The organism is Curtobacterium sp. AB451 (genome assembly GCF_050585845.1).
Lineage (GTDB): Bacteria > Actinomycetota > Actinomycetes > Actinomycetales > Microbacteriaceae > Curtobacterium.
In genome coordinates this window covers 1-56,576 of the sequence record NZ_JBOBQG010000006.1, presented here as the reverse complement: position 1 = coordinate 56,576, position 56,576 = coordinate 1, and the positions used below count along the sequence as shown (strand labels likewise).

Sequence of the window (56,576 nt, the reverse complement as noted above, 5' to 3'; positions counted from 1 at the left end):
CGGGACCGACACCCGCTCGTCCGCCGTGGCCAGGACGGACCCCGAGGCACCCGTGGTGATCACCGCGAGTTCCGGCCCGAGGGCGAGGATCGAGTCGAGCACCGCCTCGGGGTCGAGCGTGGGCCAGAGCCACGCCGCGTCCTCGTCGGAGAGCTTCACCACCGTCGCGCGGGTCGCCAGCTCCTCGAAGCGGGCGCGGGCACCATCCCGGGTGCCGAGCAGGGCGGGACGGATGTTCGGATCGAACGAGACGGTGCCGCCGGCGGCCGTCGTCCGCTCCGCCGCGGCCAGCACCGCTTCCGCGCCGGGGTGCAGGAACGCGCCGATCGACCCGACGTGCAGCCACTCCGGTGTCCGTCGCAGGGGCGGGAGGTCCCACTCGATGTCGAACACGTAGGAGGGCTGCCCGTCGGCACCGAGCTGCACCGTCGCGGACGACGTGCGTGCGGCGCCGAAGGCCCCGTCGACGAGCCGCACACCCGAGGCCGCGAGGTGCTCCGCGATGCGGTGCCCGCGGTCGTCGGGACCGAGCCAGGTGGCGAACTCGACGTCGGCACCGAGCCGTCCCAGGCCGAGCGCGACGTTCGCGGGTCCTCCGCCTGGTACCTCGCGGACGTGTCCGGCTCCGTCGTGGACGACGTCGACGAGTGCCTCCCCGGCGACGGTGATCACCGACACGGGCATCCCCGTCCACGAGCGGCGACGCTGCCGCGTTCCCAGGGCATCAGGCCGGCCCGGATCCCGCGACGACCACCGCCGGCGCGGGCGTCACCGGTGCGACGGTCTCCCCGAGCGGCCACCACCTGGCACCGGCCGGCGCCTCGACGGTCCACGGGGGTGCCTGCAGCGGGTAGACCCGGGTCGTGACGGATCGACCGGCACTGGTGAAGACCTCGACGACGGAGCCGTCGAGCAGCACCCGGACCGCCGGCCTGTCGGCCGCGGCGTCGAACGCGTCACGGACCACGGCAGGGCTTCGGTCGGCCCGGTGGTCCGTGCTGGCGCTGGACCGGTCGACGGTGAGCGTGCCCGCGTCGGCGTCCACGACGACGTCGAGGAACTCGTCGTCGGAGAACCGGACCCGGATGCGGCCGGTGACCGGGACCTCGAGCACGATCTCCGCCTGGGCGCCGATGGTCTCACCGCTGTCCGACGGCACCGTGGCGGGGCGGAGCGCGTCGACGGCCGGGTGGGGTTCGGTGCGGAGGCGGCCGTCCGCGACCCACGCGCGGCGTGGCAGGGAGATCGCGCCGGACCAGCCCGCCTGCTCGGTCCACTCCGGTGTCCGGCCCTCGGTGACCCAGCCGAACAGCACCGACCCCCAGGACCCTGCCCGCATCACCGAGGCCGCGTAGAAGTGCTGGCCGTCGTCGATCCGGGACGGCTGCGGTGCACCGGTCAACGGCACCGCGAGCACGTCGCCGGGTCCCTCGGCGTGGGACCAGGACGCGACGATCGCCACGTCGGTGCCGTCGACCGTGATGACCTGGGGGCACTCCCACCCCTCGCCGGTGTCGATGCCGTCGACCGTGCCGCGGGGCATCGCGACCAGGTCGCCGACGAACGTCCAGTCGACGCCGTCGGTCGAGCGGTAGTGACGGACGGAGGCCACCTGGTCGACGTCCGCGGCACCGACGGCCATCGACCACCCGTCCCCGTCGGCCCAGACGAACGGGTCGCGGAACATCGTGATCGCCTCGTCGGAGGTGGGGTCCCGGACGACCTGGACGGGCGCACCGAAGGTGGCCCCGCCGTCGGTTGACTCGGCGAGCAGCACCGACTGGAACGGGCTGTGGTCGACCTTGCCGGAGTAGTAGGCGCGGACGACGCCCTCGTGCAGGACCGTGTTGCCGGACCACGCACCCCCGGAGTCGGCGCCACCGGGCACCGGCACGATCGCCGGACGGTGGAGCGTCCAGTGCACGAGGTCGTCGCTCGTCGCGTGCCCCCACTCGACCGGGACGTCGAGGTCGACGCGCGGCCGGGACTGGAAGTACAGGTGGGCCTGCCCGCCGATGTCGATCGGGCCGTTCGGGTCGTTGACGTACCCGCGGGGCAGTCGGACGTGGAACTGCGGGAGGTGGTGGTCGGCTGGTGCGATCACGGTCGGTGCTGCTTCCTGGGACGGAGTGGGGACGGCGCGGGCGTCGGCCGAGGGAGCCGCTGCCGGAGGCGCCTCGGTCACGGGCGTGTCGGTCATCGGGACGACCCCGCCGTGACGCCCTCGATGAAGTACCGCTGGGCGAAGACGAACAGCAGCACGCTCGGGATCATCGTGAGGACCACCCCGGCGAGCACGACCGAGATCGAGCCGGTCCCGAGGTTGCCCTGCAGCCCGACCAGTCCGAGCGGCAGCGTGAAGGTCTCCTGCTGGTTGAGGAAGATGAGCGGCCGGTAGTACTCGGCCCAGAACGCCGAGAAGTTCAGGATCGCGAGCGTCGCGATCGCCGGGCTGGCCATCCGCGAGTACACGTGCCAGAACACGCCGAACTGTGTCGCCCCGTCGATGCGGGCCGCCTCGCCGAGCTCCCGCGGCATCTGCATGAAGTACTGCCGCATCAGGAAGGTGCCGAACGCGCTGCCGAGCGCGGGGACGATCAGGGAGGCGATGGAACCGGTGAGTCCCATGTCCTTGAGGATGACGAAGACGGGGATGATGATCGTCTGGATCGGCACCATCATCGTGGCGAGGAAGATGCCGAAGATCGTGTTCTTCCCCGGGAAGCTGATCATCGCGAACGCGTAGCCCGAGAGCGTGCAGGTGATGGTCTGCCCGACGACGATCAGGAGCGTGACGATGACGCTGTTGACGAAGAACTGGCCGATCGGGATCTGGTTGAACACCGCCGCGTAGTTGCTGAAGTCCCACGAGAGCGGGATCCACTGCGGCGGGTTGTTGAACGACTCCGCCGGTGTCCGGAGCGACGTGGTGAGCGTCCAGAGCAGCGGTCCGAGCGCGAACACCGCCGCGATGATCAGGATGACGAGTCCGATCACGCTGCCGACGGTCGCGACCGGCCTGCGGCGACGGACGATGTGGGCGACGCTCGGTTGCGCGACGGTCTCCGGCGCGTGGAGCGGGTTGAGGACGTCGGTGGTCGTCATTGGTAGAACACCAGCTTTCGTGCGGCGATGAACTGGATCCCGGTGATGATGCCGATGATGACGAGCAGCAGGATCGCGATGGCGGAGGCGAACCCGAACTGCAGGTTCTGGAAGCCCGCCTGGTAGAGGGAGATCGTCGCGGTCGTCGTCGCGGTGCCCGGCCCGCCCTTCGTCATGATGAAGGGCTGGTCGAACAGCTGCATCGCGTTGATCATCGCGATCACGGTGGCGAACAGGATCGTCGGGCTGATCAGCGGGATCTTGATGCGGAAGAGCGTGCGCCACGGTCCGGCGCCGTCGATCGCCGCGGCCTCCTGCACGTCGACGGGCACGGACATCAGGGCGGCGACGAACAGGACGAACGTGAAGCCGACCTGTTGCCAGACCACCACCAGTACGACTGTGACCTTCGCCCAGAACGGGTCGTTGAGCCAGTGCGCCCCGGGGAGCCCGATCTCGTTCAGGTAGTAGTTGATGAGCCCGAACTTGGTGTCGAAGATGTAACCCATGAAGATCGACACCGCGGCGGACGACGCGAGCAGCGGCAGGTAGAACGACGTCCGGAAGAAGACGCGCGTGGCGTTGCGCTTCCGGTTGTTCGCCAGGACCGCCAGCAGCATCCCGAGCGAGATCTGCAGGGCGACGATGCAGATCGCGAGGACGACGGTCACGCCGAACGACGCGAGCACCGGCCCGTCGGTGAACAGCCGCACGTAGTTGTCCAGCCCGACGAACTTCGGGCTGCTGATCACGTCCCACGACGTGAACGAGAGTCCGAGCGACGCGAGGATCGGGATGAAGGTGAAGACGGCGACGAAGACCACCGCCAGGCCGATCATCGCGTAGCCGAAGGAGGCCTCGCGGCGTCGGACGCGTCTGGCCGCCGGCCGGCGGGCTGCGACCTCGGCAGCCCGCCGGGAGCGGATCCCTGTCGTCGCGGTCATCACGACGCCTGCGCGGCGGCCTTCTCGATGTCGGCCTGCAGGCCGTCGAGCGCCTTCTTCGCGTTGCCGGACGAGATCGCCTGCGTGGTGCGCTGGTTCAGGGCCGTCGCGAGTGCGTTGTAGTACGGCGGCGCGGAGATCGGCACCGAGTTGTCGAGCTGGTCGTAGAACACCGACCAGTGCTCCGGCCCAGTCGTCTTGTACCGGTCGGCCGTGAGGAGCGACTTCTGCGCGGGCGTGGTGACGTTGCCCGGCCAGAGCGCGTCGAAGCTCTCGGGCTGCACCATGAGCTTGATGACCTCGAAGGCGAGGTCCTTCTGCTTCGACGAGTTGAAGATGCCGTACCCGCCGGCACCGAAGAGCGACTTGTTGCTCTTCCACGTCGGGAACTCGACGACGTCGAAGCTGCCGTCCTTCATGCCGGCGTTGTGGAGCCCGCCGGCCCAGAAGCCGCCGCCGATCGTCATGCCGATGCGCCCGGAGGCGAAGAGCCCCTGCAGCGTGCTGCCACCGCCGACGTCGGGCGAGGGCGACGCCCCCGACTTCTGCAGGTCGATCACGTACTGCAGTGCCTCGACGGCGGCGTCGGAGTTCGCTGTCGGGTCGCCCCACTTCCAGCCGCCCTTGCGACCGCTGACGCCCACCGCGTTGCCGTCGAACGCCTTGCTCCCCCAGAGCCAGTCGCCGCCGGAGTAGCGCCCCTCCTCGAGCAGGTTGCCGTCGTTCGCGTACAGGAACGAGGTCCAGCTGCCCCAGAGCCGCACGACCCAGTCGAACGCGTAGGTGCTGCCGCCGACCTTGGCCAGGCTCTCCGCCGACGAGTGGAAGTCATCCATCGACCAGTTCGCGGCGGGGCGCGAGAGTCCGGCCTTGTCGAACAGGGAGGTCGAGTAGAACATGCTGCCCGCGTTGAAGCTGTCCGGCAGCGTGTAGAGGTGCCCCTCGTACATCGTCGACTCGACCAGCGAGGGGTGGATGCCCCTGAAGTAGGTGGACAGCCCCGACAGGTTCTTCGTGACGAGGTCGTCGAGCGGCGTCAGCAGGTTCTTCGACGCGAGCAGCTGCTGCCCCTCGGTCGCGACGCTGACGATGTCGGGGACGTCGCCGGACGCGATCTGCGTGAGCACCTTCGCGAGGAAGTCGTTCCAGTCGGTGCCGTTGATCGCAGTGACCTGCAGCGACGCCTTCTTGTCGAGCTGCCGGATCTTCGGCTCGATGGCCTTCTGGAGCGCGGTGGCCGCGCTCTGCTCCCCGAAGTAGAGCATCTTGATCGTGCCCGACGTGCCGCCGGCGGTGCCGGAGGCGGAGCACGCTGCAAGGGATCCGATGCCAGCCAGCGCGAGCCCGGCCCCACCGAACTTGAACAGCGTGCGTCGGTCGATCGGGGTGCTGAATCCGTTCGCCATGGGTCGCTCCTCTCTGAGCGATCGTGGCCCCGTCGAGTCGGAGCCAATACGTATTTGCTCGCTGACTGTACACACCTCGACCGGATGAGGCAATACGTATTTGCTTCTGCCATGATGAGGGGGTCGAAGGAGGACAGATGGCGAGCCCAAAGCCGACGGAACCGTCGCACCGCGTCACGATGAAGGACGTCGCGCGGCACGCCGGCGTCTCCCAGCCGACGGTGTCGTTCGTGCTGAACGACCGGCGGGACGTGTCGATCGCCGCGGACACCCGGGCCCGCGTGCTCGAGTCGGCGAAGCAGCTCAACTTCCAGCCGAACCGCGCCGCACAGTCCCTGCGGTCCAACCGGTCGTACACGGTCGGGGTCATCGCGGACCGGCTCGTCTCCCAGCCCTACGCCGGTCACATCGTGCTCGGCGTCCAGCAGGCCGTCCAGGCGGCCGGGTACGTGTGCTTCGTGGTCGAGACCGCGCAGACGTCCGACGGGGGCAAGGCCGCCGTGGCGAACCTCGTGCAGCAGGGCGTCGCCGGCCTGATCTACGCCGCCCCGGGGCCCGAGGACGTGGTGCCGGTCTCCGGCGTCGAGGACGTGCCGACGGTCTTCGTGAACTGCTTCCCGCCGGACGGCGCGCCGGCCGTCACCGTGCTGGCCGACGAGTTCCAGGGCGGGCGCGACGTCGCCGCCGCCGTGTTCGCGGCCGGACACACCGACGTCGCGTTCCTCGGCGGGCCGGAGGACGACTACGCCTGCCGCGAGCGCAAGCGCGGATTCGACGAGGCGGCGGCCGAGGCCGGTCTCCGGGCGGACACCGTCCCCGTCCGGTTCGGCACGTACCAGGTCGGGTCGGGCTACGACCTCGCGATGGAGTTCCTCGCCGAGGACCCGCCGACCGCGCTGGTGTGCGGGAACGACCGCATGGCCGTCGGCGCACTGATGGCCGCGCAGTCCCTCGGGCTGCGCTGCCCCGAGGACGTCAGCATCGTCGGCTTCGACGACCAGCCCGACCTCGCCGACCAGATGCACCCGCCGCTGACGACGGTCGCGCTCCCGCACCAGCAGATGGGCTTCGACGCCGGCACGCTGCTGCTCGCGGAGACGCACGACCCCGGCCGCCACCTCGTGCCGTGCGAGTACGTCCCGCGCAGCTCCCTGGCCGCACCACGCACCGACACCGAACCGCAGGAGTCCGAGTGACCGACCAGCCGAGCACCCACCACCGCCCGCCGAACGGATTCGTGGGCGACGTCATCCCGTTCGCCGACGGTGACCGGGCCTGGCTGTACCACCTGCTCGACGAACGGCCGGACGCGGCACCCGTCGACCGCCCGACCGGCATGCCCTGGGCGGCGGTCTCGACGACGGACTTCGTGACGTTCGAGGACCACGGCGTCGTGCTGCCCTCGGGCGGCCCGGACGCCAGCGACTTCGACTGCTACACGGGCAGCGTCGTCCGTGACGACACCGGGCTGCTGCACCTGTTCTCCACCGGCCACAACCCGCGCATCACGACCGACACCGACCTCGGCCGGAAGGACGTCCAGGTCGTGTGCCACGCGACCTCCGACGGCGACCTCACGAGCTGGACGAAGCGCCCCGAGTGGGACCTGCCCGCACTGCCGGGCTACGCGCCCGAGGACTGGCGCGACCCGTTCGTGTTCCGCCCGTCCGCCGACCGCCCCTGGCAGATGCTCCTCGCGACCCGCCGCCCGGACGAGCCGTACCGCCGGTCCGGCTTGGTCGCCCGCCTCGAGTCCGACGACCTCGTCACCTGGCGCGACGCCGACCCGTTCTGGGCGCCGCACCGGTTCATCGCCCACGAGTGCCCGGACGTCTTCCGATGGGGCGACTGGTGGTACCTCGTGTACTCCGAGTTCTCCGACGCGTTCTGCACCCGGTACCGCATCGCGACGTCGCCCGACGGGCCGTGGCTCGCACCCGCCGACGACACCGTCGACGGCCGTGCGTTCTACGCCGCGAAGACCGTCACCCTCGGCGAGGACCGCTTCTTCGTCGGCTGGATCGCCACGAAGGAGGGCGAGCGCGACGCCGGGGCGTGGCAGTGGGCCGGCACGATGGCGACCCTGCAGGCGCACCAGCGACCGGACGGTTCGCTGCGCTTCGACCTCCCCCGGACGCTCCGGGCGGCGTACGCGGACGAGCTCGACGTCACCGACGACTTCGCGCCCCTGAACGGTGCCGCACCGGTCGTCGGGGACGGCGCAACGACCCGGTACGCCTCGTGGATCGGGCCTCGGCTGCCCACCGAGGCACTCGTCACGATCGAGCTCGACGTCGCCCCGGACACCCGATCGTTCGGCGTGCTCCTGCGCACGAGCGACGACGCGGAAGCCGGCTACGCGCTCCGCCTCGAACCGGACCGTTCCCGACTCGTCCTCGATCGGTGGCCGCGCGGCACGACCGGCGGCGAGCAGTGGCAGATCCTCGGTGACGTCCCGCACGCGGTCGAGCTCGAGCGGCAGGTGTCCCTCGCTCCCGGTCCACACCGCATCGACGTGCACCTCGACGGCGACCTCTGCGTCGCCGTCGTCGACGGCTCCGTCGCGTTGAGCACGCGGCTCTACGACCGCCCGTCCGGGCGCATCGCGCTCTTCGCGCAGGACGGCGCGTTCGCGCTGACCCGGGTCACCGTCGGCACCCGCTGACGGGCTCCGCACGGACGGACGGGAGGCGCGGTGCCAGCTGGCACCGCGCCTCCCGTCCGTCAGTCGTCCTCGTGCGCGGCCAGGGTCGCGAGCACGAGCTTCGCGATCCGCCGTTGTCCCGCGTCGTTCGGGTGGATGCCGTCCGTCGAGTAGATCCCGGTCCCGGAGTAGTCGGCCTCCGGGAAGGTGTCCGCCATGCCGACGAACGCGGCCCCGCCCTTCCCCGCGGCGTTCTCGATCTCGGCGAGGTAGGTCGACCACGGGCTCGCCATGCCGTCCGTCATGCCCGAGGCCGGGGTGAACTCCCCGATCACGAGCAGCGAAGGCTTCGTGGGGAGGGCCGCGAGCGCCTTCAGGAACGCCACGTACTGCGTACCGAGTTCCTCGGGCGAGAGCTTCGATGCGTCGTTGCCACCGAGCGTGATCGTGATGAGGTCCGGAGCAGCACGACGCATCGCCGTCAGGAAGCCCTCCTGGTCCTTCGTGAAGGTCGCGATCGTCGATCCGGAGTGCGCGGAGTCGTAGCGGTGGATGCCCGCGTCTCGGTCACCGTCGAAGATCGTGAACCCCAGCAGCGAGAACGGTGCGACGGCGGTGACCGTCACCGAGTGTTCGCCGCTCGACAGTCCGTCCACCCTCGTCGTCGTGCCGGCGCTGGCGGTCCCCGTCGTGGCGACGGTCTCCGGTGCGCCTCCGTCGACGCTGTAGGTGAAGTCACCGGACCCGGGGTAGCGCGCCCACCAGATGTCGATCCCCGTCCCCGTGAAGGGGTAGGTCCGCGACGCACCCGCCTGCATCGCGACGGACCGGTAGCCGAGGTCGGGCACGGTGGCGTCGAACTGGCTCGATCCCGTGCTCGCCGTCGCCCAGTCACCCCAGGTCGAGTCCGGGCCGTACACGGCGAACTGCGCCGGGAGGTACCCGGCACCACCGGTGACGCCGTCCGTCGGGTGCTCCGTGCGGAGTCCGTCGAGCGTGCGGTCCATCCACCGGGTGGAGCGGGCGGAAGCGCCCTGCCCCTCGGTGATCGAGTCCCCCAGGGCGACCCAGTTCGCCGGTTCGCCGGCCCGGTCGGCCACGGCCGCGTTCCAGGTCGCGAGGGGGCCGGTGTCCTCCGGGGTCTTCGCCGTCGAGCACCCCGACACGACGGTCGCCAGGAGCGCGACGGCGGCGCCGGCGACGATCCGTCGACGCCACCCGCGATCGGCGTCCTGCCTCGGACTGTCCACGTTGCCTCCCGTTGGTCGAGCCGTCGTCCGCGATCGCACGCTCACGCTCCGGTGCGGGCCGGACCCAGCTCGTCCGGCGCGACGTCCTTCTGCACCGCGAACTGCGTCCGGTGCAGTTCCTCGTACCGGCCACCGGCCGCGAGCAGTTCGTCGTGCGTCCCGCGCTCGACGATCGAGCCGTCCTCGACGACGAGGATCTGGTCCGCGCTCCGGATGGTGGACAGGCGGTGCGCGATCACCATCGCCGTCCGGCCCTCGAGCGCCTCGCTGAGCGCCGCTTGCACCGCGGCCTCCGACGTCGAGTCGAGGGCCGCCGTGGCCTCGTCGAGGATGACCACCCGTGGCTGGGCGAGCAGGAGCCGCGCGATCGTCATCCGTTGCCGCTCCCCGCCGGACAGCCGGTAGCCGCGCTCCCCCACCATCGTGTCGAGCTGGTCCGGCAGGGACCGGATCAGCGACTCGAGACGCGCACGGCGGACCGCGTCCCACACCTCGTCGTCGGAGGCGTCCGGCCGCGCGAGCCGCAGGTTCGAGCGGATGGTCTCGTGGAACAGGTGCCCGTCCTGCGTCACCATGCCCATCGTGTGGCGGAGGGACTCGAAGGTCACGTCGCGGACGTCCTCGCCGGCGAGACGGACGGCGCCCTGGTCGACGTCGTAGAGCCGCGAGAGGAGCTGCGCGATCGTGGACTTGCCCGCGCCCGAGGTCCCGACGAGCGCGACGGTCTGTCCGGGCTCGATCCGGAACGAGATGCCGTGCAGCACCTCGTCCCCGCCACGGGTGTCGAGCGTGGAGACCTCCTCGAGCGAGGCCAGCGACACCCGGTCCGCCGACGGGTAGGCGAACCGGACGTCGTCGAACTCCACGGCGACGGGACCGTCCGGCACCCGCACGGCCCCGGGCTTCTCCTGGATGAGCGGTTCGAGGTCGAGGACCTCGAACACCCGCTCGAAGCTGACGACGGCGCTCATGATCTCGACGCGGGCGTTCGCGAGGCTGGTCAGCGGCACGTACAGCCGGGTGAGCAGGAGCGCGAGCGTGACCACGTCACCCGTGTTCAGCTGGCCGCCGAGCGCCAGGACGCCGCCGAGCCCGTACACGAGCGCGAGGGCGAGCGCCGCGACGAGCGTCAGGGCGGTGACGAAGACGAACTGCAGCATCGCGGTGCGCACCCCGATGTCCCGGACGCGCGCCGCACGGACGCGGAACTCCTCGGACTCCTCGTCGGGGCGTCCGAACAGCTTGACGAGGGTGGCACCGGGTGCCGAGAACCGCTCGGTCATCTGCGTGCTCATCGCCGAGTTGTGGTCGGCGGCCTCGCGGCGCAGGGCTGCGAGCCGACCACCCATGCGGCGGGCGGGCACCAGGAAGAGCGGCAGCATGAGCACCGCGATCACGGTCACGAGCCAGGACGTGCTGAGCATCACCGCGAGGGTGAGCACGAGCGCCACGAGGTTCGTGACCACGCCGGACAGCGTGCCGCTGAAGGCCTGCTGCGCGCCGATCACGTCGTTGTTGAGCCGGCTGACGAGCGCGCCCGTGCGGGTCCGGGTGAAGAAGGCGATCGGCATCTTCTGCACGTGGTCGAAGACCGCCGTGCGCAGGTCGAGGATCACCCCTTCGCCGATCCGGGCCGAGTACCACCGGGTCACCAGCGACGAGGCAGCGTCGGCGACGGCGACGAGGGCGATGACCACCGCGAGCCAGACGATCGTGCCGACCGCACCCCGGGCGGCGATGACGTCCACCACCTGGCCCGCGAGCACCGGCGTCGCGACCGCGAGGAACGCGCCCACGATCGACAAGGCGATGAAGACCACCAGCTTGGCGCGGTACGGCGTGGCGAACGTCATGATCCGCCGGAGCGATTCGCGGGAGAACCCGTGCTTGCCGTCCTTGGCGGTCGAGATCTTGTAGAGCGAGCTCCAGGCCGCGCCTTCCATGCTCATGGCTGTTCCCTCCGTGCCGCGGGCTCGACGCGGACCGGGAGCAACGATACGGCGGTCCGCAGCGGCCTGCGTCGTGCGTGCGGCAGCCTGGAGGCGCGACCCGCCTGACGGGGCGGGTCGCGCCTCCAGGCTGGTCACCGCGCATGCGGTCGGTGCGGGTCCGCCCGCCGGTGGCGGACTACCCCAGCGGCTCGACGCCGTAGCTCGTGACCACCGCGCGCAGCTCGTCCAGGTACGTCTGCGCCTGCACGGTGAGGGGCACCGAGGCGTGCGCGATCCAGCCGATCTCGATGCGCTCGTCGACCTCGAGCGGGATGGCGACGATCTCGGGGTCGAGGTCATCGCTGATGAGCCCGGTCGAGATCGTGTACCCGCCGAGGCCGATCATGAGGTTGAAGATCGTCGCCCGGTCCGAGACGCGGATCTCGCGCTTGCTCGACATCGTCGACAGGATCTCCTCGGCCAGGTAGAAGGAGTTGTTCGCGCCCTGGTCGAAGGTGAGCCGCGGCAGGTCCTCGAGGTCCGCGAGCGTGGCGTGCTCCCGAGCCGCGATCGGGTTCCGACGGGAGACGAAGATGTGCGGCTCCGCGACGAACAGCGGGGTGAACACGACCCCGGCGTCCCGCAGGAGCTTGCCGAGCACCTGCTTGTTGAAGTCGTTGCGGTAGAGGATCCCGACCTCGCTGCGCAGCGTCCGGACGTCCTCGATGATGTCCCAGGTACGGGTCTCACGGAGCGAGAACTCGTACTCGTCCGCCGCCGCACCCTCGACCATCCGGACGAAGGCCTCGACCGCGAACGAGTAGTGCTGCGCCGACACCCCGAGCAGCCGACGCGACGCCTGCCGCCCGACGTACCGCTGCTCGAGCAAGGAGACCTGCTCGACGACCTGCCGGGCGTACCCGAGGAACTCCACGCCGTCGACGGTGAGCACCACCCCCCGGGCCGAGCGGGTGAAGAGCGGGCGCCCGATCCGTGTCTCGAGGTCCTTCATCGCCGCGGACATGGTCGGCTGCGACACGTAGAGCAGATCGGCCGCGGCGCTCATCGAGCCCTCGGTCGCGACCTCGATGAAGTACCGGAGCTGAGGCAGCGTGATGTCGTTCGAGACCCGGGCCATAGGCCGAGGCTATACCGCCGCATAGTGTCTCGGTATTACCTGATGACCCTCGGTTCCGGTCATGATCGATGCATCCTTCCCACCGTGCCCACGGGCCGCTCGACGAACAGATTGCCGACCATGGCGAACGACCTCACCTTCAGCATCACCCGGACCCGGTTCGACGAGGACTACTCCCCGTCGGACAGCTCCCGGCTGACCACGAACTTCGCCAACCTGGCGCGCGGCGAGCGCCGGCAGGAGAACCTCCGTGCTGCGCTGGCGATGATCGACGGGCGCGCGAACGACCTCTTGGCCGCCGGGGACCGCTACCGCCTGGAGCTCGACATCGTCTCGGCGTCGCTGCAGTTCTCCGACGGCGGATCGGACGCCGAGTTCCCGCTGCTCGAGATGCTCGACGTCACGATCGTCGACCAGCACACCGGCGAGCGCCACCACGGCATCCTCGGCAACAACTTCTCGTCGTACCTGCGGGACTACGACTTCTCGGTGCTGCTCCCGTCGTCAGAGGGCCTGCCGTCCGACTTCGGCGTGCTGCACGGGGCGCTCTTCCAGCGGTTCCTCTCGTCGTCGGCGTTCCACGACGCGTTCGGTGCCGAGCCCGTCGTCTGCATCAGCGTCTCGACGAGCCAGACCTACCGCCGGACCGGGTACGTCCACCCGGTGCTCGGCGCCGAGTACGAGCACGAGCACTCCTCGCTCACCGACGACTACTTCGGCCGGATGGGCATGCAGGTCCGGTACTTCCAGCCCGCCGGAGCGTCGGCCCCGCTCGCGTTCTACTCGCGCGGTGACGTCACCGCGGACTACTCGGACCTCCAGCTGATCGGCACCATCGCCACGATGGAGACCTTCCAGAAGATCTACCGTCCGGAGATCTACGCCGCGAACACGCCGGCCGGGGACACCTACCGCCCCACCCTCGACCACACCGACTTCACGCCCACCCCGGTCACCTACGACCGCGAGGAGCGCAGCCGCCTCGGGATCACCCAGGGCCGGTGGACCGAGGAGCACCTCGTGACGCCGCACCACGCCCTCCTCTCGCGGTTCGCCGCCGAAGCCACCGTTGCCCTCTGACCCCGTTCCCTCCTGACAGGATCCGCACGCGCATGACGTCTCTCCTCCCCACCGCGATCGTCGGCAGCCTGCCGAAGCCGTCCTGGCTCGCCGAGCCCGAACGACTCTGGTCCCCCTGGCTGCTCGACGGCGCCGCGCTGATCGAGGGCAAGCAGGACGCCCTTCGCGCAGCCGTGCACGAGCAGGAGCGCCGCGGCCTCGACATCGTCAGCGACGGCGAGCAGACCCGGCAGCACTTCGTCACGACGTTCATCGAGCACCTCGACGGCATCGACCAGGAGCGCAAGGAGACCGTCCGGATCCGCGACCGGTACGACGCCGCCGTCCCCACGGTCGTCGGCGCCGTGAGCCGCCCCGCCCCCGTGTTCGTCGAGGACGCGAAGTTCTTGCGCGCACAGACCGACCGGCCGATCAAGTGGGCACTCCCTGGCCCGATGACCATGATCGACACGCTCTCCGACCAGCACTACAAGTCTCGCGAGAAGCTCGCGTGGGAGTTCGCCACCATCCTCAACCAAGAGGCCCGCGAGCTCCAGGATGCCGGCGTCGACATCATCCAGTTCGACGAGCCCGCCTTCACCGTCTTCCACGACGAGGTGCAGGACTGGGGTGTCGCCGCACTCGAGCGTGCCGCCGAGGGCCTGCACACCGCCGAGACCGCCGTGCACATCTGTTACGGGTACGGCATCGAGGCGAACAACAAGTGGAAGGAGACGCTCGGCGCCGAGTGGCGACAGTACGAGCAGTCCTTCCCGCTGCTGCAGCAGTCGTCGATCGACATCGTGTCACTCGAGTGCATCCACTCCCACGTGCCCCTCGACCTCGTGGAGCTCATCCGCGGGAAGAAGGTCATGCTCGGCGCGATCGACGTCGCCACCGAGACCGTCGAGACCCCGGACGAGGTCGCGGAGGTGCTCCGTCGGGCGCTCGACTTCGTCGACGCCGACAAGCTCATCCCGAGCTCGAACTGCGGGATGGCGCCGCTGGCACGGGACGCTGCGCTCGCGAAGCTCAGCGCGCTGTCCGCCGGTGCGGGCATCGTGCGGGCCGAGCTCGTCGGCGCGGCCGTGCCGGCCGGGCGCTAGGCGCTTCCGGTCGACACGGCGGCCCCGCTCCGGACGGAGCGGGGCCGTCGTGGTCGTCGCGTTGCCACACGCTCAGCGTTCGAGCAGGCCCGGAGGCGCGACGACCGTCCGGTGCGCAGGTCACGCTGGCACTGCGGTCACCCGTTGCTGCGCGCGGTCGACCGCTCACGTCGCCGGGCGACGAACCACGCTGGAGCCGGGCCGCACCTCACATGTCGGCGACGAGGCGGAGCGTGTAGCCCTCGGGGACGGCCTGGTGCTCGACGTAGTAGGCGAACACCGGCGCCGCTTCGTCGGCCGTGAAGAGCTCTGCCGGGTGGCGCGGCTCGTGCGCGGCCTGCACGTCGATGGTCTCGGTGAGCGGCTCGGCGAGGTCGTGGTCTCGCCCGACGATGAAGAAACGGTAATCGCCGTCGTCTTCGCGGCGACGGAGTTCGACGCTCATCTTCTCGGCCGTGCCGCCGGCCTGCAGGTACGAGTCGCCGTACTCGTCGATGACTGTCTGCGGGCCTGCGCGCCAGGTCTGATCGTCGATCGGAGCGAGGAAGACGAGCAACGCGAACTGATCGTCGTTGTCGAGCAGACCCAGGCTGCGCCGGAGCTGATCGGGGACAGGACGAAACGTGTCGTTCAGAACGGTGCTGATGGACCCGTTCGTCTTCATGATGATCAAGGCTGACTACTCCACGTGCTCGTAGGCGACAGAGGTGATCGTGATGCGCACCCCGTGCAGCGTGGCATACTCGGGCTCGTCGTCGTCCAACCCGCCGCGGAACCGCGCTGCCAATCGCTCCACCGCCCCAGCGAGAGGTGCCGAGGTCAGCGCTCAGACGAGCGACTCGACCCCGCCCACGTCCAGTGTTGCCGCGGAGCGTCAGGCGTACGGGGTTGACTGTGGCCATGATCCCCAAGAACCTCATCCATCAGGTCGAGAGCGCGACGGTCCGTGATCGCGACGGCGCGACGGTCGGCAAGGTGACGCAGGTGTTCCCCTCCGACGAGGACGGCAGTGCGGCGTACGTCAGCGTCGCGACCGGCTTGCTCGGGAGGCACCACGCGCTGGTCCCGGTCGAGGACGCGACCTTCGACGGCACGGATCTGCGCGTCGGGTACACGAAGAACGCGATCACGGACGCGCCGTCCGTCGGTCCCGGGAACGCCCTGTCTCCCAGCGAGGCGAACGCCGTTCGCAGACACTTCGGCCTCTCCGTCACGGGCGCAGCAATCGGAGACATGGGCGACCCGAACGAGAACCTCGATCAGGCCGGAACAGGGCCGGCAGGCGCGGACGACACCGAGGGGGCCGGGACGACGCCGCCGGCGTGACCGGCGACGGCTTCTGCTTCATCGGTCCCGCACGTTCCTTCCGACCTCGACAAGGAGCCGGCGGACCGCGAACATACGATCACGGCCGTTGCGATCGGGACGTTGGGCTTCGCCAACAGCATCACCGGGTAGTCGACCATTTCTCTCAGCGCTCTGAGACGTCACCGTCGATCTCATCACGAGCAGATCGTCGCGGACAGGCACGGCGAGGCCAGCTGCTCTGCATCCATCTGATCGGGGTGCCATCGTCACTGCAGCAACGACTGCACAGCGTTGCACAGGTCGGACTGCTGACCGCTCGCGAAGAGCGCACCGGCTCTCTTGTACCTGTAGTTCGTAGCGCCCGGCATGCCAGCCCCGAGTAGATGAACGTGACCGACAGGTTGGCCGTTGTCTGATCGGGTCACCGTCCGGTCGGAGGGAGAGCCGACGGTTGGCTCCTCGCATTCCACGACGTAGCGGTGTCCTCTGTCCGTCTCGACCTCGAACTGTTGCAGATGATCGAGATCGGAATCACGGTCATGGGCCTCGCCCTGAGCCGTCACCGCTCGGATCTTCATTTACACGGTTCGAGCATGCTCGTTCCCAATCCCACCGCCCGGTGGCCGATCAATCACGGGGCCGCCTCACGCCGTACGCTCGCAGCAACTGATTCGCTCTCGCGTCAGAATGCCCGAAACACGGTCGTCCGGCTTACGCCAAGGACCTCGCCAATCTGCTGCACGGTCATGTCCTGGTGCTCATGCAGGCGCCGAGCTGTTCGCACATGATTGCTCGAGAGCCGTGGCGGCCGCCCACCGGGACGGCCCTGGGCTCGAGCTGCTACTAAGCCAGCGTGGGTCTGCCCACGGATCAGGTCGCGTTCGAACTCTGCCAGCGCGGCGAAGACATGGAACGCGAGCCGGCGGCTCGGCGAGATCGTGTCGATCGTTTCCTGCAGTGAACGGAAACCGACACCTCGGTCCCCCAATGCCTCAAGCTGGCCAATGAGGTGCCGAATCGACCGACCCAACCGATCCAGCCGCCACACCACCGACGTGTCACCTCGCCGCAACTGATCGAGCAGCTCCGTCAACTCGGGCCGATACTCGAGCACCCGATGAGCCGGAATTCGTCAGCACTCGGTAGCAAAGGCCCGTAGATTTTCACACTGAGTATCGCTACACGACTCGCCGGACCACTGGGCACCGGGCACCGGGCACCGGGCACCACTCGAGAGCGATGTGCCACAAACGGTCGCTTCCAGCACGCCGAACACAATTGGACGCCGAAACCAGCCCCGACCGCCGAAGCAGCACGAGTGTCAGGAGTTATTTGCTGGTGAGGTGCTCATTGATTGCTGCAGCAACTTCTTCGGCATTGTGGCACTGCACGACGTACTCGTATCCCTGACGCGTGGTGATCACCACCGCCGGACGATGCCCGAGGATGAGTCCGGTCGCGTTCGGCTTCCACCGGAGACCGACACCACCAAATTGGTACCAGGTCTCAGCCTGCGTCCGCACCGACGCAACGTCCACGAATGCGATCCTTCGCCGCCAAATCGGCCGAAACTGCAGCTCGATCTGGTCCGTCAGCCGAACATGAATCGACGCGTTCAGCATCACGAGCCCGACAGCGAGGAGAAGGACTCCCGGCAGCATCGTCAGCGTCGCGGAGCTGACTCCGATCTGGCCAACCAGGAACACGGTGAACACCACCATGCCGACGAAGCTGGCCAGGAGGGACGCGCCAAGGACCTTCATCCACGCGGGACCATTCGTTGTCTCATTCATGCGGGAGTCTCCTGTTCGTGAGGTTCATCAATCAATGGTTGCTGCTTTCGCATTGCCACCCAGCCCAGTGGGACGACGAGGATGAAGAGAGCGGCGGCCATCACGAATGCGAAACTCGACACCCCGAGGACCAGCCAGATACCAAGGTGGAAGAGCAATGCGAGTGGCAGTAGCGCGCGCAAGCGGAAGGCGGTGGGAAGGAAAACACAGATCGCGAGCGTGAACTCGAGTACGAGCGTTCCCCACGTCAGGGCCGCCAGCAGCGGTGGCTGCACCGTGACCCATTCAGCAAGGGGCCGGAGTATGGCTGGCGCTCCGAAGACGCTGTTCCGAACCCAGTAGAAGAGGGATGTCCCATCCGCCCACTCGGCACTGCCAAGTTTTCCCAGACATGCGACGAGGTACACGACGGCGATTTGTGCTTTCGCGAGGGTCAGCATCCAGGCCGCCACGAACGTGCGGGTGCGCCACAGTCTCCCGGGATGGGGTGCACGCCAGGAATGGAGGCGCCAATCGCTCAAACTGACGGGGACGAGTAGCAGCCCGAGAATGCCAGCGAGCTGGTCTCCGCCATCGGGAGCGGCGCTTGCGAGTGGGAGTGCTATGAGCAGCAGCGCAAGCGGAATCGCTGTGGCGGCGGGGAACCACCCGGAAGCCACCACAAGGCAGAGTGCACCGGCAGCAAGTTGCGCCCCGCCAACTGCGCTGTCCGGGATCCAGCACGGCCAGGCCATCCATCCGGCGCTGGCGCCGCACCTCGAGGCCAACGCTCCGGGAACCGGGGAGAACAAGACAGATGCTGGTGTGAGCAGATAGGTCAATCCCGCGGCCAGCGCGAGAAAACCGCGGGCGATGGCGATCGAGCCGGTCCATGGTTCCTGGATGCGCAGTTCCTGATTTGTCCAGAACTGGCGAAACGTACTCAGCACTCAACGTCCAAGTAGATCGCCTCCGTGAGACGTTCAGCCGAACGCAGCTTCCGCCACTCCCAGGGCACCGGTCGTTCGGCAATCAGCACGAGCCGTCCGCACAGGCTAGGGGCGGTACGAGGGTTGTTGACCGGCCGCGGTACTGTTGCGAGAACGGCTCGGCAGCTTGCCGCGGTGTGACAGGGCGTCCATTCCTTCTTGCTCAAGCCCTGCAGGAACGTCGCGATTACGGCTCCTTGCGTGCGGCCGGTCCGATTGAAGCCGAACGACCAGCGCGCGGAGGCGCCAACCGGGATGCTCCGGTCGGTGAGCTCTTGTCCAGACACTGCGTACGGGACAACGTATTCGCTCTGGGCATCTTTCGTGAAGAACGCCCACCCTTGAGGTGCGATCTGGCGAGTGATGTGAACGACCTCGTTACGCGCTGGTGGAAGAACAGCGGGCGTGAAATCCACGGCACCTTGGAACACGTAGAACACGAGGGTCAACCCAACGAGGCCCCCCGCAACGATGGAAAGGCGAGAGGCGGGGACCGTCCGCCCCCGCCTCCACACAAGCTCGATCACTTCAGTGGCCGAATTGCTCGATGACCGCGGCGACGATGCCGTCCGAGAATCGTTCGCTTGCGCCGCCCACTGCAGCAGATTTGACCACCGCGGTTGCGCCGGCGACGACGTTGTAGCCAAGAGCGATGTTCGCAGCAAGAGCATAATTCACCGCCGCGATGGCCGTCACTGCGATCACAGCCCCGAGCGCCACGACGACCGCGACACCGCAGTCCGTACCAATCTCCCCAGGGACCTGCGTTTGGTTGGCTTTCAGCGAGGCCACACCCTCAGCCATCGTGGGTGTCTGGAGCATCTGCTCGTAGGCGCGGGTCAGGTACTGCTGTACCTGGCCAGGATCCCCTGCGATGACTGTGGAACCCAGCCGCGCAAAGTAGGCGTCGTCGCTTGCTTTCAGCTCGTCCTCGATCTTCTGAACCTTCGCGATCGACTCAGGAGACTGAACCTCGGCGAGGACTGTGTCAATCTCCTCATTCGTGAGGGACGAGACGTCGGCGTTGCGCAGCAGGTCACGGGTCCGGTCGCCGCCTTGCAAGAAGAAGAGACTCTCGAAGACTTCCTGCCCCCGCACAGCTGGGTCGACTGCGATGCTGCCCGTCGCCGCGGATGCCACTTTCACACCCGCATGCGTAGCGGTGATGACGCTGGCCGACCCGACGACCGTGGTCGTGGCGACGATGAGCGCGACAATGCGCTTGTTCATAAAAGACCCCTAGTTGCTATGTGTTCGTCCACGCCCAGTCACCTCCCAGCGGAGGATGGCATTCCGCTCTTCGATGACCGCTTGATTGGCGCGACATCAGCACCATCGCCGATGACAGAAACTCTGCACCATCGCATGCAATATACGCAACTCTAACGTACACCGGCGTGTTGCCCACTCGCAGTCAGGCGGAGGAGAGCGCTGGAAGGGCCAGTCTTCTGGCTGTCGATCGGGGACGGCGAGGATCTCCGTGGCGTCGCACTGGACTGTGCGTCCTGGTCAGCGGGTTGTCAGCTGCACCCAGCGCACCGCGTATCCATCGAGCAGGTCGAGGTCAGGCGAAGTCATCTCAAGGCAACTCCGGGCGTCGACCGCGAACCAGGATCGTGCGCCGGGTTGAGCGTCGTGTCGTAGCAGTACGGGCCGACAGTCGTGGAATCGACGTAGGCCGTGGTCGCGTTCCGGTTCGCTCGTAGCAGCCACGATTGATCCTCAGCCAACAGCACGGCACATTGTCGCGAAGACCGCTCGCGTGCGGCCACGAAACGCTCGACGCCGAGGTAGGTGGAGAGTCCGCGCACGGCGGAGGCTTTCGAGACGCCGGCGGGCCGCACATCAAGCCAGTATTCGTCGGGATGGTACGTGTCCCGACGTGCGTCAACAGCGACAGGCGCTGGCGTTGCCTGTGCGACGGCGGGAGCCCGTCCGTCAGCGGCCGCAGTGTCTCGCCCCGCGCCCACAGCAGCAGCCGTGTCGCACATACCCCGCCCGAATTGAATCTCGTTGAGGGCCCGCCATACGACCGCACCAGCGACGACGGCCGCGAACGAAGAACGCCCCGCCAGCCGAAGCCAGCGGGGCGCCCCCACGAATCAGACCGAACTCAGAAGTCCCAGTCCTCGTCCTCGGTGTTCACGGCCTTGCCGATCACGTACGACGAGCCCGACCCCGAGAAGAAGTCGTGGTTCTCGTCGGCGTTCGGCGACAGGGCGGACAGGATGGCCGGGTTCACGTCCGTGATGTTCTTCGGGAACATCGGCTCGTAGCCCAGGTTCATCAGCGCCTTGTTGGCGTTGTAGTGCAGGAACTTCTTGACGTCCTCGGTCAGCCCGACTTCGTCGTAGAGGTCCTGCGTGTACTGCACCTCGTTCTCGTACAGCTCGAAGAGCAGCGAGAACGTGTAGTCCTTCAGTTCGTCGCGCTCGGCCTGCGTGAGCTGCTCGAGGCCCTTCTGGTACTTGTACCCGATGTAGTACCCGTGGACGGCTTCGTCACGGATGATCAGGCGGATGAGGTCGGCGGTGTTCGTCAGCTTCGCCCGCGACGACCAGTGCATCGGCAGGTAGAAGCCGGAGTAGAACAGGAACGACTCGAGCAGCGTCGAAGCGACCTTGCGCTTCAGCGGCTGGTCGCCCTGGTAGTAGTCCATGACGATGGACGCCTTCTTCTGCAGGTTCGGGTTCTCCTCGGACCAGCGGAAGGCTTCATCGATCTCGGGCGTCGACGCGAGGGTCGAGAAGATCGACGAGTAGCTCTTGGCGTGCACCGACTCCATGAACGCGATGTTCGTGTAGACGGCTTCTTCGTGCGGCGTGACCGCGTCGGGGATGAGCGACACGGCGCCGACGGTGCCCTGGATGGTGTCGAGCAGGGTCAGGCCGGTGAAGACGCGCATGGTCAGCTTCTGCTCGGCCGGCGTCAGCGTGTTCCACGACTGCACGTCGTTCGACAGCGGCACCTTCTCGGGCAGCCAGAAGTTGTTGACGAGGCGGTTCCAGACCTCGACGTCCTTGTCGTCCTGGATGCGGTTCCAGTTGATGGCCTGGACCCGATCAATGAGCTTCAGCTTCTCGACCAACGCACGTTTCCTTCAAGAGATGGTGACTAAGTGACGGACTGGAGGCGCGGTGCGGGGCCGCCCCGCGCCTCCAGTCCAAAGGTGATCGCGTGAGCGATCAGAGCATGCAGGAGACGCAGCCCTCGACCTCGGTGCCCTCGAGCGCGAGCTGCCGCAGACGGATGTAGTAGATCGTCTTGATGCCCTTGCGCCATGCGTAGATCTGGGCCTTGTTGATGTCACGCGTGGTGGCGGTGTCCTTGAAGAACAGCGTCAGGGACAGGCCCTGGTCCACGTGCTGCGTCGCCGCGGCGTAGGTGTCGATGATCTTCTCGGCACCGATCTCGTACGCGTCCTGGTAGTAGTCCAGGTTGTCGTTCGTCATGAACGGCGCCGGGTAGTAGACGCGACCGAGCTTGCCTTCCTTGCGGATCTCGATCTTCGACGCGATCGGGTGGATCGACGACGTCGAGTGGTTGATGTACGAGATCGAACCGGTCGGCGGGACGGCCTGCAGGTTCTGGTTGTAGATGCCGTGCTCCTGGACGGACGCCTTCAGCGCCTTCCAGTCGTCCTGCGTCGGGATGGTGATGTTCGCGTTGTCGAACAGCTCCGCGACGCGGGCGGTCGCCGGCGTCCACTCCTGGTCGGTGTACTTGTCGAAGAACTCGCCCGACGCGTACTTCGAGTCACGGAAGCCGTCGAAGGTCTCGCCGGTCTCGATGGCGATCTTGTTCGACGCGCGCAGGGCGTGGAAGAGCACCGTGTAGAAGTAGATGTTCGTGAAGTCGATGCCCTCTTCGGAGCCGTAGTACACGCGCTCACGAGCGAGGTAGCCGTGCAGGTTCATCTGGCCGAGGCCGATGGCGTGCGACTTGTCGTTGCCGTCCTCGACGGAACGCACCGACGTGATGTGCGACATCTGCGACACCGAGGTGAGGCCGCGGATGGCGGTCTCGATGGTGCGGCCGAAGTCCGGCGAGTCCATCGTCAGCGCGATGTTCAGCGAGCCGAGGTTGCAGGAGATGTCCTTGCCGATCTCGTTGTACGAGAGGTCCTCGTTGAACGTGGTCGGGGTGTTGACCTGCAGGATCTCCGAGCACAGGTTGGACATGTTGATCCGACCCTTGATCGGGTTCGCCTTGTTCACCGTGTCCTCGAACACGATGTACGGGTAGCCCGACTCGAACTGGATCTCGGCGATGGTGGTGAAGAAGTCGCGCGCTTTGATCTTCGTCTTCTTGATGCGCGAGTCGTCGACCATCTCGCGGTACTTCTCGGAGATCGGGACGTCACCGAACGGGACGCCGTAGACCTTCTCGACGTCGTACGGCGAGAACAGGTACATGTCCTCGTTGTTCTTCGCGAGCTCGAACGTGATGTCCGGCACGACGACGCCGAGGGACAGCGTCTTGATGCGGATCTTCTCGTCCGCGTTCTCGCGCTTGGTGTCGAGGAACTTCATGATGTCCGGGTGGTGCGCCGACAGGTAGACGGCACCGGCACCCTGACGCGCGCCGAGCTGGTTCGCGTAGGAGAAGGAGTCTTCCAGCAGCTTCATCACGGGGATGATCCCCGAGGACTGGTTCTCGATCTGCTTGATCGGGGCGCCGGCCTCGCGGATGTTGGAGAGGAGCAGGGCCACGCCGCCGCCGCGCTTCGAGAGCTGCAGCGAGGAGTTGATGCCGCGCGAGATCGACTCCATGTTGTCCTCGATGCGGAGGAGGAAGCAGGAGACGAGCTCGCCGCGCTGGGCCTTCGCGGTGTTGAGGAACGTCGGGGTCGCGGGCTGGAAGCGGCCGGCGATGATCTCTTCCACGAGGTCGATCGCGAGCTGCTCGTTGCCCTGTGCGAGGCCGAGGGCGGTCATCACGACGCGGTCCTCGAAGCGCTCGAGGTAGCGCTTGCCGTCGAACGTCTTGAGCGTGTAGCTCGTGTAGTACTTGAACGCACCGAGGAACGTCTGGAACCGGAACTTCTTCGAGTACGCCAGGTCGTTGAGCCGCTGGATGAAGTCGAGCGAGTACTGCTCGATCGTCGCGGCTTCGTAGTACTCGTTCTCGACCAGGTAGTCGAGCCGCTCCTTCAGGTTGTGGAAGAAGACGGTGTTCTGGTTGACGTGCTGCAGGAAGAACTGCTTCGCGGCCTCACGATCCTTGTCGAACTGGATGTTCCCGTCCGCGTCGTAGAGGTTGAGCATCGCGTTGAGGGAGTGGTAGTCCATCCCCGTCTGCGGCGACGTCAGATCGACGTCTGCAACTGCTGCGTCCAAAATGCATCCAATCCTGTGTTGACCGCTGACACGTCGTCAGGAGTCCCGAAGAGTTCGAATCTGTAGAGGACGGGGACGTTGCACTTGCGTGCGATGACGTCCCCTGCGAGGCCGTACGCCTCGCCGAAGTTCGTGTTCCCCCCGACGATCACGCCGCGGATGAGCGAGCGGTTGCGTTCGTCGTTGAGGAACTTGATGACCTGCTTGGGGACCGCGCCCTGTCCGTTGCCGCCGCCGTAGGTGGGCAGCACCAGCACGTACGGCTCGTCCACGTGGAGGAACGGGTCGTTCGGGTAGAGCGGGATCCGGTCCGCGTCGCGGCCGAGCTTCTCGACGAAGCGCGCGGTGTACCCGGACACGCTCGAGAAGTAGACCAGTCGGCTCATGGTGCGCTCCTCGTGGAAGGTGCGGACAGACGGACCGTGGGTGTCCTGCGGTGGTGATCCGAGCCTCCTGAACGAGCTCGGGTCACCACCCGCGGACGTGGGACGAACTACGCGAGTTCGGCGCTGAGCGTCGCGATCTTGTCGGGACGGAAGCCCGACCAGTGGTCGTCGTCGGTGACGACGACGGGCGCCTGCAGGTAGCCGAGGCTCTTGACGTGCTCGAGCGCGGCCTCGTCGGTGGAGACGTCGTGCACTTCGTACTGGATGCCCTTGTTGTCGAGCGCCCGGTACGTCGCGGTGCACTGGACGCAGGACGGCTTGGTGTAGACGGTGACGGCCATGATCTCCCCTGGTGGTGGTACGCGCTTGCGTTGCTGTGTGTGGGTCGTGCTGGTGCCTGTGGACCGGTGCTCCTGCCCCTGTGGAACCCGTCGTGACCGACGTTTCCGGGCAGGTGCTTTCCGGTGACTCGATACTACATCTAGTGGCCGACACCGGGACCGACCACAAGAGAAAGTGTTACAGCCGTGTAGTTCTCCACAACGCCCTCCACAGTGTGAACAGTTCGGAGAGGCCCGTGATTCCGCCACTCTGGCACCGGCCACCGACACTCCTCCACACCTTGTGGACACATCTCTCCACGGGTGTGCACTGCACTCGCTCGGCGTGTCGCAGCAACCCCTCCACAACCCGTCCGCGAGCCGCCGCCGTCCACCTCCCCCGGACGGGTGACAGGGCGATCCGTCCGGTCCGTACACTCGTGGCGTGAGCACGTACGGTCCCCTCCTCAAGACGCCCGGCGTCGGTCGCGTCATCGCCGCGCAGCTCACCGCACGCTTCCCGTTCGGCATGCTGTCGCTGGCCTACCTGCTGCACGTCGAGCACGTCTTCGGCTCGTACGGCGCAGCCGGCCTCGTGCTCGCGACGACGAGCGTCGGGCAGGCGATCGCGGGACCGCTCACCAGCCGGTGGATGGGCAGCTGGGGCATGCGTCCGGTGCTCGTGCTGACGAGCCTCGTCGCGCTCGTGAGCATGGGCGTGATCGCGTTCGTCGTCATGCCCCTGTGGGCCTACGTGGTCGTGGGGTTCCTGGGCGGCCTCGCCGTCCCGCCCGTGCAGCCCGCGGTGCGCACCATCTACCCGAAGATGGTGACCTCGTCGCAGCTGACACCCCTCTTCTCCCTCGACGCGAGCGCGCAGGAACTCATCTGGGTCGCCGGCCCGGTCATCACCACGTTCGTCGCGACGCAGATCGGCACGATCGAGGCGATCGTGCTCGCGATGGTGTTCCTCGTGGTGGGCGGCACGTGGTTCATCGCCTCCCCCGAGCTCGGCCGCGTCCGCATCCCACGGTCGAAGCGCGCGTTCGGCGTCGTCCTGAAGCGGCCGTCGGTTGTCGTCGCCACCCTCACCGGCCTCCTCCTGATCGGAGCCTGTGCCGCGGTCGAGGCGAGCGTCACGAGCGTCTTCGGCGAGGGCAGCCCGAACGCCGGCATCGTCCTCGCGGTGTTCGCGGTCGGGTCGCTCATCGGCGGCCTGACCCTCGGCCACCTGCCGATCTCGCGCAACACCCTGTGGACGCGCATGTCCATCGTGTTCGTCGGCCTCGCGCTGGCCGTCGGTGGCACGGACTTCTGGTGGCTCTGCCTCGCCCTCGTCATCGCCGGTGCCGGCATCGCCCCGGCCCTCGCGGTCATGTTCGGCTCGGTCTCGGCGACGGTGAAGTTCTCCGACACCGCCGAGGCCTACGGGTGGATGGGCACCGGGCAGCTCATCGGCGCGGCGGGCGGATCGGCCGTCGCCGGGTTCCTCATCGACAGCCAGGGCGCCACCGGCGGGATGATGGTCGGCGCGGTGATGGCCGCGGTGGGCGTCGTGCTCCCGCTCGTCACGAAGCGCTGGCTGCCCGACCTGCGCGGTCGCGACGCGAGCCCCATCCCCGACACCGAGCCAGTCAACATCCCCACGTAGCCGCAGCGCGGGGTGTACCTGGTCGAAACGGGCGTCCCTGGTCGGAAGTCCCGACCAGGTACGCCCGTTCCCACTCTCCATCGCAGCCGTTCTGGGAAGGAACGACGCACGACCGACGCCCGGCCAGGAGGCGCGGCGCATCCCCGCCACGATCGGCAGGATGGGTGCATGGTCACCTCAGTCACCCTCCGCGACGGCACCTCGATCCCCGCCGTCGGCTTCGGCGTCTACAAGGTCGACGACACCGAGGCCGAGACGGCCGTCGGTCTCGCGCTCGACGCCGGCTACCGGCACGTCGACACCGCCGAGATGTACGGCAACGAGACCGGCGTCGGGAAGGCGATCCGCGCCTCCGGGCTGGACCGTGACGACGTCTTCGTGACGACGAAGGTGTGGAACGACCACCAGGGGCGCGACGCGACCCTGCGAGCGTTCGACGCGAGCCTCGAGCGGCTCGGGCTCGACACCGTCGACCTGTACCTGATCCACTGGCCGGCCGCCGCGAACGACCGGTACGTCGACACCTGGCGCGCGCTCGTCGAGCTGCGCGCGTCTGGCCGCGCTCGGAGCGTCGGCGTCTCGAACTTCCAGGTGCCGCACCTCGAGCGGGTCATCGACGAGACCGGCGAGGTCCCCGCGGTGAACCAGGTCGAGCGGCACCCCTGGCTGCCGCAGCGCGAGCTGATGGCATTCCACGCGCAGCACGGCATCGTGACCGAGGCCTGGTCGCCGCTCGGCCGCGGGCGACTCGTCGACGAGCCGGTCCTCGCCGGCATCGCGGACGTCCACGGGGTGAGCGTCGCGCAGGTGCTCGTGCGGTGGAACGTGCAGCAGGGCGTGGTGGTGCTGCCGAAGTCGGTGACGCCGGCGCGGATCCGGTCGAACCTCGACGTCGACGGCTTCGTGCTGACCGACGACGACCTGGCGGCGATCGCGTCGCTCGAGTCGGGGCAGCGCACGGGGTCCCACCCGGACTCGGTGGCCTGAGGCGCTCAGCCGGTCGGGAGCAGCCCACTGAAGGCGATCACGGCGATCCCGGTCCCCACGACTGCGAGGAAGATGCCGATCACCCGGACGAACCGCGGCGTGAGTGGCCTCCCGTTCGCGAGCTCGTCGCCACCGATGGACTGCGCCCACCGGTTGAACACCGCGATCGTCACACCCCACAGCGCCACGAAGACCGCACCGATGCCGAACCAGGTCGCGCCGGTCACCGACCCCGCCTCCGCTCGATCTGCTGCCGGCGGTTCCGGACGAACACGACCTCCAGGGTGACCGCGATCGCCGTCAGGACGATCGCGAAGACGATGTGCGCGAGGTCGTGCCCACGGCTCAGCACGCTCAGCGGCAGTCCGATGACGAGCGCTGCGCAGACGACGACGTTGAACCACGCACCGACGACCCCGCCCGGGGTCCGACCAGTGCGCTCCATCCACGGGACCGGCATGCGCGGGACGCTCCGCCGGCGGACTGGGCGATCCGTACCCCGGAGCCTCAGCCCCGCCGGTCCTCCTCCGACTGCCAGGGCAGGTGCAGGTCGCCGGGCTCGGGTTCGACGTCGCCTGCGTCGTCGGCGCCGCCGGTCCCCGGTGCGGCGACGATCCTCGACGGGTCGATGCCGTCGGCCTCGAGCTCGGCGTCGTCCCGCTGGTCGGTCTGCGCCGCCTGGGTCTCCCGTTCGCTGGACGGGCTGTACGAGGTGTCGGCTGCCCGCTGCCGGTGCTCCCCGGTGCCCACCGCGCCCTCGTGCTGCACCCGGTCGCGCAGCGCGTCGGTTCGTGCTCGGTCGTCGGAGTCCTCGGGGCCCGGGACGTCGGGGATGCTGTCGCTCATGGCGCCGACCGTAGGCCCCGGACCCCGAGCGGGTGCACCGGGCAGTCCGATCGGCGCACCCGGTCACCGTCCGTACCGATCCGGTCACGAGCCCTGGGATCGCCCCGGGCCCACGCTACGATCCCAGCGGGCCGCGCGTGATCCGACGCCGGCCGGGGACGAGGGGGATCATGCGACGTTCGGTGACGAGGGGACGGGCCACCGCGGTGGTGCTGGTGTCGGCGGTCGCGGCGATCGTGCTGACCGGCTGCTCGGTGTTCAGCGCACCCGACCCCGTGCCGACCCCGACCCGACTGGCCGTGCAGGGACCGGACGACACCGAGCGGCCTGATCCCTCGCCGTCCCCGACGTCCGAACAGGTGCTCCCCGCCGGGACGGTCGCGGCCGAGACCGACGTCGTGTCGAAGACCGGGGACACGTCGATCCACGTGCGCGTCACCGCAGATGCCGACGGCGTGTTCACGGTGCACCTCTCGGACTACCGGACGACGAACCCGCAGCCGATGTCGATCCAGTTCCGCCACCGCGTCGCCGGGTTCCAGGACGGCTACGACGCGGTCGCACGCGGGTTCGTGCAGTGGGACCGCGCGTCCGGACCGCCCGACTCGTACACGCTCGACGCCGGCGCGCGGCCCGACTACCTGGCGAGCGCCGTCCTGGTGCCGATGTCGACCGGCGACGGCAGCACCGATGCGGACCGCCCGTGGGTCGGCTCCGTGCTCGCGGTCGGCAAGCTGGCGTGGAAGATCCCGAACCCCTACCCGGACCTGCGCGTCACCGTCGGGAAGGCCCGCCCGGGTGCGTACGGGTACGTCAAGGACGTCGACGGCACGCCCACCTGGTACATGGTCTCCCACGGGGACGACCTCACCACGGTGTCGAAACGCTTCGGCGTCACCCCCGAACAGTTCGAGTGGATGAACCCCTACCTCGAGCTCCGCGGGGACAAGTGGTTGAACGAGGACGCCACCGTCAACATCTCCCCCGCCAACCGCTGACTCCGGGAAGGTCCGTGCGGTCCGTTACGGTTGACCAGCACTCGCCACACCCCAGGAGGTCCCACCGTGACGATCGTCGCCGCAGCAGACGGCTCAGCCCTCGGCAACCCCGGCCCGGCCGGCTGGGCCTGGTACGTCGACGACGACCGCTGGGCGGCCGGAGGGTGGCCGAACGCCACGAACAACCAGGGCGAGCTGACCGCCGTCCTCCAGCTGCTCCGTGCCACCAAGGACACCGGCGAGCCGCTGCACATCCTGTGCGACAGCCAGTACGCGATCAAGGCGTGCACCGAGTGGCTCGCGGGCTGGAAGCGGAAGGGCTGGCGCAAGGCCGACGGCAAGCCCGTGCTGAACGTCGAGATCATCAAGGAGCTCGACGCCGAGCTGCAGGGCCGGAAGGTCACGTTCGAGTGGGTCCGCGGGCACGTCGGGCACGAGATGAACGAGGCCGCGGACGTCCGTGCCCGCGGTGCCGCGACCGCCTACCAGCAGGGCACCGAGGTACCGCACGGGCCGGGCTGGCCCGGGGCCCCGGTCACCGAGCCGGCAGCGCTGCCCGAGGCGACGCCACCCGCGACCCTGTTCTGACGAGCCCGCGTGCGCGTCGGCCGGCGCGCACGACATCGGGCGCGCACGACAGCGCCGGTCAGTACGTCCCGTCGCGCCGGTCCTGGCGGGTGATCTGCTCCCCCGACGCCGGGTCGACCCCGCTCCGGGTCGTGGTCGTCGTCCGGCGTCCACCGAACGCCACCGCGAGGCTGATGACCAGCAGCACGACGCCGGCGGCCATCAGGATGTAGCCGATCAGCCGCAGGTCGACGCCGGCGACCTGGATGTTCAGGGCGAACGCCACGATGGCGCCGATGACGATCAGGGCGATGCTCGATCCGATGCGCATGGCAGGTCCTCTCGGTTGGACCCCACACCGGTCGGCGCAGGGTCGCGGTCGAACGTACCCGGACGTCAGAGTGCGCGTTCCCACGGAGCGACGGTGCTCTCCAGGTGGTCGTAGCGGTACGGCTTCGTCTCACCGGTCGGCCGGTAGCCGAGCGCCCACCAGAACGGCTCCGCCACCGATGCGTTCGTCCCGACGATCCCGAGGCGCAAGCGGTCCACCCGTGCGGCGGCCGGCGCCGATCGCACGAAGTCGATGACCGCGTCGTGCATCGCCCGTCCGAGCCCCCGTCCGTGCGCGTCCCCTCGGACGACCAGCAGCCCGATGTACGCGACAGCGGGCGTCGGGTACCCGAGCAACACGTCCGCGAACGCCACGAGCCGCTCCCCCTCCCAGAGCCCGAGGCCGGCCTTGCCCGCCGGATCGAACCCGCCCGGCACCGACAGCAGGGCACTCAGCGCGTCGGACGGCCCCGGCGGGTACCCGGTGATCCGCAACGCGTAGTCCGGCACCGACTCGAGCAGGTCCTGCAGCGCGGCGACGTCACCGTCGGCCGACGAGCCGCCGAGCTCGCGCACCACCGCCATCAGCGCACCACGCGCATCAGTCGACGTCCACGTCCGACCAGCCGTCGAACCGCCCGATCTCGGTCACCCGGATCACGGCCTCGCCCGCCGCGTCCGACGCGTCGAGGTCGATCGTGGCGGAGAACCCGAAGTCCTTGTCGCCGGCAGGGTCGGCGAAGATCTGTCGCGCACGCCAGACGCGCGTCGGGCCCGACGCGCCAGCCGAACCGGACACCCCGGTCGCCCCGGCCTCGTCGAGCACCAGGTACTGCATCGACCGGGCGTCGGCATCGATCCCGATCGTGTCGTGCTGGTCGTAGTACTCCTCGAGCACGGCGTCCCAGGCGTCCTCGTCGAAGCCCGCGGTGCCGTCCAGCGCTGCGAGCCCGGCGACGTCGTCGGCCGCTGCGAGCAGCACGCGCTGGAACAGCGCGTTCCGCACGAGCACCCGGAAGGCGCGCGGGTTGCCGGTCAGGCGCGCGGGCTGCGGCGGCGCGATCTCCTCGTGCTCCGCCTCGGCGAGCGCCACGTCCCCGTTCATCAGCGCCTCCCACTCGTCGACGAGCGAGGAGTCGGTCTGCCGGACGACCTCGCCGAGCCACTCGATGAGGTCGTCCAGCTCGGGCGTGCGCTGCTCGTCGGTGATCGTCTGCCGCATGGTGCGGTAGGCGTCGGACAGGTACCGCAGCACGAGCCCCTCGGAGCGGGTCAGCTGGTAGAACCGCACGAAGTCGCCGAAGGTCATCGCCCGCTCGTACACGTCGCGGACGACGGACTTCGGCGAGAGCGCGAAGTCGAGGACCCATGGCTGTTCAGCCGCGTACGCCTCGTACGCCGCCTCCAACAGTTCGGACAGCGGGCGAGGCCAGGTGACCTCCTCGAGCAGCTCCATCCGCTCCTCGTACTCGATCCCCTCCCGCTTCATGCGGGCGACCTCTTCGCCACGCTCCTTGAACTGCTGCTGCGCGAGGATCGCCCGCGGATCGTCGAGGGTGGACTCGACGATCGACACCATGTCGAGCGCGTAGCTCGGCGACTCGGGGTCGAGCAGCTCGAACGCGGCGAGTGCGAACGGTGAGAGCGGCTGGTTCAGCGCGAAGTTCGGTGCGATGTCGACGGTCAACCGGTACTGGCCGTCGACCTTCTCGATGACCCGGGCGTTGATGAGCGTCCGCGCGATCGTCAGTGCCCGCCGTGCCATCGCGAGCTGCCGCGACCGGGGCTCGTGGTTGTCGAAGACGAGCGACCGGACGGACTCGAACGCCGAGCCGCCGCGTGCGACGACCGAGAGCACCATCGCGTGCGTGATCCGCATCCGCGAGACCATCGGCTCGGGCTCGGCCGCGATGAGGCGTTCGAATGACGCCTGCCCCCACGACACGAAGCCGTCCGGCGCCTTCTTGCGCTTGATCTTGTTCTTCTTCTTCGGGTCGTCACCTGCCTTGGCGACGGCGCGGGCGTTCTCGATGTCGTGCTCCGGTGCCTCGGCGACGACGTCGCCCTCGGTGTCGTAGCCGGCCCGCCCGGCACGTCCGGCGATCTGGTGGAACTCGCGGGCGGACAGCTGGCGCATCTTCGTGCCGTCGAACTTCGTCAGCCCGGTGAGCAGCACCGAGCGGATCGGCACGTTGATGCCGACACCGAGGGTGTCGGTGCCGCAGATGACCGGCAGGAGCCCGCGCTGGGCGAGCTGCTCGACGAGTCGTCGGTACTTCGGCAGCATGCCCGCGTGGTGGACGCCGATGCCCGCTCGGATGAGTCGCGACAGGGTCTGCCCGAACCCCGCGCTGAACCGGAAGCCCGCGATCGCCTCGGCGATCTGGTCGCGGCGTTCGCGTGACGCGACGCGCGCCGACATGAGCGCCTGCGCCCGTTCGAGCGCGGCCGCCTGGGCGAAGTGCACGATGTAGATCGGCGCCTTGCCCTCCTCCAGCAGCCGTTCGACGGTCTCCTGCACGGGCGTCATCACGTACTCGTACGTCAGCGGGACCGGCCGCGAGACGCCGGTGACCCGCGCGGTGGGGCGGCCGGTCCGGCGCGAGAGGTCGTCGGCGATCGTCGTGACGTCGCCGAGCGTCGCCGACATGAGCAGGAACTGCGCGCGCTCGAGCACGAGCAGCGGCACCTGCCAGGCCCACCCGCGGTCGGGGTCGCCGTAGTAGTGGAACTCGTCCATCACGACCACGTCGACGTCGGCGTCCGGGCCCTGCCGCAGCGCGAGGTTCGCGAGGATCTCCGCCGTGCAGCACACGATCGGGGCGTCCGCGTTGACGCTCGAGTCGCCCGTCACCATGCCGACGTTCTGGGCACCGAACAGGTCGACGAGCTGGAAGAACTTCTCGGAGACGAGGGCCTTGATCGGCGCCGTGTAGTAGCTCCGCTTGCCCTCGGCGAGGGCGGCGAAGTGCGCCCCGGCGGCGACGAGCGACTTGCCGGTGCCGGTGGGGGTCGACAGGACGACGTTGGCACCCGACACGAGTTCGATGACCGCCTCGTCCTGCGCCGGGTAGAGCGGGCGACCGCCCTCGGCGGCCCAGGCCGCGAACGCCTCGTAGACGGCGTCCGGATCGACGACACCGTCGACCGCCGCCGGCAGGGCGGCGACGAGCGGGGGCTGGGTGGTGACGTCGGTCATGCGTCCATCCTCCCAGGTGCGGGTCCACCGGCCGGGAGGCGCGGTGCGGGCCCGACCCGCGCCTCCCGGCCGTCTGTGGATGCGTTCGCATACACTCGCGCCATGCGCGAACTCGGCTTCCTCTCCTTCGTCCCGAACCACGGCGGCACGGCCGGCGCGGCCGCCGCCCTCGAGGACGGCCTGCGGCTGTTCGAGACCGCCGAGGCGCTCGGCTACGGCACCGGCTGGGTCCGCGGTCGGCACTTCGAACCGTTCCTGACCAGTCCGATGACCTTCTTCGCAGCGGCCGCGCAGCGCACCTCGACCATCGACTTCGGGACCGCGGTCCTCGGCATGCGCTACGAGGACCCGATCCGGCTCGCCGAGGACGCGAGCACGGTCGACCTGCTGAGCGGCGGCCGCGTGCAGCTCGGCATCTCGACCGGGATCGCCGGGTACGGCCCCATCCTCGACCCGGTGTTCGGCGGCTCCGACCGCAGCTTCCGCGACGAGGCCGAGGCCCGCGCGGCGCGGCTGCTCGAGGTGCTGCAGGGCGAGCCGCTCGGCAGCGCGGGGAAGGGCTACGAGAGCATCCCCGCCGGCGCCGACCTGACCCTGCAGCCCCTCAGTCCCGCGCTCCGCGATCGTGTCTGGTGGGGCGGCGGCAGCATGGGCACCGCGGTCAGGACGGCCGAGAAGGGCCTGCTCCTGCACTGCTCGACGCTCAACACCGAGGACACCGGCGCACCGTTCGCCGAGGCGCAGGCGGACCAGATCCAGGCGTACCGCGCGCGGTTCGCCGAGCTCCACCCGGACCGTACCCCGAAGGTCGCCGTCGGGCGGATCGTCGTGCCGCTGCTCGACGAGCACGATCGGGCCGTGCACGAGGAGTTCCTCACCGGCTACGCGAGCGGCATGGACGACGAGGGGCGACCGCTCTCCGGGAACCCGCCGTTCCGCTTCAGCACGGTCGTCTCCGGCGAGCCGTCCGCCATCGTCGACGCCCTGCTGGCCGACCCGGCCGTGCGGGCGACCGACGAACTCGTCATCACCCTGCCGGCGAACGGCGACGCGGCGTCCCACGAGCGGATCCTGCGCATCGTCGCGGAGGAGATCGCGCCGGCCGTCCGCGACCACTGAGAGCAAGGGCATCCGGCGGGGCTCGCACCAGGGGTTGGTGAGGCTCCCCGGGAGCCCCTGCCGGATGACCATCTCGTCCCTGATCCGTACGGGATGGTGGACCCATCGTTTCACCTACCCGCCGGTTTGTCACACCGGATTGCGGTTCGTGGCCCCGAAAGTTGACGTTCGGTCACACCTTTTTCCCAGACTGGACGAAGCAACCGGTTGCGGCGCGACACCGCACCCCGTGAACGAACGAATGCGCCCCCGCGCGGACGCGGGGACGCATTCTGGACGCACCAGGACCGCCAGGGCTCCATCGGCCGGATCAGGAGGCCGTGTCGCACACGTGGCGATCCCTTCGCGGTGCGCGCGTCGACGGTAACCAGCCGTCAGGCGCAGGACGATGTTACTGAACGCAGCTTGGTTCCGCGCGGAAACCGGACGAAATCACGCCAGTTCGAGGGTCACGGTGCCGGATTCGGCTGCGACGGATGCGCCGACGTGCAGGGTGAACGCGCCCGGTTCGTAGGCCCAGGCGCCGTCCCAGTGCGCGAACGCCCGGGCCGGGACCTCGATCGAGACCTCGGTCGACTCGCCCGCACCGAGTCGCACGGGTGCGAACCCGACGAGCCAGCGGACCGGACGGTCGACGGCCGAGGACTCCCGCGACGCGTACACCTGCACGACGTGCTTGCCGGCACGGTCGCCCGTGTTCGCGACCGTCGCCGTCACGATGACGGCGTCGCCCTCGCGCACGGTCGGCGTCGCGGAGACACCGTCGATCGTCCAGGTCGTGTAGCCGAGGCCGTGGCCGAAGGGGTACGCGGGGGTGGTCCCGGCACGGAGCCACGCGCGGTAGCCGATGTGCACGCCCTCGTCGTAGGACACCTTGCCGTGCGCCGGGGTGACGTCGAGCACGGGCACGTCCGCCATCGCGGCCGGCCAGGTGGTGGGCAGACGACCGCCGGGCTCCGCGGCGCCCGTGAGGACGTCGGCGAGCGCGTTGCCGTACTCCTGACCACCGAACCAGGTGAGCAGGACCGCGGCGACGTCGTCCCGCCACGGCATCTCGACCGGCGAACCGGCGTTCACGACGACCACCGTGTTCGGGTTCGCCGCGGCGACCGCGCGGACGAGGTCGTCCTGGTGACCCGGGAGTGCGAGCGACGAGCGGTCGTAGCCCTCGGACTCGACCTTCGAGTTGGTGCCGACCACGACGACCGCGACGTCCGCGCCGATGGCGGCCGCGACGGCTGCCTCGATGAGCACCGACGGGTCCTCGTCGCTCGGCTCGGTGCCGAACTGGTAGGCCAGCACGCCGCCGAGGGTCTCGTCCTGGACGACGTCGTACTCGATGCGGATCGCGACGTCCTGGCCGGCCGTCACCGACACCGGCACCGACCGCGCCGGCGGGTTGAGGAACGCGGCGCCGAGCTGGTCGCCCTCGAACCCGACGAACTCGTCGAGGACGAGCGACCCGTCGATCCACATGCGGGAGTGTCCGGCCGCGCCGATGCCGATCCGGACGGTCCCGGTCGAGGGTGCGGTGTAGGTCGTGGTGATGTCGAGCCGGTCGGCCTCGCGCGTCGGGGCGTCGCCGCCGAACCAGAACAGCGCCGTGGCACGACGGTCCTCGACGTACAGCTCCTCGCCGTCCTTGACGAAGGCGACGCGTGCGCCGGGCTCGCCGGTGCCCGGGTTCGTGATGGTGGACAGCGGGAACTCCGCGATGCCCTCCTGCACGACCGCGCCGATGGCGTAGTCGACCGAAGCACCCGGGAACGCCGAGCGGATGCCGTCGAGCGGCGAGACGACCTGCGACGGCACGACCGTGGCCGAGCCACCGCCCTGGGTGCGGGCCTGGTCGGCGTTGTGGCCGATGACGGCGATGCGCGACACCGCGGAGGCGTCGAGCGGCAGGATCCCGGTGTTGCGGACGAGCACGGTGCCCTCGGCCTCGGCTTCGCGGACGAACGCGACGCCGTCCTCGACGTGCACGGGCTGCGCGGCCACGGGCTCGAAGCCCTCGAGTGCGCCGACGCGGGCGGCGAGCGTCAGGATGCGGCGGACCTTGCGGTCGATCGCGGCCTCGGGCACCGAACCGTCCTGCACGGCGGCGAGCAGGGGACCCTCGCTCCACCACGGGTTCGGGCCGGGCATCGCGACGTCCTGGGACGCCTTCGCCGAGTCGACCGAGCGGACGCCGGTCCAGTCGGACACGACGATGCCGTCGAAGCCCCACTCGGAGTTCAGCGGCGTCTCGAGCAGGTCGTTCTCGGACGCCGTGACGCCGTTGATCGCGTTGTAGGACGACATGACCGCCCAGGCGTGCGCCTCGGTCACGGCCTTCTCGAACGCGAGCAGGTACAGCTCGCGGAGGGCACGGTCCGACACCTCGGTCGACGCGGTGAAGCGGTCGGTCTCGTAGTCGTTCGCGATGTAGTGCTTCGGGGTGGCGGCGACGCCGTTCTCCTGCACGCCGTCGACGTAGGACGCGGCGAGGTCGCCGGTCAGCAGCGGGTCCTCGCTGAACGCCTCGAAGTGTCGGCCCCCGAGCGGTGAGCGGTGCAGGTTGATGGTCGGGCCGAGCACGACGTCGACGCCCTTGCGACGAGCCTCGACGGCCGCCGCGGCGCCGTAGCGCTTCGCGATCGCGCGGTCCCACGACGCGCTCAGGGCGGTCGCCGACGGCAGGTTCAGCGACGGGTCGCGCTCGTCCCAGACCTCGCCGCGGACACCCGAGGGGCCGTCCGACATGAGGATGCGGCGCAGGCCGATCTTCTCGATCGGCCAGGTGGTCCAGAAGTCACGCCCCGTCAGGAGCTGCACCTTCTCCGCGATGGTCAGCTGGTCGACGAGCGCGTCGATGCGCTCGGTCAGCGGGCTGGTCGGACTGGAGGCGGTGCTCGCGTCGGTCACGGTGGTCACGGTGGTCGGTCCTCTCGTTCGGGAAGCCGCGGGCGCCGCTCGGACGGCCGGGGCTCCGTCGCCCACACCCACCGTCCACCGGGTTCGCCGCCCGCACTGGCAGCTACCGCACCGTACCACCCAAAACCGACTATCGGTTGGTTTTATGCGGACACACACGAGCGGTACAGTCTGGCCATGGCACGACGGGGTTCGTACGCAAAGGGCATCGCGAAGCGCGAGGAGATCCTCACGGTCGCGCTGGACCTCGTCGCGTCGCAGGGCTTCCGGCGGACGAGCATCAAGGACATCGCCGACGCCGTCGGGCTGACCCAGGCCGGGCTGCTGCACTACTTCGACTCGAAGGACGACCTCTGGGTCGAGATCCTGCGACGGCGCGACGAGATCGACCTCGCGCACGACTGGGACGCGTCCGACCCGGCGACCCTCCTCGCCGCGATCGTCCGGCACAACGCCGAGGTCCCGGGGCTCGTGCAGATGTTCGTGAACCTGTCCGCCGCCGCCGCGACCGACCCGGAGCACCCCGCGCACGAGTACTTCCGCGAGCGCTACGACCGGAGCCGGCAGAACCTGTCCGCCGACTTCCGGGCCATGCAGCAGGACGGGCGGCTGCGGGACGACGTCGACGTCGAGGAACTGACGAGCGTGCTGCTCGCCGTGTCGGACGGCATGCAGATCCAGTGGCTCTTCGACCCGACCCGGGACATGGCCGAGCACGTCGAGCTCGTCGCCCGGCTGGCGACCGCACAGGTCACCCGCACCGTCTGACGCCGCACCGCCCGGGTCCACCGCAACGGGGTACGGACAGGGCCTGGTCGCCCCAGGCCGAGCCGGGCAGGATGGGCGGTGCCCGGAAGGGTTCCCGACGACGATGTGGAGTGACGCGATGACGCGTGTAGTGGTGACCGGCGGCAGTGGGAAGCTCGGGCGGGCGGTGGTCCGCGACCTCGACGAGCACGGGTACGACGTGGTCCTGGTCGACCGCGTGCCCTCCCCCGACAAGCCCGAGCGGGTGCAGTTCGTCCGCACCGACCTCACCGACCACGGCCAGGTGCTGAACGTCCTGCTCGGCATCGACGACCGGTACGACCACGTCGACGCGGTGGTGCACCTCGCCGCCGTCCCGGCCCCGGGTCAGGTGCCGGACGTCGCCCTCATCACGAACAACGTGACGTCGTCGATCAACGTCTTCCACGCCGCGCGCCAGGCCCGGGTGAAGAACGTCGTCTGGGCGTCGAGCGAGACCCTGCTCGGCATCCCGATGGGCGAGCACCACCCGCCCTACCTGCCCGTCGACGAGGAGTTCCAGGTGCGCCCGCAGTCCTCGTACTCGCTCGGCAAGGCGGTCGAGGAGGAGATGGCCCGGCACTTCACCCGCTGGGACCCGGAGCTCAAGATGATCGGCCTGCGGTTCTCGAACGTGATGGACGAGACCGACTACCCGGCGTTCCCGTGGGACGCCACCCCCGAGGCGAAGACGTTCAACCTCTGGTCCTACATCGACTCCCGTGACGGCGCCCAGGCGGTGCGGAAAGCACTCGAGGCCGAGCTCACCGGCTTCGAGGCGTTCGTGATCGCGAGCCCGGACACGGTCATGGACACGCCGACGATCGAACTCGTCGAGCGGTACGTGCCGGACATCGAGCGCCGCGCGGACATCGACGGCGTCAGCTCGCTGCTCTCGTCCGACAAGGCCCGTGAGCTCCTCGGCTACGCACCCGAGCACAGCTGGCGCGACCACCGCGCCTGAGCACGGCCGGACCGGCCACGCTCCCGGGCGTCAGCCCGCCGGGACGAGCAGCCCGTCGAGCACCAGGTCGCGCGCCGCCGGCAGCAGATCGGCGGCGAGCGCCTGCTCGTCCACCCCGGTGATCTGCGCGAGGGCGCCGACGATCGCCGCCACCGACAGCTCACCGTCGCACGCACCGACGAACGCGGCGAGCGCGGTGTCGGCGTCGACCCGGCGACCGAGTCCACCGCCCTGCACGAGCGTCATCACGGTCGGGTCGTCGTTGCCCGGCCAGTAGAACCGTTCCTCGGTGACGTCGCCGGCGACCGCGAGGTGCGCGGCGGCGAGGGCCTGGTCGTCGTGCGCGGCCAGCCACGCGGCCGCGTCGAGGACGCGGGCGACCGTCGCACCGAGGCCCGCGGGGTTGGACCCGAGCGTCTCGGGGACGCGCTCGAAACGGCGGAGGTGCACCGCGCCTCCCGGCCCGGGGCGGCGCACCACGACGTAGCCGAAGCCGACGCCGGTCACCCGGCGGGCGGCGAAGTCGTCGAGCCAGGCGCCGACGAGCCGGTCGAACTCGGACGATCCGGGCTTCGTGCCGCCGTCGCGGATCCAGGTCTCGGCGTAGGCGGCGGGGTCCTGCCGCTCCCGCTCGACGACCCACGCGTCGAGCCCGCGCCCGTCGGTGTCGGCGCGTTCGAACCAGGAGCGCACGCGGTCGAGGCCGTCCGTGCCCCAGTGGTACTCCCAGTTGCCGAGCAGCTGCGCGGTCCCGCCGGGTTCGAGGTGGTCGCCGAGCCCCGTCAGGACCGTCTCGACGAGCGCGTCGCCGACCATGCCGCCGTCGCGGTACTCGTAGGCGGGGACACCCTCGCTGCGGGGCGTGATGACGAACGGCGGGTTCGAGACGATCCGGTCGAAGCGCTCCCCCGCGACCGGTTCGAACAGCGACCCGGAGCGGAACTCGATGCCGTCGATGCCGTTGAGCATCGCGTTGAACCGGGCGATGTCGAGGGCCCGGTGCGAGATGTCGGTGGCGACGACCTCGTCGGCGAAGCGTCGGGCGTGCATCGCCTGGATGCCGCACCCGGTGCCGAGGTCGAGCACGCGCCGGACGGGCACGGGGACCTGCAGGCCGGACAGCGTCGTCGTGGCACCGCCGATGCCGAGGACGTGTTCCTCGCCGAGGGCCGTCCCGAGCGCGAGTTCGCCGAGGTCGGAGACGATCCACCAGCTGCCGGCGCCGAGGTCGTCGACGAAGGCGTACGGCCGCAGGTCCACCGCGGGGTGGACGGTGTCGGCCTCGGTGCGGACCAGCCCCGTCGACGCGACGGCGGAGGTCCCGGCGGTCGGGAACGCCGCGTCGGCGTCGACCCGCGACACCGGGAGCCCGAGCACGAAGAGCGTGGCGAGCGTCGTGAGCGGGGTCGTCGGGCGCGCGCGCAGTGCCCGGAGCGCTGCGACGCGCGATCCGCGGTGGAGCGACGCGGCGGCCTCGGTCCCCCACAGGGCGTCCACCCGTTCGACGGTGAACCCGGCGTCGGTCAGGTCACGGCGGAGGGCATCGGTGACGTCCGCCTCCGCGACGATCGTCGGGAGCGTGTGCACGGCGCTCACGCCGGGACGTCCTCGCGCATGAGGGCCGCCGGGACCTCCCACGCGAACACGAGGTCGAGGAGCCCGGGGAAGCGCCGCTCGACGTCCTCGACGCGGACCCGGCTCGACCGAGTGAGTCCCTCCTGGTGCTGCTCGAGGAGTCCGGCCTCGCGCAGGACGCGGAAGTGGTGGGTGAGCGTCGACTTCGGCCGGTCGATCCCGACCCAGCCGCAGCTGCGGATGCCGCCGGCGGCGTCGACCAGGTAGCGGTGCAGGATGGCGAGCCGGATCGGGTCGCTCAGGGCGTCCATCACGACCGGCAGGTCCATCTCGGCCACGGTCGGCTGTGGCAGGCGTTCGGGAGCATCCACGGTCGCGGGCATGGACGGGACGCTACCACCGTTCCCCTCGCAGTACGAGTTGCGTCGTACAGCGGACTGCTGTACGAATGCACTCGTACTTGATTCGGAAGGGGCGCTCATGGCGCAGTCAGCTCGGTCGGTCGCGGGGTTCTGGATCCTCGCGGCGATGCTCCTCGTGTCCGTCGCCTCGTCGGCGGTCCCGTCGCCCATCTACCCCGTCTACGCCGCCGAGTGGCACCTCACCCCGCTCATGCTCACCGGGGTGTTCGCCATCTACGTCGCGGGGCTCCTGGCGAGCCTGCTCGTCGCCGGTCGCCTGTCGGACCACGTCGGCCGGAAGCCCGTGCTCGTCGTCGGTGGCCTCGGGGTGGCCCGGTCGCTCGGGCTCTTCGCGATCGCGGACGGCGTCGGCGCCCTCGTCGTCGACCGCATCGTGCAGGGCGTCTCGGTCGGCCTGCTCATCGGTGCCCTCGGTGCGGCGTTGATCGACAACTCGCTCGAGCGCCACCCGTCGCTCGCCGGCGTGCTGAACGGTGTCATCCCGCCGATCGCACTCGCCACCGGCGCCATGTCGAGCGGCGCCCTCGTGCAGTGGGGCCCCGCGCCGGAGCAGCTGGTCTACGTGCTCTTCGGCGCGTTGCTCGTCCTCATGGTGATCGCACTCGTCGTGGTCCCGGAGCGGGTCACCCGACGACCGGGCGCCCTCCGCTCCCTGGCGCCCCGGATCAGCGTGCCGCGTGCCTCGCGCCGACTCTTCCGCAGCGTCGCCGGATCCCTCATCGCGAGCTGGGCCCTCGGCGGGATGTTCCTCTCGCTCGTCCCGTCGGCACTCGGCGCGGTGTTCGGCATCACGAACCACTTCGCCGCCGGCGCGCTCATCGCCGTCGTCACGGGCGTCGGCGCGCTGACCGGGCTCGCCACGCAGCGGATGGACGCCCGCCGTGCCGTCCTGGTCGGCCTCGTCGCACTCGTCCTGGGACCGGTCGTCACCGTGGCGTTCGTGTTCGCGCACTCGCTGCCCGGGCTCGTCGTCGGGAGCGCGATCGCCGGCGTCGGCTTCGGCGCCGGGTTCCAGGCGCCGCTCCGGATGCTGCTCGCCACCGCGGCACCGACGCACCGTGCGGGGTTGCTCTCCACGATCTACGTCGTCAGCTACCTGGCGTTCGGGGTGCCCGCCGTCGTGGGCGGACTGCTCGAACCCGCCGTCGGTCTCGTGCCGGTCATCGCTGGGTACGGCGCGTTCATCGTCCTCGCCGCGGCCGTCGCCCTCGTGCTGCAGCTCGTGTCGCGGGACGCCGCCGTCGTCGAGGAGCAGGCCGCCGAGGTCCTCGAGCACACCTGCACCGGCTCGGTCCGGGTGTCCCCGGCAGACTAGGCGCGCACCGAACGCCGAACGCCGAACGCCGAACGTCGTCCGCCGAACGCCGTCCGCCGGACTCCGACTGCCGTCCGCCGCGACGGGGTCAGTGCCCGGGTCGCGCCCGCTTCGCCCCGCGCCCGCGGACCCCGACCGTGCGGGCAGCACCCGTGTGCGCCGCGTCGACGTCGGCCTTGCCGCGGTCCGCAGCGTTCCGCAGCCACCGGGGACCGTGCGCCTTCGCCCAGTCCCAGAAGCGGTGCAGCAGCGCCCGGAGCCACGTGATGATCCGGTGGAAGAAGTGGAACTCGCTCGCGAGGATCGTCAGCCCGACGAAGACCACGAGCCACCCGGGACCGGGCAACGGCACGAGGATCAGGCCGATCACGACGACCAGGCCGCCGACGATCCCGACGAGCACCTTGTAGACGAGGTGCAGGTGCGGGCGGGCGTGGATCCAGGCGCGCAGGTCGTGGAACCACTGGAACCGCCGGTGCGGCGTCTCGGCGCGTTCGACCGCGTCCGTCCGGTGGTTCGGGTCGCCTTCCATGTGCGGCAATGTAGGGCGCGCGGCTGGGAATCCGCGGCGCAGCCGGTGGGCGTGTGGTGCATCCGCAGCAGCCCGCCGGGTCGGTGGACGCCACCGCCCTGCGGCGGCCGGAGGCGCGGACCGGGGCCGACCCGCGCCTCCTGTCAGGCGATGCGGGCCAGGCCGACCCGCGCCTCCTGTCAGGCGATGCGGGCCAGGAGGCGCGTCACGCGTGCGCCACGCACGTCGCGGCCCACGGGACGGCGGCGAGGCGCGCCTCGGGGATCGGTTCCCCACCGACCGCGCAGCGGCCGTAGGTCCCGGCCTCGAGCCGCGCCAGCGCGGCGTCCACCTGCCGGATCCGCTCGCGGGCGTCGTCCCGCACGGCACCGAGCGAGCCGCGCTCCCACGCGAGGGTCGCGCCCTCGGGGTCGTGCTCGTCGTCCGAGTTGGCGTCCTGCCGGGCGTCGCTGACGTCCCGCATGCTGCGCTCGACGTCCGCGAGGAGCCGCTCGCCTCGCGCCCGCTCCGCGACCAGTGTCTGACGGGGGTCGTCCATGCTGGTCACCGTAGTCGGCCCGGAATGACCGTGCCGTCGGATGCGTTCTGTGGGACATGACGAAGATCGGGTTCCTGTCGTTCGGACACTGGCGCGACGTGCCGGGGTCGAAGGTGCGCAGCGGCCGTGAGGCCCTCGTCCAGGCGATCGACCTCGCGGTGGCCGCCGAGGAGGCCGGGGTCGACGGCGCCTACTTCCGCGTCCACCACTTCGCGCCGCAGCAGGCGGCGCCGTTCCCGCTGCTCTCCGCGATCGCCGCCCGCACCAGCCGCATCGAGATCGGCACCGGCGTCGTCGACATGCGCTACGAGAACCCGCTGTACATGGCCGAGGAGGCCGCCGCCACCGACCTCATCTCAGGTGGCCGACTGCAGCTCGGCGTCTCCCGTGGCTCACCCGAGACCGCCCTCGCCGGTTACCAGCAGTTCGGGTACGTGCCCGACGCGACCGACACGAACGGCGGCGACCTGGCGCGCTCCCACACCGACGTGTTCCGGCGCGCGATCGCCGGCGAGCCGATGGCGAACGCGAATCCCCAGATGACCGGATCGGTCGGGTCGCTCGCGATCTCGCCGTTGTCCGAGGGCCTCGGCGACCGCATCTGGTGGGGCGCCGGCACCCGGGCCACCGCGGAGTGGACGGCCGAGCAGGGCATGAACCTCATGTCGTCGACCCTGCTGACCGAGGACACCGGTGTGCCGTTCGACGAGCTGCAGGCCGAGCAGATCGCACGGTTCCGGTCGACCTGGAGCGAGATGGGCTGGGAGCGGACCCCGCGGGTCAGCGTGAGCCGCAGCATCATCCCGATCACCGACGACGAGTCGCGGCACTACTTCGGCGTCCGGGCACAGGTCGAGGGGCAGGACCAGGTCGGGCACCTCGACGGTGGGCTCGCCCGGTTCGGCCGGTCCTACATCGGGTCGCCCGAACAGCTGGTCGACGAGCTCGCGGCGGACCAGGCGGTGCGTGCTGCCGACACCGTGCTCGTCACGGTGCCGAACCAGCTCGGCGTGGACTTCAACGCGCGGCTGCTCGCCGCCGTGAAGGACGTCATGCGCGAGGTGGACGCGGCGGCCGTCCCGGCCTGACCGGGGTCTGAGCCACGCGGCCGGTCCCCCTTCCTGCCGACACCCGGGCTGGGACTGTGGCCGGTTCCCGCACTCCAGTACCGTCGGTGTGCACCTTCCCCCGCACCCCGAGGAGCACCCCGTGACACTGCCGGCCGCCGGCTGGTTCCCCGACCCGCAGGACGCGAGCCGCCTGCGCTGGTGGGACGGGCGCGCCTGGGGAGTGGCGACGCGCGTGCTGCCGAGCCGGACCGAGCCGATCGTGCCGGTGGTCGTCGCCCCGGTGGGTCCGTCGTTCTCGGTGCACACCGCCTCGGTGCGGACCAGTGCCTGGGCGTCCGGAGGCTCGGGCGTGCACCGCTTCAGTGCGTTCTCGACGTTGGCGGTGCTGCTCGCGGTGGCGTCCGTGCTGCTCAACCCCTGGGGCGTCTGCAGTGCGGCCGCGATGGTGTCGGGGCTGCTCGGCGTCGTGCGACCCGGGGCGACCGGGGGCTGGCGGGTGCTGGCGCGGAGTGCTTCGGCGAGCGCCCTGGTCCTCGCGGTGGCGACGGCCGCCGTGGCAGCCTCCGCGCAGTTCCACGTGTTCTGAGCGGGCTGACGCGCGCTCGTGCGTTCCGTCCGGCCATCGTGAGCACGAATGGTCGGGTTCACGCCGGCGACCCGACCAACTCTGCTCACGAGACGCGCCCGCGCCCCACGCCAGGCTCAGAAAGCGCGCCGCGCTCCCGCCGGGCCCGTCCGCGCTACCGCCGCGCCCGCGGGTGCGCCGTCTGGTAGACGTCCCGCAGCATGTCCGCCGTCACCATCGTGTAGATCTGCGTCGTCGCCACGCTCGCGTGCCCGAGCAGCTCCTGCACGACCCGCACGTCCGCTCCCCCCTCGAGCAGGTGCGTCGCGAACGAGTGCCGGAACGTGTGCGGCGACACGTGCTCGGAGAGCTCCGCACGCTCCGCCGCGGCCTGGATCACGAGCCACGCGCTCTGCCGTGACAGCCGCGCGCCACGGGCACCGAGGAACAGCGCCGGCGTCGACGCCCCCCGCGCCGCGAACACCGGCCGCGCCCGCACGAGGTACGCGTCGATCGCTGCCCGGGCGAAGCTCCCGAGCGGCACCACGCGCTGCTTGTTCCCCTTGCCGGTGACCTTCACGACCGAGAGCCCGTCGTCGGCCGCGGGCCCGGAACCGTCGGACAGCGTCGTGACGTCGTCGACCGACAGCCCGACCGCCTCCGAGATCCGTGCCCCGGTGGCGTAGAGCAGTTCGAGCAGCGCGCGGTCCCGCAGTCCCACGAGGTCGTCGGCGGCACCGCCGGACGCGCCGGGGGCGTCGGCCGCATCAGCGGGGCTCGCCGCCGCGAGCAGCCGTTCCATGTCGTGCACGGAGATCGCCTTCGGCAGCCGCATCGGGGCCTTCGGCGGCCGCACGGACGCGCCGGGATCGAGCTGCAGCCAGCCCTCGCCGGCGGCGAACGCGGTGAACGACCGCACGGAGCTGAGCATCCGCGCGACCGACCTCGGCGCGAGGGGTCCGGACGGCCTGGTCGCGAGGTGCTCCACGAACCCCGCGAGGTCCGCGCGCGCGATCCTCCCGACGTCGTCGAGCACCGCAGGTCCCCCGGCGCGGTCGGCACCCTCCGACTCCACGACCGGAGCCGTCGCGAGCCACGACGCGAACGTCAGCAGGTCCCGCCGGTAGGCCGACAGCGTGTGCTGCGAGAGGCCCCGTTCGATCGCGATGTGCCGCAGGTACGTCTCCGTGGCACGCTCGAACGGGATCACTCCACGAGGCTAGCGCCGCTCGAGGAGCGTCAGTGCAGCGACCCGTCCGGCTCCCCCACGCGGAACCCGGTGAAGGCGACGGTCAGTCCCGCGCGGGACGGTGCCGCACAGAGCAGCCCCGCCGACACGTGGGCGTCGGGGTCGAGGTACGCCACCCGCACGAGCCGCGGCGGCTCGTCGTCCGCCCACGCCCGGATCGTCACGGCGTCGCCGTCGCGGCTGGCCCGGACCGTGACGACCCGACCGGTCCACTCCGGCACCGGCGCCACCGACCAGTCCGACGCATCGCGCGTGACGACCGCTCCGACCTGGGGCGTCCCGTCGGCGAACTCGACGCCGGCCTTGATCCAGTTCCGCTCGTCGACCCGCAGGAACACCCCCGCCTGGTCGAACTGCTCCGTGTAGTCGAGCACGAACGACACCTCGACCGAGAACGCCCCGTCGAACGGCCGGAGCAGCGCGTGCTCGGAGTCGTGCACGAAGCCGTACGAGGTGGTGCGCCAGGCGTCACTGCCCTCGACGGCCGTCACCCGCAGGACGTCGCCGTCGAGCGTCGCCGCAACGGGATCGTTGGTCCACCGGCCCCCGTCGACGAGCGTCGCAAGGCTCATCGTGCGCGCCGTTCAAGCGCGTCGACCGCGAGGACGGCGACGACGAGCCCGGAGTTGTGCAGCCGACCGTCGAGGATCGCCGCCACCAGCTCGTCCCGCGGCACCCACCGCTTCACGATGTCCGCCTCCTCCGCCTCGCGCTCGAAGGCCGTCGCGGTGGGTCGCACACCGCGGGCGCGGAAGACCTCGAGGAACTCGTCGCTGCCGCCGGAGGACGTGTTGTACGTCACGAGCGGTTCCCAGTGGTCGGCCTCGAGGTCGGCCTCCTCCGCCAGCTCGCGCTGTGCCGCAGTCAGGTGGTCCTCGCCGGCCATGTCGAGCAGGCCGGCCGGGAGCTCCCAGTCGCGCATGCGCACCGGGTGCCGGTACTGCTGGATGACGAGGACGCGCCCCTCGTCGTCCTCGGCGTAGACCGCGACGGCGCCGGTGTGGTCGATGTACTCCCGCACCATCGTGTCGTCGTGGTACGCGATGCTGTCGCGGCGCACGTCCCACACGGCACCCTCGTACACGACGGTGGAGTCGGTGACCTCGAACGAGGCGGGTTCGTCAGCGATGGGTGCGTCAGTCACGCGACCCATCCTGGCACTGGAGGCGCGGTGCCAGCTGGCACCGCGCCTCCAGTCAGAGACCGCGCGCGTTACGCGACCTGCTCCTCTTCCTGCGGGTCGAAGAGGCTCGACGCCTCGTGCCGCTCGATCGCGGCACCGACGAGCCCCGCGAACAGCGGGTGCGCGTCCGTCGGGCGCGAGCGCAGCTCGGGGTGCGCCTGCGTCGCGATGTAGAACGGGTGCACCTCGCGCGGCAGCTCGACGTACTCGACCAGCGTGCCGTCGGGCGACGTGCCCGAGAACACCAGGCCGGCGTCCGCGATCTGCTCGCGGTACTTGTTGTTCACCTCGTAGCGGTGACGGTGGCGCTCGGAGGCCTCGGGAGCGCCGTACAGCGACGCCGCGAGCGATCCCTCGGTGAACGTCGCCGGGTACAGGCCGAGGCGCATGGTGCCGCCCAGGTCGCCGCCCGCGATGATGTCCACCTGCTCCGCCATGGTCGCGATGACCGGCGTCGAGGTCTCCGGGTCGAACTCGGTGCTCGACGCGTCGGTGAGGCCGACCTCGTGCCGGGCGTACTCGATGACCATGCACTGCAGGCCGAGGCACAGGCCGAGCGTCGGGATGCCCTGCTCACGCGCGAACTTCAGTGCGCCGAGCTTGCCCTCGATGCCGCGCACGCCGAACCCGCCGGGGATGCAGATGCCGTCGACGTCGCCGAGCTGCTTCGCCGCGCCCTCGGGCGTGGTGCAGTCGTCGGACACGACCCACTTCAGCGTGACCTTCGCGTCGTGCGCGAAGCCACCCGCACGGAGCGCCTCGGTGACGGACAGGTACGCGTCCGGCAGGTCGATGTACTTGCCGACCAGGGCGATCGTGACGTCCTTCTTCGGCTCGTGCACGGCACGGAGCACCGGGGTCCACGCGGTCCAGTCGACCGGACCGGCCTCGAGCTTCAGCGCGTCGACGATGACCTGGTCGAGCCCCTGGTTGTTGAGCAGCGTCGGGAGGTCGTAGATCGACGGCACGTCCACCGCGTTCACCACGGCGTCCTCGTCGACGTCGCACATGAGCGCGATCTTGCGCTTGTTCGCGTCCGACACCGGACGGTCGCTGCGGAGGACCAGCGCGTCCGGCTGGATGCCGATCGAGCGGAGCGCGGCCACCGAGTGCTGCGTCGGCTTCGTCTTCTGCTCACCCGAGGCGTTCATGAACGGCACGAGCGACACGTGCACGAAGAACACGTTGGTGCGGCCGAGTTCGTGGCGCACCTGCCGCGCGGACTCGATGAAGGGCTGGGACTCGATGTCGCCGACGGTGCCGCCGACCTCGGTGATGATGACGTCGGGCTGCGGGTCGTTCTGCGCCTGCTCACGCATCCGCCGCTTGATCTCGTCGGTGATGTGCGGGATGACCTGCACGGTGTCGCCGAGGTACTCACCCCGACGCTCCTTCGCGATCACCGTCGAGTAGACCTGCCCGGTCGTGACGTTCGCGGCCTGCGACAGGTTGATGTCGAGGAAGCGCTCGTAGTGCCCGATGTCGAGGTCCGTCTCCGCGCCGTCGTCGGTCACGAAGACCTCGCCGTGCTGGAACGGGTTCATGGTGCCCGGGTCCACGTTGAGGTACGGGTCGAGCTTCTGCATGACGACCTTGAGGCCGCGAGCCGTCAGGAGGTTGCCGAGGCTGGCCGCCGTCAGCCCCTTGCCGAGAGACGAGACGACCCCGCCGGTCACGAAGATCTGCTTCGTCACCTTCGGGGTCGCGTTCGAAGAATTGGTACCGCCGCTGAGAGTGTCCGCCACGGGATTCCATCGTACGTCAGAACTGCCGGGAGGCGCGACCTCGGTTCGCCGCGGGCGTTGCGCGGGCGCGTGCGCGCGCCGCGCCGGCCGCCGCACCGCACCGTGCGCGCTCCGCCATTCCGTGCGAGGTTGCACGCACGGTGTCCGATCACAGCCCCGCACCATGCCGCGAACCTCGCACCAGCCGACGACCGACGCACCGTGCGGAGCTGCCCAGCCCACACGCCGCCCGCCACCCCGTGCGCACTCCGCCATCCCGTGCGAGGTTGCACGCACGGTGCCCGACTACAGCCCCGCACCATGCCGCGAACCCCGCACCAGCCGACGACCGACGCACCGTGCGGAGCTGCCCGGCCCACACGCCGCCCGGCACCCCGTGCGAGGTTGCACGCACTGTGCCCGCCTACAGCCCCGCACCATGCCGCGAACCCCGCACCAGCCGACGATCGACGCACCGTGCGGGGCGGGCGTGAGCCGCGCCTCCTGGATCGGCGTGTGGAGACGCGCTCAGGCCTTCTGGCCGGCGACGTCGAGGAGCTCGCGCGCGTGCTCGATCCCGCTCGCACTGTCACCGAGACCCGAGAGCAGGCGTGCTATCTCCTGCAGGCGGTCGTCGCCCTCGAGGCGACGGACGCTCGACGACGTGACTGCGCCGCTCGCGTCCTTCACGACGTTGAGGTGGTTGTTCGCGAACGCCGCGACCTGCGCGAGGTGGGTCACGACGATGACCTGGGTGCGTTCGGCGAGCTTCGCCAGACGACGGCCGATCTCGATCGCCGCGGCGCCGCCGACACCGGCGTCGACCTCGTCGAAGACGAACGTCGGGACCGTCGTGCTGCCCGCCATGACCACCTCGATCGCGAGCATCACCCGGGAGAGCTCACCGCCCGAGGCGCCCTTGCCGATCGGCCGGGGATCGGTTCCGGAGTGCGGTTGCAGGAGGATCGACACCTGGTCGCGTCCGTGGCGTCGGTAGTCGCCGGCGTCGGAGACCTCGACGACGAGGGTCGCTCCGGCCATCGCGAGGGACTTCAGCTCGGCGGTGACCCGCTTGGCGAGGTCCTTCGCGGCCTTGGACCGTGCTGCGGTCAGCGCGGCTGAGGCGTCAGCGAGGGCGCGCTCGTCCTGCTCGACCGCCTGCTGCAGGGCGACGATCCGGTCGTCGTCGCCGTCGAGCTCGAGCAGACGGTCGCTCGCGCGCTGACCGTAGGCGATCACGTCGTCGACGGTCTCGCCGTACTTGCGGGTGAGACCGGCGAGCAGCGACCGACGTTCGTTGATGAGTTCGAGGTCGTGACCGGCGTCCGGTTCGAGCGAACCGAGGTAGCTCGACAGGCTCGCCGAGGCCTCGGACGCCTGGATCCCGAGTTCCGTCAGCTGCTCGAGCACGGGCTGCAGCTCGGCGTCGGACGACACGACCCGTTCGATCGCCCGGCGGGCGGACTCGACCAGCCCGACGACGTCCTGCACGCCGTCGAGGGATTCGCTCGACAGCGCTTCGTGCGCGAGCCCGGCGGAGAGCCGGAGCTCTTCGAGGTTCCCCAGTCGCTCGGCGCGGTCGGCCAGCTCGACGTCCTCGCCGGGCTGCGGGTCCGCGGCCTCGATCTCGTCGGAAGCCGCACGGACGCGCTCGGCCTCGGCAACGCGGTCGTCGCGGTCCCGGGTGAGCGTCTCGAGGTCGCCGGTGTGCTGCTGCCAGGTGTCGTAGGCCCGCACGTACGCGGAGAGGACCTTCTCGAGCGCCGCACCGCCGAACCCGTCGAGGGCCGCACGCTGCGCGGTGGCCGAGGTCAGGCGGATCTGGTCGGACTGCCCGTGCACCGTGACCAGCTGGTCCGCGAGCTCGCCGAGCACCGCGACCGGGGCACTGCGCCCGCCGACGGTCGCGCGGCTGCGCCCCTCGGCAGAGACGGTGCGCGTCAAGATGAGTTCGCCGTCCTCGACCGCGCCGCCAGCGTCCTCGACGCGTTCGGCGACGGCGTCGTGCTCCGGCACGTGCCACCGACCCTCGACCACTGCGGTCGAAGCACCCCGTCGCACCGAACCCGCATCGGCCCGCGCACCGAGGAGCAGACCGAGGGCGGTGACGATCATCGTCTTGCCCGCGCCGGTCTCGCCGGTGACCACGGTGAAGCCGGGCCCGAGCTCGAGGATGGTCTCGCCGATGACCCCGAGGTCCGAGATGGAGATCTCCTCGATCACAGCGTGTCCTCGTCGTCCTGCTGCGGGCCGCGCCACCCGGCGACGGGCAGCTGGAACTTCGCGACGAGTCGGTCGGTGAACGGGGCGTCCTTGAGCCGTGCGACGCGCACCGGATCCGGCGAACGTCGGACCTCGACGCGAGCGCCGGGCGCGAGGTCGTGGGTCCGTCGGCCGTCGCACCACAGCACGCCGACGCCGCTCGTCCGACGGAGCACCTCGATCGCGAGCGTGCAGTCCGGTCCGACCACGATGGGCCGTGCGAACAGGGCGTGGGCGCTCAGCGGCACCATGAGCAGGGCGTCGACGTCCGGCCAGACGATCGGCCCGCCGCCGGAGAACGAGTACGCGGTGGAACCGGTCGGTGTCGAGACGACGACACCGTCGCAGCCGAACGAGGACAGCGGGCGACCGTCGACCTCGGTCACGACCTCGAGCATGCGTTCGCGGGAGGCCTTCTCGATGGTCGCTTCGTTGAGCGCCCAGGAGGAGTAGACGATCTCGTTGCCGACGACGACGTCGACCTGGAGTGTGACGCGTTCCTCGACGTGGTAGTCGCCGGACAGTGCCCGTTCGACCGTCGCGCGGAGGCCGTCCCGCTCGCTCTCGGCCAGGAACCCGACGTGTCCGAGGTTGACCCCGACGATCGGAGCGCCGGTCCCGCGCACGAGTTCTGCGGCGCGCAGGATCGTGCCGTCTCCCCCGAGCACGATCACGATCTCGAGCTGGTCGGCGTGGACGTCGACACCGAGGATGTCCACCTGTCCGACAGAGGCCTCGGCACGACGGATGTCGGCGTACTCGTCGAACGGCATGACCGGAACGAGACCGGCGGCGTGCAGGAGGTCGCAGACCTCGACCGCAGCGTCGATCGAGTCACGGCGGCCCGTGTGGGACACCAGGAGGATGTGCCGGTCGTCGCTCATGCCGTCCCTTCCGTCAGTTCGGTCGCCCGGACGATCCATTCTGTCGGATTGGTACCGACATCCCGCTGGAAACGCGCCAGGTACTCGTGGTTGCCGTGCGTCCCGACGATCGGCGACGCTGCGAGCCCCGACGTGCCGAGCCCGAGGTCCCATGCCGCCCACAGCACGTTCATGAGCGCGTCGTTCCGGAGTGCCGGGTCGCGGACGATGCCCTCTCGGACGCCGCCCCGCCCGACCTCGAACTGCGGCTTCACGAGCAGGACGAAGTCGTCGGCGGGAACCGACTCGACCAGCGCGGGCAGGACGAGCCGGAGCGAGATGAACGACAGGTCCCCCACCACGAGACTCGTCTCGGTGGCGGCGGGGTCGAGTGCCCGGAAGTCGTCGGCCGTCAGGTTGCGTGCGTTCGTCCCTTCGACCACGACGACGCGGGGGTCGAGGGCAACCATCGGGTCGAGCTGCCCGTGCCCGACGTCGAGGGCCACCACGCGGCGAGCACCGCGGCTGAGGAGCACCTGCGTGAACCCGCCGGTGCTCGCACCGACGTCGAGCGCGACGCGGTCGGCGGGGTCGATGGCGAACGTGTCGAGCGCGGCGACGAGCTTCAGTGCGGCGCGGGACACCCACTCGTCCGCACCGTCGACGTGGATCGACGCCGACGGCCGCACCGACGCGGACGGCTTGACCACAGGGGTCCCGCCGACCGTCACGCGACCGTCCTGGATCAGCTTCGAGGCCGCGGTGCGGGACTTCGCGAGCCCGCGCGCAGCGAGGAGGGCGTCGAGTCGGACCGGGCGCTCGTCCTGCACGGTCTCGTCGGCGTGGGCGTGCTCGTCAGGCACTCGTGCTGCCGCCGCTCTCGAGGCGGGTGCGGAGCTCGTCGTGCAGCGAGGAGAAGGCGTCAGCGCGCTCGGTCAGCGGCAAGGCCTCGGCTGCCTCGGTGCGGTGCGCGAAGCGGTCGCGCTCGACGGCGTCGTCCGGCGCCGTGGGACCGGCCGCCGGCGTAGTGCCCGCTCCGTCGTCGAACGGCTCGCGCACGGGGTCCTGCTCGTGGTTCGACACCTCGGCCACGCTACTCGCCGCCGTACAGCTTCGGATCGACGTCGAGGCCGTAGATCGCGAGCCCGGACTCCCAGATGAGCGCGGTGCCCGCGCGGAGCAGGTCGATCGCGTCGCCGTCGTCCAGGACGCGCACGACGTGCCCGCGCATGGCGACGGTCACCGCTCCGACGGTCGCGTAGCGGGTGCCGTCCGGATCTTCACGCCGGACCGTCACCGGGTACGGCTCGGAGAGACCACGGAGGTCGTCGAGGATGAACGTGGGTCGCGAACGCTGATCGGCGGCGAGGACCTGCTTCGCCTTGTCGATCCCGGTCAGCACGAGGACGCTGGGGATCCCCGCGTCGTTCGCCCCCTTGATGTCGGTGTCGAGGCGGTCGCCGATGAACAGCGGGTGCTCACCGCCGAACCGCGCGAGCGCCGCGTCGAAGATCGGTCGCTCCGGCTTTCCGGCGACGACGGGCATCCGACCGACTGCCTGGTGGACGGCCGACACCAGCGTGCCGTTGCCGGGCGCGATGCCGCGCTCGACGGGGATCGACCAGTCCATGTTCGTGGCGACCCACGGGACGTCCGGGTCGGCAAGGGCGAACGACGCTTCGGCGAGGTGCGTCCAGCCGAGGTCCGGCGAGAAGCCCTGGATGACCGCGGCCGGGGAGTCCTCGGCGCTGGAGGTCACCGTGAAGCCGGCAGCCTCGACGATGCTCGTCAGGCCGAGGCCGCCGGTCACCAGCACGGTCGACCCGGCCGGGACCAGGGTCTCGAGCAACCGGACCCCGGCTTGCGACGACGTCACCACGTCGTCCTCGGACACCTCGAGCCCGTAGCGCTCGAGGTGTTCCGCGACGTCGACGGGTCGGCGCGAGGCGTTGTTCGTGATGTAGCCGACGCGCGCGTGCAGCGAGGCACGGGTCAGCGCCTCGACCGCGTGCGGGATGGCGTGCCGACCGCGGTACACGACGCCGTCGAGGTCGGTGAGGACGACGTCCACACCGTCCGTCGGCGGCTTCGGGACGTCAGTCGGCTGCGGACCCGTCGACGTCGGCGGGGTTGTCGTCGTCGAGCTCGCCGGGCTCGTCGCCGGCTGGCTCGTCGTCGTCGGGCTCGTCGCCGAGCGGCTCGTCGGCGAGTTCGGCGTCGGGCTCGTCGTCGACGGCTCCGGCGAACTCGTCTGCGGATCCTTCGACCTCGAGCGTTTCCTCGACCACATCAACTGTCTCCCAAGCGTTCTCGTCGGCGACCTCGGCAAGCGCCGCTGCCGCACGATCGACACGGGCCCACCACTCGTCGGCCTCGTCCTGACGGCCGAGCTCCTCGAGCGTGGCCGCGTAAGCACTGTAGAGCGCCGGGGACCAGCTGTAGGCAGTGGACGGGTCGAGCTGTGGAATCTCCAGCTCGCCGAGCGCGGCTGTGGGATTCCCGAGGTCGAGGCGTGCGCCGGACATCGCGATGGCCAGTTCGACCTGGACCGCGGTGTCGAGCGCCGCACGGTCGACCGACCGACCGAGCTCGAGCGCCCGCTCGGGCCGGCCGAGCCCACGCTCGCAGTCGACCATCATCGGCAGCTGGTCGTTCCGGCCGGAGATGCGACGGTACGTGCGGAGTTCTCGCAGCGCCGTCGCGAAGTCGCCCAGCCGGTACGCCGTGATGGCTGCGGTCTCGCGGACCACACCCACCCGTCCGGCACGACGGGCAGCGCTCAGGGCGTGCTGGTTCGCGGTCTCCGGGTCCTCGTCGACCAGGAGCGCGGCTGCCACGAGGTGACGGGCGACCCAGTCGGCGTTGTCCTTGCTGAGCGTCTTGAGCTCGGCCCGGGCGACCTTGTCGAGGTCGCGGGCCTGGATGTCCTCGGGGATCTCCGGGTCCTCGTGGCGGGGACGGATCGACTTGGTGCCGTAGGGGTCCCGGTCCTCCCAGTCGTCCCGCGAGGCCTCGCCGAAGCGAGCGCCGGCGTGACGGCTGCCGTCGCCGAAGCGCTGACGGTCGTCGCGGCCTCCGCGGTCGCGGTCCTGGCCGCCGCGGAACGGGCGGTCACCGTCACGACGCGGACGATCCCCGTCGCGGTCGGGACGGTCGGAACGGAACGGACGGTCGCCGTCACGACGCGGACGATCCCCGTCACGAGCAGGACGGTCCGAACGGAACGGACGGTCGCCGTCTCGACGCGGACGATCCCCGTCACGGGCGGGACGGTCCGAACGGAACGGACGGTCGCCGTCTCGACGCGGACGATCCCCGTCACGGGCGGGACGGTCCGAACGGAACGGACGGTCGCCGTCGCGGGCGGGACGGTCCGAACGGAACGGACGGTCGCCGTCGCGGGCAGGACGGTCGGAACGGAACGGACGATCGCCATCGCGACGCGGACGGTCGTCGCCCCCACGGAACGGACGGTCCCCGTCGCGGGCCGGACGATCCGAACGGAACGGACGATCACCGTCACGACGCGGACGATCGCCGTCACGAGCAGGACGATCCGAACGGAACGGACGATCGCCATCGCGACGCGGACGATCGTCGCCCCCACGGAACGAACGATCACCATCACGGGCGGGACGGTCCGAACGGACCGGACGGTCACCATCACGACGCGGACGATCCGAACCACGCGGACCATCGCCGCGAGGAGGCCGGCTCGAGTCGTCACGATCCCCGCGCCACGCGGGACGCCGTCCCCCGTCGCGGAACGGACGGTCGCCGTCTCGGAAGGAACGAGCGCCGTCGCGCGACGGACCGCCGCTGCGAGCCGGACGGTCACCGTCGCGACGAGGAGCATCGCGCCGCTCACCCTCACGACGCTCGAAGTCACGGGGACCGGACGACCAGCGGTTCCCGCCGTCGCGCCGAGGGCCACGGTCGCCATCGCGACCAGATCGGTCTCCGCGATCGCCGTCGTTCCGCCGCTGATCGTCGTCGTTCGCCACCGTTGCTCCTCTGTGCGTGCCCGAGCGCTCGCCCAGGCCATCGTCCGCTGTGTCGTTGTGTTGGCGCTGCACGGTACCGCCCGCGCGCGCCCAGTCCATCACGAACGGGCGTGCGAGTCGAGCGACCTGCAGCAGAAACAGATGTGGCCACCGGCCTCCCGAGAACGAGGGTCTCCCCTGCGAGTTCCCGATGGAGGGCCGATGGCCACATCTTCTT

General features: G+C 70.0%; 56 protein-coding genes (1 of these 56 running past the window's edge). 16 read left to right on the top strand and 40 right to left on the bottom strand.

From position 1 onward, the window contains the following. The 5 genes in view from ACQXVK_RS14205 to ACQXVK_RS14185 are tightly spaced (at most 40 nt apart) and all read right to left on the bottom strand, a layout consistent with a single transcriptional unit that may run on beyond the window. Positions 1-684, bottom strand: the 5' portion of a protein-coding gene (locus ACQXVK_RS14205) for a carbohydrate kinase family protein (RefSeq protein ID WP_416393231.1). 252 nt of this gene lie to the left of the window's left edge; the window shows 684 of its 936 coding nt (coding positions 1-684); its start codon is at positions 682-684; the stop codon falls past the left edge of the window. A 40-nt stretch (positions 685-724) separates the two neighbouring features. Beyond that, positions 725-2,200, bottom strand: a complete 1,476-nt coding sequence (locus ACQXVK_RS14200; RefSeq protein ID WP_430853976.1) for a glycoside hydrolase family 32 protein — start codon at positions 2,198-2,200, stop codon at positions 725-727. Beyond that, on the bottom strand, positions 2,197-3,105 hold the full coding sequence (locus ACQXVK_RS14195; RefSeq protein ID WP_022905748.1) for a carbohydrate ABC transporter permease: 909 nt from the start codon (positions 3,103-3,105) through the stop codon (positions 2,197-2,199). Before ACQXVK_RS14195 ends, ACQXVK_RS14200 begins: the two co-directional genes overlap by 4 nt. After that, positions 3,102-4,049, bottom strand: a complete 948-nt coding sequence (locus ACQXVK_RS14190; RefSeq protein ID WP_416393233.1) for a carbohydrate ABC transporter permease — start codon at positions 4,047-4,049, stop codon at positions 3,102-3,104. Before ACQXVK_RS14190 ends, ACQXVK_RS14195 begins: the two co-directional genes overlap by 4 nt. Beyond that, complete coding sequence (locus tag ACQXVK_RS14185; RefSeq protein WP_430853975.1) at positions 4,049-5,455, bottom strand: ABC transporter substrate-binding protein; 1,407 nt, start codon at positions 5,453-5,455, stop codon at positions 4,049-4,051. The genes ACQXVK_RS14190 and ACQXVK_RS14185 overlap by 1 nt, the downstream gene beginning before the upstream one ends. Before the next feature lie 137 nt (positions 5,456-5,592). On the opposite strand from ACQXVK_RS14185, the gene ACQXVK_RS14180 reads away from it, so the two are divergent. Both ACQXVK_RS14180 and ACQXVK_RS14175 read left to right on the top strand, forming a co-directional pair. After that, positions 5,593-6,651 (top strand): LacI family DNA-binding transcriptional regulator, encoded by a 1,059-nt coding sequence (locus ACQXVK_RS14180; protein ID WP_430853974.1) that lies wholly within the window; start codon positions 5,593-5,595, stop codon positions 6,649-6,651. Then, complete coding sequence (locus ACQXVK_RS14175; protein ID WP_430853973.1) at positions 6,648-8,120, top strand: GH32 C-terminal domain-containing protein; 1,473 nt, start codon at positions 6,648-6,650, stop codon at positions 8,118-8,120. Before ACQXVK_RS14180 ends, ACQXVK_RS14175 begins: the two co-directional genes overlap by 4 nt. A 59-nt stretch (positions 8,121-8,179) precedes the next feature. Here the strand turns inward: ACQXVK_RS14175 and ACQXVK_RS14170 are convergent, their stop codons facing one another. From ACQXVK_RS14170 to ACQXVK_RS14160, 3 genes are all read right to left on the bottom strand, one after another. After that, positions 8,180-9,349 (bottom strand): SGNH/GDSL hydrolase family protein, encoded by a 1,170-nt coding sequence (locus ACQXVK_RS14170; RefSeq protein ID WP_430853972.1) that lies wholly within the window; start codon positions 9,347-9,349, stop codon positions 8,180-8,182. A gap of 41 nt (positions 9,350-9,390) precedes the next feature. Continuing rightward, complete coding sequence (locus ACQXVK_RS14165; RefSeq protein WP_430853971.1) at positions 9,391-11,298, bottom strand: ABC transporter ATP-binding protein; 1,908 nt, start codon at positions 11,296-11,298, stop codon at positions 9,391-9,393. Between the two features lie 178 nt (positions 11,299-11,476). Beyond that, entirely contained in the window at positions 11,477-12,418 is a 942-nt protein-coding gene (locus tag ACQXVK_RS14160; RefSeq protein ID WP_430853970.1) for a LysR family transcriptional regulator, read from the bottom strand. Positions 12,419-12,538: 120 nt separating this feature from the next. On the opposite strand from ACQXVK_RS14160, the gene ACQXVK_RS14155 reads away from it, so the two are divergent. After that, complete coding sequence (locus tag ACQXVK_RS14155) at positions 12,539-13,498, top strand: putative oxygenase MesX (protein ID WP_430853969.1); 960 nt, start codon at positions 12,539-12,541, stop codon at positions 13,496-13,498. Positions 13,499-13,530: 32 nt separating this feature from the next. Then, complete coding sequence (locus ACQXVK_RS14150; protein ID WP_430853968.1) at positions 13,531-14,583, top strand: methionine synthase; 1,053 nt, start codon at positions 13,531-13,533, stop codon at positions 14,581-14,583. A gap of 208 nt (positions 14,584-14,791) precedes the next feature. Here the strand turns inward: ACQXVK_RS14150 and ACQXVK_RS14145 are convergent, their stop codons facing one another. After that, positions 14,792-15,256: a hypothetical protein gene (locus ACQXVK_RS14145; RefSeq protein ID WP_430853967.1), complete on the bottom strand. Its 465-nt coding sequence runs from the start codon at positions 15,254-15,256 to the stop codon at positions 14,792-14,794. Between the two features lie 227 nt (positions 15,257-15,483). Between ACQXVK_RS14145 and ACQXVK_RS14140 the strand changes: the two genes are divergently transcribed. Continuing rightward, entirely contained in the window at positions 15,484-15,909 is a 426-nt protein-coding gene (locus tag ACQXVK_RS14140) for a hypothetical protein (RefSeq protein ID WP_022906509.1), read from the top strand. 248 nt (positions 15,910-16,157) lie between these two features. Here the strand turns inward: ACQXVK_RS14140 and ACQXVK_RS14135 are convergent, their stop codons facing one another. The 10 genes from ACQXVK_RS14135 to nrdH form a co-directional block, all read right to left on the bottom strand. Next, complete coding sequence (locus ACQXVK_RS14135; RefSeq protein ID WP_430853966.1) at positions 16,158-16,469, bottom strand: hypothetical protein; 312 nt, start codon at positions 16,467-16,469, stop codon at positions 16,158-16,160. 104 nt (positions 16,470-16,573) lie between these two features. Then, positions 16,574-16,984, bottom strand: coding sequence for a recombinase family protein (locus tag ACQXVK_RS14130; RefSeq protein WP_430853965.1), 411 nt, complete (start codon positions 16,982-16,984; stop codon positions 16,574-16,576). 235 nt (positions 16,985-17,219) lie between these two features. After that, the gene (locus ACQXVK_RS14125; protein ID WP_430853964.1) at positions 17,220-17,684 is read right to left on the bottom strand and encodes a hypothetical protein; all 465 of its coding nucleotides are present in this window, start codon (positions 17,682-17,684) and stop codon (positions 17,220-17,222) included. Further along, positions 17,681-18,613, bottom strand: coding sequence for an HTTM domain-containing protein (locus tag ACQXVK_RS14120; RefSeq protein ID WP_430853963.1), 933 nt, complete (start codon positions 18,611-18,613; stop codon positions 17,681-17,683). Before ACQXVK_RS14120 ends, ACQXVK_RS14125 begins: the two co-directional genes overlap by 4 nt. After that, a complete protein-coding gene (locus ACQXVK_RS14115; RefSeq protein ID WP_430853962.1) occupies positions 18,607-19,092 on the bottom strand; it encodes an SdpA family antimicrobial peptide system protein in 486 nt (161 codons plus the stop codon). The genes ACQXVK_RS14120 and ACQXVK_RS14115 overlap by 7 nt, the downstream gene beginning before the upstream one ends. 88 nt (positions 19,093-19,180) lie before the next feature. Next, positions 19,181-19,882, bottom strand: a complete 702-nt coding sequence (locus tag ACQXVK_RS14110) for a hypothetical protein (protein ID WP_430853961.1) — start codon at positions 19,880-19,882, stop codon at positions 19,181-19,183. Positions 19,883-20,765: 883 nt separating this feature from the next. Then, on the bottom strand, positions 20,766-21,740 hold the full coding sequence (gene nrdF, locus ACQXVK_RS14105; protein ID WP_022906554.1) for a class 1b ribonucleoside-diphosphate reductase subunit beta: 975 nt from the start codon (positions 21,738-21,740) through the stop codon (positions 20,766-20,768). A 97-nt stretch (positions 21,741-21,837) separates the two neighbouring features. Next, positions 21,838-23,943: a class 1b ribonucleoside-diphosphate reductase subunit alpha gene (nrdE, locus tag ACQXVK_RS14100; RefSeq protein WP_430853960.1), complete on the bottom strand. Its 2,106-nt coding sequence runs from the start codon at positions 23,941-23,943 to the stop codon at positions 21,838-21,840. Positions 23,944-23,960: 17 nt separating this feature from the next. Further along, entirely contained in the window at positions 23,961-24,377 is a 417-nt protein-coding gene (gene nrdI, locus ACQXVK_RS14095) for a class Ib ribonucleoside-diphosphate reductase assembly flavoprotein NrdI (RefSeq protein WP_022906556.1), read from the bottom strand. A 107-nt stretch (positions 24,378-24,484) separates the two neighbouring features. After that, complete coding sequence (nrdH, locus tag ACQXVK_RS14090) at positions 24,485-24,718, bottom strand: glutaredoxin-like protein NrdH (protein ID WP_022904483.1); 234 nt, start codon at positions 24,716-24,718, stop codon at positions 24,485-24,487. 424 nt (positions 24,719-25,142) lie between these two features. Between nrdH and ACQXVK_RS14085 the strand changes: the two genes are divergently transcribed. Both ACQXVK_RS14085 and ACQXVK_RS14080 read left to right on the top strand, forming a co-directional pair. Further along, positions 25,143-26,348, top strand: coding sequence for an MFS transporter (locus ACQXVK_RS14085; protein WP_430853959.1), 1,206 nt, complete (start codon positions 25,143-25,145; stop codon positions 26,346-26,348). A gap of 168 nt (positions 26,349-26,516) precedes the next feature. Continuing rightward, on the top strand, positions 26,517-27,335 hold the full coding sequence (locus ACQXVK_RS14080; protein ID WP_430853958.1) for an aldo/keto reductase: 819 nt from the start codon (positions 26,517-26,519) through the stop codon (positions 27,333-27,335). Positions 27,336-27,340: 5 nt separating this feature from the next. On the opposite strand, the gene ACQXVK_RS14075 is transcribed toward ACQXVK_RS14080, so the two are convergent. From ACQXVK_RS14075 to ACQXVK_RS14065, 3 genes are read right to left on the bottom strand one after another with little or no spacing between them, the layout of a single operon-like run. Next, positions 27,341-27,562, bottom strand: a complete 222-nt coding sequence (locus ACQXVK_RS14075) for a hypothetical protein (RefSeq protein ID WP_430853957.1) — start codon at positions 27,560-27,562, stop codon at positions 27,341-27,343. Next, entirely contained in the window at positions 27,559-27,795 is a 237-nt protein-coding gene (locus ACQXVK_RS14070; RefSeq protein ID WP_430853956.1) for a hypothetical protein, read from the bottom strand. The genes ACQXVK_RS14075 and ACQXVK_RS14070 overlap by 4 nt, the downstream gene beginning before the upstream one ends. Before the next feature lie 47 nt (positions 27,796-27,842). Next, positions 27,843-28,181: a hypothetical protein gene (locus ACQXVK_RS14065; protein WP_430853955.1), complete on the bottom strand. Its 339-nt coding sequence runs from the start codon at positions 28,179-28,181 to the stop codon at positions 27,843-27,845. Positions 28,182-28,363: 182 nt separating this feature from the next. Here ACQXVK_RS14065 and ACQXVK_RS14060 point away from each other — a divergent pair, with 182 nt between their 5' ends. After that, complete coding sequence (locus tag ACQXVK_RS14060) at positions 28,364-29,179, top strand: hypothetical protein (RefSeq protein ID WP_430853954.1); 816 nt, start codon at positions 28,364-28,366, stop codon at positions 29,177-29,179. A 66-nt stretch (positions 29,180-29,245) separates the two neighbouring features. Further along, the gene (locus tag ACQXVK_RS14055; protein ID WP_402269353.1) at positions 29,246-29,767 is read left to right on the top strand and encodes a ribonuclease H family protein; all 522 of its coding nucleotides are present in this window, start codon (positions 29,246-29,248) and stop codon (positions 29,765-29,767) included. Positions 29,768-29,825: 58 nt separating this feature from the next. Here the strand turns inward: ACQXVK_RS14055 and ACQXVK_RS14050 are convergent, their stop codons facing one another. The 3 genes from ACQXVK_RS14050 to ACQXVK_RS14040 all read right to left on the bottom strand — a co-directional run bounded on the left by ACQXVK_RS14050 (position 29,826) and on the right by ACQXVK_RS14040 (position 33,275). Continuing rightward, positions 29,826-30,077: a DUF6458 family protein gene (locus ACQXVK_RS14050; protein ID WP_022908472.1), complete on the bottom strand. Its 252-nt coding sequence runs from the start codon at positions 30,075-30,077 to the stop codon at positions 29,826-29,828. A 65-nt stretch (positions 30,078-30,142) separates the two neighbouring features. Then, on the bottom strand, positions 30,143-30,661 hold the full coding sequence (locus ACQXVK_RS14045; protein ID WP_430853953.1) for a GNAT family N-acetyltransferase: 519 nt from the start codon (positions 30,659-30,661) through the stop codon (positions 30,143-30,145). A 16-nt stretch (positions 30,662-30,677) separates the two neighbouring features. Further along, positions 30,678-33,275 (bottom strand): DEAD/DEAH box helicase, encoded by a 2,598-nt coding sequence (locus ACQXVK_RS14040; protein ID WP_430853952.1) that lies wholly within the window; start codon positions 33,273-33,275, stop codon positions 30,678-30,680. 102 nt (positions 33,276-33,377) lie between these two features. Between ACQXVK_RS14040 and ACQXVK_RS14035 the strand changes: the two genes are divergently transcribed. Further along, on the top strand, positions 33,378-34,394 hold the full coding sequence (locus ACQXVK_RS14035; RefSeq protein WP_430853951.1) for an LLM class flavin-dependent oxidoreductase: 1,017 nt from the start codon (positions 33,378-33,380) through the stop codon (positions 34,392-34,394). A 432-nt stretch (positions 34,395-34,826) separates the two neighbouring features. On the opposite strand, the gene ACQXVK_RS14030 is transcribed toward ACQXVK_RS14035, so the two are convergent. Further along, positions 34,827-37,307 (bottom strand): beta-glucosidase H, encoded by a 2,481-nt coding sequence (locus ACQXVK_RS14030; protein WP_430853950.1) that lies wholly within the window; start codon positions 37,305-37,307, stop codon positions 34,827-34,829. 177 nt (positions 37,308-37,484) lie between these two features. On the opposite strand from ACQXVK_RS14030, the gene ACQXVK_RS14025 reads away from it, so the two are divergent. Then, a complete protein-coding gene (locus ACQXVK_RS14025; protein WP_022908477.1) occupies positions 37,485-38,075 on the top strand; it encodes a TetR/AcrR family transcriptional regulator in 591 nt (196 codons plus the stop codon). A 118-nt stretch (positions 38,076-38,193) separates the two neighbouring features. After that, entirely contained in the window at positions 38,194-39,057 is an 864-nt protein-coding gene (locus ACQXVK_RS14020) for an NAD-dependent epimerase/dehydratase family protein (RefSeq protein WP_022908478.1), read from the top strand. Between the two features lie 30 nt (positions 39,058-39,087). Here the strand turns inward: ACQXVK_RS14020 and ACQXVK_RS14015 are convergent, their stop codons facing one another. Together ACQXVK_RS14015 and ACQXVK_RS14010 are read right to left on the bottom strand one after the other, a co-directional pair. Then, a complete protein-coding gene (locus ACQXVK_RS14015; RefSeq protein ID WP_430853949.1) occupies positions 39,088-40,653 on the bottom strand; it encodes a DUF7059 domain-containing protein in 1,566 nt (521 codons plus the stop codon). Further along, entirely contained in the window at positions 40,650-41,015 is a 366-nt protein-coding gene (locus tag ACQXVK_RS14010; protein WP_416393284.1) for an ArsR/SmtB family transcription factor, read from the bottom strand. Before ACQXVK_RS14010 ends, ACQXVK_RS14015 begins: the two co-directional genes overlap by 4 nt. Positions 41,016-41,112: 97 nt before the next feature. Here ACQXVK_RS14010 and ACQXVK_RS14005 point away from each other — a divergent pair, with 97 nt between their 5' ends. Continuing rightward, entirely contained in the window at positions 41,113-42,369 is a 1,257-nt protein-coding gene (locus tag ACQXVK_RS14005; RefSeq protein ID WP_430853948.1) for an MFS transporter, read from the top strand. Positions 42,370-42,457: 88 nt separating this feature from the next. On the opposite strand, the gene ACQXVK_RS14000 is transcribed toward ACQXVK_RS14005, so the two are convergent. Together ACQXVK_RS14000 and ACQXVK_RS13995 are read right to left on the bottom strand one after the other, a co-directional pair. Then, positions 42,458-42,901 carry a TIGR02611 family protein gene (locus ACQXVK_RS14000; RefSeq protein ID WP_430853947.1) on the bottom strand — a complete coding sequence of 148 codons (444 nt, stop codon included), beginning with the start codon at positions 42,899-42,901 and terminating at the stop codon, positions 42,458-42,460. Positions 42,902-43,106: 205 nt separating this feature from the next. After that, on the bottom strand, positions 43,107-43,439 hold the full coding sequence (locus ACQXVK_RS13995; protein WP_430853946.1) for a TraR/DksA family transcriptional regulator: 333 nt from the start codon (positions 43,437-43,439) through the stop codon (positions 43,107-43,109). A 56-nt stretch (positions 43,440-43,495) separates the two neighbouring features. On the opposite strand from ACQXVK_RS13995, the gene ACQXVK_RS13990 reads away from it, so the two are divergent. Together ACQXVK_RS13990 and ACQXVK_RS13985 are read left to right on the top strand one after the other, a co-directional pair. After that, complete coding sequence (locus tag ACQXVK_RS13990) at positions 43,496-44,527, top strand: LLM class flavin-dependent oxidoreductase (RefSeq protein WP_022908491.1); 1,032 nt, start codon at positions 43,496-43,498, stop codon at positions 44,525-44,527. 121 nt (positions 44,528-44,648) lie between these two features. Beyond that, the gene (locus ACQXVK_RS13985) at positions 44,649-45,095 is read left to right on the top strand and encodes a DUF2510 domain-containing protein (protein ID WP_430853945.1); all 447 of its coding nucleotides are present in this window, start codon (positions 44,649-44,651) and stop codon (positions 45,093-45,095) included. Positions 45,096-45,249: 154 nt separating this feature from the next. On the opposite strand, the gene ACQXVK_RS13980 is transcribed toward ACQXVK_RS13985, so the two are convergent. The 10 genes from ACQXVK_RS13980 to ACQXVK_RS13935 all read right to left on the bottom strand — a co-directional run bounded on the left by ACQXVK_RS13980 (position 45,250) and on the right by ACQXVK_RS13935 (position 55,192). Beyond that, the gene (locus ACQXVK_RS13980) at positions 45,250-46,281 is read right to left on the bottom strand and encodes a site-specific tyrosine recombinase XerD (protein WP_430854086.1); all 1,032 of its coding nucleotides are present in this window, start codon (positions 46,279-46,281) and stop codon (positions 45,250-45,252) included. Between the two features lie 32 nt (positions 46,282-46,313). Then, positions 46,314-46,895, bottom strand: a complete 582-nt coding sequence (locus ACQXVK_RS13975; RefSeq protein WP_430853944.1) for a DUF1349 domain-containing protein — start codon at positions 46,893-46,895, stop codon at positions 46,314-46,316. After that, positions 46,892-47,476: an NUDIX domain-containing protein gene (locus tag ACQXVK_RS13970; RefSeq protein WP_430853943.1), complete on the bottom strand. Its 585-nt coding sequence runs from the start codon at positions 47,474-47,476 to the stop codon at positions 46,892-46,894. The genes ACQXVK_RS13975 and ACQXVK_RS13970 overlap by 4 nt, the downstream gene beginning before the upstream one ends. Positions 47,477-47,535: 59 nt before the next feature. Next, positions 47,536-49,251, bottom strand: coding sequence for a CTP synthase (locus ACQXVK_RS13965; RefSeq protein ID WP_430853942.1), 1,716 nt, complete (start codon positions 49,249-49,251; stop codon positions 47,536-47,538). Between the two features lie 507 nt (positions 49,252-49,758). After that, positions 49,759-51,453: a DNA repair protein RecN gene (recN, locus tag ACQXVK_RS13960; RefSeq protein ID WP_430853941.1), complete on the bottom strand. Its 1,695-nt coding sequence runs from the start codon at positions 51,451-51,453 to the stop codon at positions 49,759-49,761. Continuing rightward, entirely contained in the window at positions 51,450-52,376 is a 927-nt protein-coding gene (locus ACQXVK_RS13955) for an NAD kinase (protein WP_031263263.1), read from the bottom strand. Before ACQXVK_RS13955 ends, recN begins: the two co-directional genes overlap by 4 nt. Further along, positions 52,373-53,218: a TlyA family RNA methyltransferase gene (locus tag ACQXVK_RS13950; protein ID WP_402269328.1), complete on the bottom strand. Its 846-nt coding sequence runs from the start codon at positions 53,216-53,218 to the stop codon at positions 52,373-52,375. Before ACQXVK_RS13950 ends, ACQXVK_RS13955 begins: the two co-directional genes overlap by 4 nt. After that, positions 53,211-53,438: a hypothetical protein gene (locus ACQXVK_RS13945; protein WP_430853940.1), complete on the bottom strand. Its 228-nt coding sequence runs from the start codon at positions 53,436-53,438 to the stop codon at positions 53,211-53,213. Before ACQXVK_RS13945 ends, ACQXVK_RS13950 begins: the two co-directional genes overlap by 8 nt. Before the next feature lie 10 nt (positions 53,439-53,448). Next, positions 53,449-54,426, bottom strand: coding sequence for an HAD-IIA family hydrolase (locus ACQXVK_RS13940; protein WP_042724101.1), 978 nt, complete (start codon positions 54,424-54,426; stop codon positions 53,449-53,451). Positions 54,427-54,451: 25 nt separating this feature from the next. Next, on the bottom strand, positions 54,452-55,192 hold the full coding sequence (locus ACQXVK_RS13935; RefSeq protein WP_042724099.1) for a hypothetical protein: 741 nt from the start codon (positions 55,190-55,192) through the stop codon (positions 54,452-54,454). A 3-nt stretch (positions 55,193-55,195) separates the two neighbouring features. Between ACQXVK_RS13935 and ACQXVK_RS13930 the strand changes: the two genes are divergently transcribed. After that, positions 55,196-56,576 (top strand): hypothetical protein (locus tag ACQXVK_RS13930; protein WP_430853939.1); only part of this gene is annotated, 1,381 nt, incomplete at its 3' end.

Excerpts from the sequence above, each read along its gene's own strand:
- ACQXVK_RS14025 (WP_022908477.1), top strand. The coding sequence starts at position 37,485 with ATGGCACGACGGGGTTCGTACGCAAAGGGCATCGCGAAGCGCGAGGAG.
- ACQXVK_RS14035 (WP_430853951.1), top strand. The coding sequence starts at position 33,378 with ATGCGCGAACTCGGCTTCCTCTCCTTCGTCCCGAACCACGGCGGCACG.
- ACQXVK_RS14070 (WP_430853956.1), bottom strand. The coding sequence starts at position 27,795 with ATGCCGGTCCCGTGGATGGAGCGCACTGGTCGGACCCCGGGCGGGGTC.
- ACQXVK_RS14150 (WP_430853968.1), top strand. The coding sequence starts at position 13,531 with ATGACGTCTCTCCTCCCCACCGCGATCGTCGGCAGCCTGCCGAAGCCG.
- ACQXVK_RS14125 (WP_430853964.1), bottom strand. The coding sequence starts at position 17,684 with ATGAATGAGACAACGAATGGTCCCGCGTGGATGAAGGTCCTTGGCGCG.
- ACQXVK_RS14040 (WP_430853952.1), bottom strand. The coding sequence starts at position 33,275 with ATGACCGACGTCACCACCCAGCCCCCGCTCGTCGCCGCCCTGCCGGCG.
- ACQXVK_RS13995 (WP_430853946.1), bottom strand. The coding sequence starts at position 43,439 with ATGGACGACCCCCGTCAGACACTGGTCGCGGAGCGGGCGCGAGGCGAG.
- ACQXVK_RS14140 (WP_022906509.1), top strand. The coding sequence starts at position 15,484 with ATGATCCCCAAGAACCTCATCCATCAGGTCGAGAGCGCGACGGTCCGT.
- ACQXVK_RS14050 (WP_022908472.1), bottom strand. The coding sequence starts at position 30,077 with ATGCGCATCGGATCGAGCATCGCCCTGATCGTCATCGGCGCCATCGTG.
- ACQXVK_RS14160 (WP_430853970.1), bottom strand. The coding sequence starts at position 12,418 with ATGGCCCGGGTCTCGAACGACATCACGCTGCCTCAGCTCCGGTACTTC.
- ACQXVK_RS13955 (WP_031263263.1), bottom strand. The coding sequence starts at position 52,376 with ATGAGCGACGACCGGCACATCCTCCTGGTGTCCCACACGGGCCGCCGT.
- ACQXVK_RS14080 (WP_430853958.1), top strand. The coding sequence starts at position 26,517 with ATGGTCACCTCAGTCACCCTCCGCGACGGCACCTCGATCCCCGCCGTC.
- ACQXVK_RS13975 (WP_430853944.1), bottom strand. The coding sequence starts at position 46,895 with ATGAGCCTTGCGACGCTCGTCGACGGGGGCCGGTGGACCAACGATCCC.
- ACQXVK_RS14000 (WP_430853947.1), bottom strand. The coding sequence starts at position 42,901 with ATGGAAGGCGACCCGAACCACCGGACGGACGCGGTCGAACGCGCCGAG.
- ACQXVK_RS13970 (WP_430853943.1), bottom strand. The coding sequence starts at position 47,476 with ATGGGTCGCGTGACTGACGCACCCATCGCTGACGAACCCGCCTCGTTC.
- ACQXVK_RS14010 (WP_416393284.1), bottom strand. The coding sequence starts at position 41,015 with ATGCCCGCGACCGTGGATGCTCCCGAACGCCTGCCACAGCCGACCGTG.
- ACQXVK_RS14005 (WP_430853948.1), top strand. The coding sequence starts at position 41,113 with ATGGCGCAGTCAGCTCGGTCGGTCGCGGGGTTCTGGATCCTCGCGGCG.
- ACQXVK_RS14020 (WP_022908478.1), top strand. The coding sequence starts at position 38,194 with ATGACGCGTGTAGTGGTGACCGGCGGCAGTGGGAAGCTCGGGCGGGCG.
- ACQXVK_RS14065 (WP_430853955.1), bottom strand. The coding sequence starts at position 28,181 with ATGAGCGACAGCATCCCCGACGTCCCGGGCCCCGAGGACTCCGACGAC.
- ACQXVK_RS14180 (WP_430853974.1), top strand. The coding sequence starts at position 5,593 with ATGGCGAGCCCAAAGCCGACGGAACCGTCGCACCGCGTCACGATGAAG.
- ACQXVK_RS14200 (WP_430853976.1), bottom strand. The coding sequence starts at position 2,200 with ATGACCGACACGCCCGTGACCGAGGCGCCTCCGGCAGCGGCTCCCTCG.
- ACQXVK_RS14135 (WP_430853966.1), bottom strand. The coding sequence starts at position 16,469 with ATGAAGATCCGAGCGGTGACGGCTCAGGGCGAGGCCCATGACCGTGAT.
- ACQXVK_RS14045 (WP_430853953.1), bottom strand. The coding sequence starts at position 30,661 with ATGGCGGTGGTGCGCGAGCTCGGCGGCTCGTCGGCCGACGGTGACGTC.
- nrdI (WP_022906556.1), bottom strand. The coding sequence starts at position 24,377 with ATGAGCCGACTGGTCTACTTCTCGAGCGTGTCCGGGTACACCGCGCGC.
- ACQXVK_RS14185 (WP_430853975.1), bottom strand. The coding sequence starts at position 5,455 with ATGGCGAACGGATTCAGCACCCCGATCGACCGACGCACGCTGTTCAAG.
- nrdH (WP_022904483.1), bottom strand. The coding sequence starts at position 24,718 with ATGGCCGTCACCGTCTACACCAAGCCGTCCTGCGTCCAGTGCACCGCG.
- nrdE (WP_430853960.1), bottom strand. The coding sequence starts at position 23,943 with ATGGACTACCACTCCCTCAACGCGATGCTCAACCTCTACGACGCGGAC.
- ACQXVK_RS14165 (WP_430853971.1), bottom strand. The coding sequence starts at position 11,298 with ATGAGCATGGAAGGCGCGGCCTGGAGCTCGCTCTACAAGATCTCGACC.
- ACQXVK_RS14195 (WP_022905748.1), bottom strand. The coding sequence starts at position 3,105 with ATGACGACCACCGACGTCCTCAACCCGCTCCACGCGCCGGAGACCGTC.
- ACQXVK_RS14155 (WP_430853969.1), top strand. The coding sequence starts at position 12,539 with ATGGCGAACGACCTCACCTTCAGCATCACCCGGACCCGGTTCGACGAG.
- ACQXVK_RS14110 (WP_430853961.1), bottom strand. The coding sequence starts at position 19,882 with ATGAACAAGCGCATTGTCGCGCTCATCGTCGCCACGACCACGGTCGTC.
- ACQXVK_RS14190 (WP_416393233.1), bottom strand. The coding sequence starts at position 4,049 with ATGACCGCGACGACAGGGATCCGCTCCCGGCGGGCTGCCGAGGTCGCA.
- ACQXVK_RS13990 (WP_022908491.1), top strand. The coding sequence starts at position 43,496 with ATGACGAAGATCGGGTTCCTGTCGTTCGGACACTGGCGCGACGTGCCG.